37 protein-coding genes and 1 riboswitch are annotated in these 40787 nt (G+C 70.5%); of the genes, 11 read left to right on the top strand and 26 right to left on the bottom strand.

Features of this window, described 5'->3' with window-relative positions; all coding sequences use genetic code 11:
• The first annotated feature begins 103 nt into the window (after positions 1 to 103).
• Together ACWGKQ_RS43830 and ACWGKQ_RS43825 are read left to right on the top strand one after the other, a co-directional pair.
• The gene (locus ACWGKQ_RS43830; RefSeq protein ID WP_453297653.1) at positions 104 to 727 is read left to right on the top strand and encodes an RNA polymerase sigma factor; all 624 of its coding nucleotides are present in this window, start codon (positions 104 to 106) and stop codon (positions 725 to 727) included.
• On the top strand, positions 720 to 1724 hold the full coding sequence (locus tag ACWGKQ_RS43825; RefSeq protein WP_453297652.1) for a CU044_5270 family protein: 1005 nt from the start codon (positions 720 to 722) through the stop codon (positions 1722 to 1724). Before ACWGKQ_RS43830 ends, ACWGKQ_RS43825 begins: the two co-directional genes overlap by 8 nt.
• 148 nt (positions 1725 to 1872) lie before the next feature.
• Here ACWGKQ_RS43825 and ACWGKQ_RS43820 read toward each other — a convergent pair whose 3' ends face one another.
• The 6 genes from ACWGKQ_RS43820 to ACWGKQ_RS43795 all read right to left on the bottom strand — a co-directional run bounded on the left by ACWGKQ_RS43820 (position 1873) and on the right by ACWGKQ_RS43795 (position 7195).
• Positions 1873 to 2622, bottom strand: coding sequence for an endonuclease/exonuclease/phosphatase family protein (locus ACWGKQ_RS43820; protein ID WP_453297651.1), 750 nt, complete (start codon positions 2620 to 2622; stop codon positions 1873 to 1875).
• 149 nt (positions 2623 to 2771) lie between these two features.
• Positions 2772 to 3725, bottom strand: coding sequence for an ROK family glucokinase (locus tag ACWGKQ_RS43815; RefSeq protein WP_453297650.1), 954 nt, complete (start codon positions 3723 to 3725; stop codon positions 2772 to 2774).
• Between the two features lie 134 nt (positions 3726 to 3859).
• Positions 3860 to 4321, bottom strand: coding sequence for a DUF5304 domain-containing protein (locus tag ACWGKQ_RS43810; protein ID WP_453297649.1), 462 nt, complete (start codon positions 4319 to 4321; stop codon positions 3860 to 3862).
• A gap of 63 nt (positions 4322 to 4384) precedes the next feature.
• A complete protein-coding gene (locus tag ACWGKQ_RS43805; protein ID WP_453297648.1) occupies positions 4385 to 5539 on the bottom strand; it encodes an ArsA family ATPase in 1155 nt (384 codons plus the stop codon).
• 281 nt (positions 5540 to 5820) lie between these two features.
• On the bottom strand, positions 5821 to 6264 hold the full coding sequence (locus ACWGKQ_RS43800; RefSeq protein WP_453297647.1) for an SRPBCC family protein: 444 nt from the start codon (positions 6262 to 6264) through the stop codon (positions 5821 to 5823).
• Positions 6265 to 6397: 133 nt separating this feature from the next.
• Positions 6398 to 7195 (bottom strand): metallophosphoesterase family protein, encoded by a 798-nt coding sequence (locus ACWGKQ_RS43795; protein ID WP_453297646.1) that lies wholly within the window; start codon positions 7193 to 7195, stop codon positions 6398 to 6400.
• A 316-nt stretch (positions 7196 to 7511) separates the two neighbouring features.
• Between ACWGKQ_RS43795 and ACWGKQ_RS43790 the strand changes: the two genes are divergently transcribed.
• The gene (locus ACWGKQ_RS43790; RefSeq protein WP_453297645.1) at positions 7512 to 9308 is read left to right on the top strand and encodes an AMP-dependent synthetase/ligase; all 1797 of its coding nucleotides are present in this window, start codon (positions 7512 to 7514) and stop codon (positions 9306 to 9308) included.
• A 19-nt stretch (positions 9309 to 9327) separates the two neighbouring features.
• Here ACWGKQ_RS43790 and ACWGKQ_RS43785 read toward each other — a convergent pair whose 3' ends face one another.
• Together ACWGKQ_RS43785 and ACWGKQ_RS43780 are read right to left on the bottom strand one after the other, a co-directional pair.
• The gene (locus tag ACWGKQ_RS43785) at positions 9328 to 10947 is read right to left on the bottom strand and encodes a GMC oxidoreductase (protein WP_453297644.1); all 1620 of its coding nucleotides are present in this window, start codon (positions 10945 to 10947) and stop codon (positions 9328 to 9330) included.
• A 175-nt stretch (positions 10948 to 11122) separates the two neighbouring features.
• Positions 11123 to 12265, bottom strand: a complete 1143-nt coding sequence (locus ACWGKQ_RS43780) for a glycosyltransferase family 4 protein (RefSeq protein ID WP_453297643.1) — start codon at positions 12263 to 12265, stop codon at positions 11123 to 11125.
• 129 nt (positions 12266 to 12394) lie between these two features.
• Between ACWGKQ_RS43780 and ACWGKQ_RS43775 the strand changes: the two genes are divergently transcribed.
• Positions 12395 to 13615, top strand: coding sequence for a glycosyltransferase 87 family protein (locus tag ACWGKQ_RS43775; protein ID WP_453297642.1), 1221 nt, complete (start codon positions 12395 to 12397; stop codon positions 13613 to 13615).
• Here the strand turns inward: ACWGKQ_RS43775 and ACWGKQ_RS43770 are convergent.
• Positions 13576 to 14895, bottom strand: a complete 1320-nt coding sequence (locus tag ACWGKQ_RS43770; protein ID WP_453297655.1) for an MATE family efflux transporter — start codon at positions 14893 to 14895, stop codon at positions 13576 to 13578. The genes ACWGKQ_RS43775 and ACWGKQ_RS43770 overlap by 40 nt on opposite strands.
• A gap of 99 nt (positions 14896 to 14994) precedes the next feature.
• Here ACWGKQ_RS43770 and ACWGKQ_RS43765 point away from each other — a divergent pair, with 99 nt between their 5' ends.
• The gene (locus ACWGKQ_RS43765; protein WP_453297641.1) at positions 14995 to 15528 is read left to right on the top strand and encodes a PadR family transcriptional regulator; all 534 of its coding nucleotides are present in this window, start codon (positions 14995 to 14997) and stop codon (positions 15526 to 15528) included.
• Here the strand turns inward: ACWGKQ_RS43765 and ACWGKQ_RS43760 are convergent.
• The 5 genes from ACWGKQ_RS43760 to ACWGKQ_RS43740 all read right to left on the bottom strand — a co-directional run bounded on the left by ACWGKQ_RS43760 (position 15513) and on the right by ACWGKQ_RS43740 (position 20895).
• Positions 15513 to 16709: a hypothetical protein gene (locus ACWGKQ_RS43760; RefSeq protein WP_453297640.1), complete on the bottom strand. Its 1197-nt coding sequence runs from the start codon at positions 16707 to 16709 to the stop codon at positions 15513 to 15515. The two genes, ACWGKQ_RS43765 and ACWGKQ_RS43760, sit on opposite strands and share 16 nt — an antisense overlap.
• Positions 16710 to 16739: 30 nt before the next feature.
• A complete protein-coding gene (locus tag ACWGKQ_RS43755) occupies positions 16740 to 17759 on the bottom strand; it encodes an NlpC/P60 family protein (protein ID WP_453297639.1) in 1020 nt (339 codons plus the stop codon).
• Between the two features lie 267 nt (positions 17760 to 18026).
• Complete coding sequence (locus ACWGKQ_RS43750; protein WP_453297638.1) at positions 18027 to 19061, bottom strand: NlpC/P60 family protein; 1035 nt, start codon at positions 19059 to 19061, stop codon at positions 18027 to 18029.
• 210 nt (positions 19062 to 19271) lie between these two features.
• Positions 19272 to 20615 carry an NYN domain-containing protein gene (locus ACWGKQ_RS43745; protein ID WP_453297637.1) on the bottom strand — a complete coding sequence of 448 codons (1344 nt, stop codon included), beginning with the start codon at positions 20613 to 20615 and terminating at the stop codon, positions 19272 to 19274.
• A gap of 40 nt (positions 20616 to 20655) precedes the next feature.
• Positions 20656 to 20895, bottom strand: a complete 240-nt coding sequence (locus ACWGKQ_RS43740) for a hypothetical protein (protein WP_009309707.1) — start codon at positions 20893 to 20895, stop codon at positions 20656 to 20658.
• Positions 20896 to 21047: 152 nt separating this feature from the next.
• Here ACWGKQ_RS43740 and ACWGKQ_RS43735 point away from each other — a divergent pair, with 152 nt between their 5' ends.
• Together ACWGKQ_RS43735 and ACWGKQ_RS43730 are read left to right on the top strand one after the other, a co-directional pair.
• Positions 21048 to 21791, top strand: coding sequence for a rhomboid family intramembrane serine protease (locus ACWGKQ_RS43735; RefSeq protein ID WP_453297654.1), 744 nt, complete (start codon positions 21048 to 21050; stop codon positions 21789 to 21791).
• Entirely contained in the window at positions 21788 to 22069 is a 282-nt protein-coding gene (locus ACWGKQ_RS43730; RefSeq protein WP_020137395.1) for an Lrp/AsnC family transcriptional regulator, read from the top strand. The genes ACWGKQ_RS43735 and ACWGKQ_RS43730 overlap by 4 nt, the downstream gene beginning before the upstream one ends.
• Positions 22070 to 22094: 25 nt before the next feature.
• Here ACWGKQ_RS43730 and ACWGKQ_RS43725 read toward each other — a convergent pair whose 3' ends face one another.
• The 7 genes from ACWGKQ_RS43725 to ctaE all read right to left on the bottom strand — a co-directional run bounded on the left by ACWGKQ_RS43725 (position 22095) and on the right by ctaE (position 30373).
• Complete coding sequence (locus ACWGKQ_RS43725) at positions 22095 to 22760, bottom strand: hypothetical protein (protein WP_453297636.1); 666 nt, start codon at positions 22758 to 22760, stop codon at positions 22095 to 22097.
• A 143-nt stretch (positions 22761 to 22903) separates the two neighbouring features.
• On the bottom strand, positions 22904 to 24268 hold the full coding sequence (locus ACWGKQ_RS43720) for an aminotransferase class V-fold PLP-dependent enzyme (RefSeq protein WP_453297635.1): 1365 nt from the start codon (positions 24266 to 24268) through the stop codon (positions 22904 to 22906).
• Between the two features lie 183 nt (positions 24269 to 24451).
• Positions 24452 to 24568, bottom strand: a riboswitch (SAM riboswitch).
• Positions 24569 to 24951: 383 nt separating this feature from the next.
• Positions 24952 to 26016, bottom strand: coding sequence for an anthranilate phosphoribosyltransferase (trpD, locus tag ACWGKQ_RS43715; protein ID WP_453297634.1), 1065 nt, complete (start codon positions 26014 to 26016; stop codon positions 24952 to 24954).
• Positions 26017 to 26173: 157 nt separating this feature from the next.
• Entirely contained in the window at positions 26174 to 27811 is a 1638-nt protein-coding gene (gene qcrB, locus ACWGKQ_RS43710; RefSeq protein ID WP_453297633.1) for a cytochrome bc1 complex cytochrome b subunit, read from the bottom strand.
• Entirely contained in the window at positions 27808 to 28866 is a 1059-nt protein-coding gene (gene qcrA, locus ACWGKQ_RS43705; protein ID WP_453297632.1) for a cytochrome bc1 complex Rieske iron-sulfur subunit, read from the bottom strand. The genes qcrB and qcrA overlap by 4 nt, the downstream gene beginning before the upstream one ends.
• Positions 28863 to 29675: a cytochrome bc1 complex diheme cytochrome c subunit gene (qcrC, locus tag ACWGKQ_RS43700; protein ID WP_453297631.1), complete on the bottom strand. Its 813-nt coding sequence runs from the start codon at positions 29673 to 29675 to the stop codon at positions 28863 to 28865. The genes qcrA and qcrC overlap by 4 nt, the downstream gene beginning before the upstream one ends.
• A 77-nt stretch (positions 29676 to 29752) precedes the next feature.
• Positions 29753 to 30373, bottom strand: a complete 621-nt coding sequence (gene ctaE / locus ACWGKQ_RS43695; RefSeq protein ID WP_453297630.1) for an aa3-type cytochrome oxidase subunit III — start codon at positions 30371 to 30373, stop codon at positions 29753 to 29755.
• A gap of 187 nt (positions 30374 to 30560) precedes the next feature.
• Here ctaE and ACWGKQ_RS43690 point away from each other — a divergent pair, with 187 nt between their 5' ends.
• Entirely contained in the window at positions 30561 to 30962 is a 402-nt protein-coding gene (locus ACWGKQ_RS43690) for a hypothetical protein (protein ID WP_453297629.1), read from the top strand.
• Between the two features lie 125 nt (positions 30963 to 31087).
• On the opposite strand, the gene ACWGKQ_RS43685 is transcribed toward ACWGKQ_RS43690, so the two are convergent.
• The 4 genes from ACWGKQ_RS43685 to ctaC all read right to left on the bottom strand — a co-directional run bounded on the left by ACWGKQ_RS43685 (position 31088) and on the right by ctaC (position 35587).
• The gene (locus tag ACWGKQ_RS43685; RefSeq protein WP_453297628.1) at positions 31088 to 32350 is read right to left on the bottom strand and encodes an Ig-like domain-containing protein; all 1263 of its coding nucleotides are present in this window, start codon (positions 32348 to 32350) and stop codon (positions 31088 to 31090) included.
• Positions 32351 to 32502: 152 nt separating this feature from the next.
• The gene (locus ACWGKQ_RS43680) at positions 32503 to 32901 is read right to left on the bottom strand and encodes a cytochrome c oxidase subunit 4 (RefSeq protein WP_453297627.1); all 399 of its coding nucleotides are present in this window, start codon (positions 32899 to 32901) and stop codon (positions 32503 to 32505) included.
• On the bottom strand, positions 32898 to 34631 hold the full coding sequence (gene ctaD / locus ACWGKQ_RS43675) for an aa3-type cytochrome oxidase subunit I (RefSeq protein WP_453297626.1): 1734 nt from the start codon (positions 34629 to 34631) through the stop codon (positions 32898 to 32900). The genes ACWGKQ_RS43680 and ctaD overlap by 4 nt, the downstream gene beginning before the upstream one ends.
• Positions 34628 to 35587: an aa3-type cytochrome oxidase subunit II gene (gene ctaC, locus ACWGKQ_RS43670; RefSeq protein ID WP_453297625.1), complete on the bottom strand. Its 960-nt coding sequence runs from the start codon at positions 35585 to 35587 to the stop codon at positions 34628 to 34630. Before ctaC ends, ctaD begins: the two co-directional genes overlap by 4 nt.
• Positions 35588 to 35911: 324 nt before the next feature.
• On the opposite strand from ctaC, the gene ACWGKQ_RS43665 reads away from it, so the two are divergent.
• Positions 35912 to 37288 (top strand): aminotransferase class V-fold PLP-dependent enzyme, encoded by a 1377-nt coding sequence (locus ACWGKQ_RS43665; RefSeq protein ID WP_453297624.1) that lies wholly within the window; start codon positions 35912 to 35914, stop codon positions 37286 to 37288.
• A 96-nt stretch (positions 37289 to 37384) separates the two neighbouring features.
• Here the strand turns inward: ACWGKQ_RS43665 and ACWGKQ_RS43660 are convergent, their stop codons facing one another.
• On the bottom strand, positions 37385 to 38359 hold the full coding sequence (locus ACWGKQ_RS43660; RefSeq protein ID WP_453297623.1) for a carbohydrate kinase family protein: 975 nt from the start codon (positions 38357 to 38359) through the stop codon (positions 37385 to 37387).
• A gap of 133 nt (positions 38360 to 38492) precedes the next feature.
• Here ACWGKQ_RS43660 and ACWGKQ_RS43655 point away from each other — a divergent pair, with 133 nt between their 5' ends.
• Positions 38493 to 38702, top strand: coding sequence for a hypothetical protein (locus ACWGKQ_RS43655; protein WP_453297622.1), 210 nt, complete (start codon positions 38493 to 38495; stop codon positions 38700 to 38702).
• Positions 38703 to 38807: 105 nt separating this feature from the next.
• Positions 38808 to 40664 (top strand): hypothetical protein, encoded by a 1857-nt coding sequence (locus ACWGKQ_RS43650; RefSeq protein WP_453297621.1) that lies wholly within the window; start codon positions 38808 to 38810, stop codon positions 40662 to 40664.
• Positions 40665 to 40787: the final 123 nt, after the last annotated feature.

Below are 40787 nucleotides of genomic sequence, written 5' to 3'. Positions count from 1 at the left end.
CCCCCTTTCCCCGAAAAGGGAACTCGGATCCGGCGACCGGCGAAGGAGAGGTGAACACAGAGCCCAAGCCTTCGAGGCGTTCGAATGAACGAAAGGAGCCCCGATGACCGTCGGACCACCGGGCACCGGCACCCGCGACGAGGATCGCGAGGACAGCGACGCCCGGGTGATCGCACGGTCCCGGGACGAGCCCGAGCAGTTCGCCGTGCTCTTCGACCGGCATGCCGACGCCGTACACCGATACGCGGCCCGGCGGCTGGGTCCGGAGGCGGCGGAGGATCTGATGGCGGAGACCTTTGTCACCGCCTTCCAGCGACGCCACACGTACGACCTCGCACGTGCCGACGCCCGTCCGTGGCTGTTCGGCATCGCGACCAACCTCGTGGGCCGGCACCGCCGGGCCGAGGCACGCCGCTTCAAGGCGCTGTCCCGGCTGCCGGAGCCGGTGGAGCACGAGGAGCCGGTCGCGGACCGCGCGGTCGCCAGGGCCGGTGCCACGGGGGTGCGCCGGGAACTGGCGGCCGCGCTGGGCGGGTTGTCCGCCCGCCATCGCGACGTCGTCCTGCTGGTGGCCTGGGCCGGCCTCGACTACGAGGAGGCCGCCGAGGCGCTCGGCGTGCCGGTCGGCACCATCAGATCGCGGCTGCACCGGGCTCGCAGCAGATTGCGCGAAGCACTGGGCGGAACCGATCCGACGGCTTTCCGAGAGGCAGACGCCCATGCGTGACATCGACGAACTGCGCGAACTGAGGGACTTCGACACGGGGGCTCCCCCGCTCGACGACGAGACCAGGCGCCGGGCCCGGGCCCGGCTGCTCACCGCGGTGAACGGGGCCGCCCCGCGGGTACGGCCCCGCCGTCCCGTCCTGCGCGTCGCCCTGACGGCCGGGCTGGCCACCGCGGTCGCGGCCGGCGTCCTGGTCGCGGTACGGGACGACGACGGCGCCCGCACCCACCGCACCGCGACACCGCCGGCGACCAGCGCGCCCGCCATGCGGAACGTGAGCGCGCAGACGGTGCTCAAGGGGGCCGCCGCCTACGCACGCGAGCACGAGCGGACGGTCCGCCCGCGCGACGACCAGTTCATCTACACCAAGGAGATCATCAAGGAGACGAACCAGAAGACCGGTGCCACGAGGAGCTACACCGACGAGAACTGGCGCTCGGTGGACGGCTCCGAGCGGGGCTGGACGATGGAGATCGGCAAGGGCTGGTGGTCGCCGGCGTTGAAGAAGAACGAGCACGTCTGGCCGCCGCAGGACTGGGGCACGCTGCGGAAGCTGCCGACCGACCCCAAGCAGCTGATCCTGTCGATCGCGAACGAGTTCGGCGGCAGGACGACCTCGCTCGACGACATCGGCGACGAGGACTGGTCGCAGATCCACTTCAGCCTCGCCGGGCTGCTGAAGCTGGTCCCGGTGATGCCGGAGGGGCTGCGTCCGGCGGCGTACGAGGCGCTCGGCATGGTGCCTGGAGTGAAGGTCGTGCCGGGCCAGAAGGACGCGAAGGGGCGCACCGGGGTGGCCATCACGTACGACGACCCGACGCTCCCGAAGGGCTCGGTGGGCTTCGGCGGCTACTTCATCTTCGACCCCGTGACGTACGAATTCCTCGGTTTCCGCGACGTGCGCACCTCGGGGGACGGCGCGGCCATGAAGACGTACACCCAGCTCTCGTATCTCGACAGCTGGGCCGTCGTGGACAAGGTGAAGCAGCGGCCGTGACCGGCTGAGCCCTCCGCTGGAAGTGCCGCGATCTGCCGTCTGAGGCACCGTCGTGGCTGGTCGCGCCCACGCGGCGGAACCGCATGTTGATACAGCCCCGCGCCCCTTCGGGGCGCTGCCGAACGGCAGCGGACTTCGCAGGAACCGCTTAGAGGACGACAGGGACCCTGAGGGCGGCCAGGACCGGGAGATGGTCGGTGGCCGCCCTCAGATCCGTGTCGGCGAGGCCGGGCAGGCCGGTCGGTACGCCGCAGCCGAGTACCTCGATGCCCTTCGTCGCGAAGATCGCGTCGATGCGCTGGTGGGGGTCGGTGGACCCGGAGGTGAACTCGCCGCCCCAGGGTGCGGTGGTACGGCAGTCCTGGAAGGCCTCGGCCAGGCGGCGGAAGGTGCGGCCGTCGGGGCGGTCGTTGAGGTCGCCGCCGGCGATGGCGTGCGGCACGCCCATGCCGGCGACCCGGTCGAGGAGCAGGCCGCCCTGCTCGTAGCGCTCGTCCTGCTGGAGGCTGAGGTGGAAGCTGGTGACGCCGAGGCGGGCGCCGCCGAACCGGACGACGGCGGTCGCGAGGCCGCGGCGGTGCAGGCCGGGGGTGAGCGGGAGGAGGACGTCCTCGGTGCGCTCGACGGTGGCGCGGAGGTCGCAGAGGATCGCCGGGCCGGCCGCCGTGCCGCCCCCGGTGAGGATCACCAGGTCCGAGGCCGAGGCCAGGCGGGCGAGCTTCTTGCGCCAGCGGAAGAAGCGGGGGGCTTCCTGGATCAGGACCAGGTCGGGGGCGCACGCCTTGATGACGCGGGCGAGGGCGTCGGTGTCGTCCCGCATGGAGCGGATGTTGTAGCTGAGGACGCGGATGACGGCGGAACCGTCGGGCTCTGTGTGGGAGTTGGGGAGCGACACCATGTGGATCAATGTACGCGGCGATGGAAGGGGCCGCGTGCCCAATGGCTCGGGGCGCGAGGTCGGTGCGCGACTGCCGGTTGTGGGTGGCTTGTCGCGCCCGCGGGGCGGTAGCCCCATATCGACTACCGCCCCCGCGCCCCTTCGGGGCGCTACATGATCGGGTCGGGCTCTCTCGCCAGGTCGGCCGCGCCCACCAGGCCTGCCTCGTTGCCCAGCTGGGCTGCGATGACGTCGGCGACCGGGCGCCAGTTGCCGCCTACCAGCCAGCGCTTGTAGGACTTGCGGATCGGGTCGAGGACCAGTTCGCCCTCGTCCGAGAGGCCGCCGCCGACGATGAACGCGGAGGGGTCGAAGAGGGAGGCCAGGTCGGCGAGGCCGGCGCCGGCCCAGCGGGCGAGCTCGCGGTAGGAGTCGACGGCGACCGGGTCGCCCTGCCGGGCGGCCACGGAGATGTGCTTGCCCTCGATGCCCTCGGGGGTGCCGTCACCGAGGGCGAGGAGGACCTCGGCGTTCTCGGGGGTGGCGTTGGCGCGCTGCTTGGCGTACCTGACCAGGGCGCGGCCGGAGGCGTACTGCTCCCAGCAGCCCTGCGAGCCGCAGCCGCACAGCAGCCCGTCCGGGACCATCCGGATGTGTCCGAACTCGGCCGCCACGCCGAAGTGCCCGCGGCGCAGCTTGTTGCCGATGATGATGCCGCCGCCGAGGCCGGTACCGAGGGTGATGCAGATGACGTTGCGGTGGCCCTTGCCGGCGCCGAACTTGTACTCGCCCCACGCGGCGGCGTTGGCGTCGTTCTCCACGACCACGGGGAGGCCGACGCGGGCCTCGACTTCTTCCTTCAACGGCTCCTGGCGCCAGTCGATGTTGGGCGCGAAGTAGACCGTGGAGCGCTGCCGGTTCACGTAACCGGCGGCGCCGATGCCCACACCGACGATCTCGTGCCCGGCGCGGGCGCCCTCTACGGCGGAAGCAATGGCGTCCACGATGCCCTCGGGCGTGCCCGGGGTCGGCACCTTGTGGGTCGAGAGGATGTTGCCTTCCTCATCGACCACGCCGGCCGCGATCTTCGTGCCGCCGATGTCGACGCCGATGGTGAGTCCCATGAATCCCTCAGTTTCGGTCGAGCCCCGCTACGGCCAACCGTACCCGAGGCCCTGGCGTCGGGTTCTCGTCGTCCGTCCGGTGGGTGGACCGGTCGGCGGTGCGGGGCGCGGGACGGAGGGATGCGCCCTGGCTGTCAGTCCAAGTCGATGCGTTCACCGGGGCCGGCGTCGTCCCCCGGGTCGGGCTTGCCGGAGGTCCAGCGGGTCTCCTGGGCCTGGACCGCGGAGCGGTAGGCGGCGAGGAGTTCGCTGCCGGCCGCGGCCAGGTGGTCGAAGACGTCCGGGTTGCGCTCTATGACGGGCTCGACGGCGTTCTTCGCCTGCTGGACGACCTGCCGGACCACCTGCTGGGCGGCGGGACCCGCGACCGCCCCGAGCAGCGGGCTCTGGATGCCGGAGAGCTTGTCGGCGACGGCGTCGACGAGTTTGCGCAGTTCCTCGGCGGCCGACCCGGGGGGCGGGCCGTACTGGGCGCGGCGGCGGGCCTTCTCCGCCTCCAGGTCCTCGGCGCAGGCGGTGGCCCAGGCGTCGGAGTCCGTCGCCCGTACCTCGTCCGCGGCCTCGGAGGCGTCAGCTGTGGGGCGCTCTTCGCTCATGGCGGACTCCTGACTACGGTTCGTCTCTACGACGTTACCCGAACGGGCGTACCGGTTTCACCGTCAGCGCGGCCACAGCTCCGGGTCCGGCGCGAAGCGCAGCCGCAGCTCGCCGTCGCGCAGGGCGGCCCCGGCGACGGTGCAGCGGCGCAGGGCCGACGGCAGGGCGACGATGCGGCGGAAGCCGCCCACGGTGATGACGACCTCGTCGCCGCGCCGGACGAGGTCGAGGCCGTCCCGTATCGCGCCGGGCAGCGGGATGTGCCAGACGAGGACGCCGTCCGCCTCGATCCGGTCGGCGACGGGCCACTCGACCGGGGCGGGCGCGGTGTTGACACCGGGTACGGCGAGCGCGGCCAGGTCGTCGGTGCCGCGCGGGTCGTGCCCCAGGTGGGCGACGGCCGTGACCTCGTACGCCTCCCCCCACTCGGCGAGGGTCTTGCGCTGCTGGGCGACGAGGGCGTGCAGGGGCGTGGCCTCGGGCAGCACCCGGTTGGCGACCAGGGTCGCGGCGGACAGGCCGCGCAGGGCGAGGCCGAGGCGGACGGTACGGACGGCGTCGGCGCCGGCCGGGCCGGGTTCGGCGACCAGGCGTACGGCGGTGTGGCGGTCGGCGAGGACGGCCTCGACCGCGGCGAGCTCCACGTCCCAGCGGGCGGCCGTCTCGTAGAGCCAGTCCGCGGGCATGGGGACACCGGCGAGGCGGCCGAGGACCGGGCGCAGGGCGCGGGCCGCCTGCCGCTCGGGCGGGAGCAGGCGGCGCAGATAGCGGCGCAGCTCCTCGGGGAGGGCGAGGAGGGCGAGCGCCTGGGGGGCGGGCGGGAGGTCCACGACGAGCAGCTCGTACCGCTCGGAGAGGGCGGCGTCGCGCAGGGCGCGCAGGAAGGACAGCTCCTCTGCGCCGGGGAGGGGGGTGAGCTCCTCGGCGTCCAGGCGGGAGGCGCCGAGCAGGTCGAGGACGTTCGCGGCGCGGCTCTGGAAGGCGGTGAGGTCCTCGCGGAAGCGGGCGGCGGCGTCGGGGCGCCAGGCGGTGAGGGTGGGGGTGAGGCGGGTGGGCTCCGGTCCTGTCGCCGCGCCCAGGGCGGCGCCGAGGGTGTCCGTGCGGTCGGCGCTGAGGACGAGGGTGGGGGTGCCCTCGCCTGCGGCGCGCAGGGCGGTGGCCGCGGCGACGGTCGTACGGCCGCTGCCGCCCGGCCCGGTGATCAGGATGGTGCGCATGAGGGTGAACCGTAACTGAAGCGGGCCTTGCCTGTAGGTGCCCGTGGCTGGGGGGAGGGGGTGTCACTTACCGGCGTCGGCAGAGTGCCGCTGCGCCCACCCTCCCCCACTCTCGGCTTCGCTCGAGCGGGGGGACCCCCATCGCCCTGCGGCACGCCTGCCCGCAGCTGGGAAGAAGCGGCGGGCGAAGCGCCCCTTCAGGGGCGCGGGGAACTGCGCGACCGGCCACGGCGGATCCGCACCCGGGAGACCACGGGTACCCCCGCGACGCGCCCCCTACCTCACTGCTCCCCCGACTCCACCCTCTTCTTCAGCCCCGCCAGCGCCCGGTCGATGATGACCTTCTCGGCTTTCCTCTTGATCATGCCGAGCATCGGGATCTTCACGTCCACCGTCAGCGAGTACGTGACCTCGGTCGACCCCGCGCCCGCCGGCTTCAGCAGGTACGAGCCGTCCAGGGAGCGGAGCATCTGGGACTTCACCAGCGTCCAGGAGACCTCGTTGTCGCCGGTCCAGGTGTATCCGAGGACCTGGTCGTCCTTGATCGCACCGGCGTCCATGACGAGGCGGACCTGCTCGGCGCGGCCCGCCGCGTCGGTCTTCAGGACCTCCGCCTCCTTCACCTCGCCGGTCCAGTCCGGGTAACGGGCGAAGTCGGCGATGACCGCCATGACGTCGTCCGGGGCCGCCTCGATCGTGATGTTCGAGCTGGTGTGTTCCGCCATCGCCGTGGCTCCTCCAGTTGCGGGCCGGTCGGACCGGTAGAAGGGGGTCGCCGTGCGCGAGCGTGCGCACGTGTGTGCAGCGTGAAGGCTACCGCGCGTCCGACCAGCCGACTTCACCCCCCGTCCGGGGTCGTCACCATTCCAGCGCCCAGGGCCGTCCGGTACCCGCGAAGTGCCCGACGTTCACGCATTCGGTGGCCCCGATCCGCATCCGCTTCACCAGCGGCTGGTGGACATGTCCGAAGAGCGAGTACCGGGGGCGGGTGCGGCGGATGGCGTCCAGCAGGGCCCGGCTGCCCCGTTCGAAACGGCGCGCGACGGTGTCGTACACCAACTCCGGTACCTCCGGCGGGATGTGCGTGCAGAGCACGTCGACCTCGCCGACCGCCTCGATCTTCGCCGCGTACTCCTCGTCGGAGATCTCGTAGGGGGTGCGCATCGGGGTGCGCAGCCCGCCGCCCACGAAGCCGAAGACCCACCCCCCGATCTCCACCCGCTCGCCGTCCAGGACCGTCGTGCCCGGTCCCGCGTACTCCGGCCACAGCATCGGCATGTCGACATTGCCGTATGTCGCGTACGTCGGCGCGGGGAACGCCGCGAACATCTCGGCGTACTGCTTGCGCACCGCCTTCTCGATCGCCGCCGCCCGGTCCACGCCGACCCCGCCCCACAGCCGGGCACCGAGCTCCCGCGCCTCCTCGAAGCGGCGGGCGGTACGGAGTTCGACGAGACGGTCGGCGTTCTCGACGCCGAACAGGTCGGGGAAGATGCCGCGGGAGTGGTCGGCGTAGTCGAGGAAGAGGACGAGGTCGCCGAGGCAGATCAGGGCGTCGGCGCCGTCGCCGGCTCTGGCCAGGTCACGGGCGTTGCCGTGCACGTCGCTGACCACGTGGACGCGGGTCCTCGGGATCCCGGAGGGTGTGGCTGCCATGGTGATCAAGGGTAGGCCTGTGCGGCAAACGTGAACAGGCGATGGGCGGGCCTGCGGTTACTGGTCAGTCACTAAGGCCGTGGACTACCGTACGCGAAGGAACACCAACCTGTGTGACGCACCGAACATCTCGCCGGACCCCCCTGTCGAAGAAGCCATACCGGCGGGTAACGTCCGGGCAGTCCAGTCGTGCTCAGGATTTCAACCAACGGATCCTCCAACCCGTGGCGAAGCCCTGAGCACCTGCCCGAGCCTTGGACCGCACCGTCGCATCGCACAACGTCGTGGCGTCGGCGCCCTATGAGGAGCAGCAGTCTTGCGCGAGTTCAGCCTTCCGGCTTTGTACGAGGTCCCCGCGGACGGCAATCTGACCGACATCGTCCGCAGAAACGCCGCGCAGCATCCGAACGTCGCCGTCATGGCCCGCAAGGTCGGTGGTGTCTGGCAGGACGTGACCGCCACCGCCTTCCTGGCCGAGGTGCACGCGGCCGCGAAGGGCCTCATCGCCTCCGGGATCCAGCCGGGCGACCGGGTCGCCCTGATGTCCCGCACCCGCTACGAGTGGACGCTCCTCGACTTCGCGATCTGGAGCGCCGGCGCGGTCACCGTGCCGGTGTACGAGACCAGCTCGCCCGAGCAGGTGCAGTGGATCCTCAGCGACTCCGGCGCGACCGCCTGCATCGTCGAACTCGACAACCACACGGCCGCCGTCGAGTCGGTACGCGAGACGCTGCCCGCCCTCAAGCACGTCTGGCAGATCGAGGCCGGCGCCCTGGAGGAACTCGGCAGACTCGGCCAGGGCGTCACCGACGCCACCGTCGACGCGCGCAGCTCGCAGGCGAAGGCGGACGACCCGGCGACCATCGTCTACACGAGCGGAACGACCGGGCGCCCCAAGGGCTGTGTGCTCACCCACCGCAGCTTCTTCGCCGAGTGCGGGAACATCGTGGAGCGCCTGCGCCCCCTGTTCCGCACCGGTGAGTGTTCGGTCCTCCTCTTCCTCCCGCTCGCGCACGTCTTCGGCCGGCTCGTCCAGATCGCCCCGATGATGGCGCCGATCAAGCTGGGCTGCGTCCCGGACATCAAGAACCTCACCGACGAACTGGCCGCCTTCCGGCCGACGCTGATCCTCGGCGTCCCGCGCGTCTTCGAGAAGGTCTACAACTCGGCGCGCGCCAAGGCGCAGGCGGACGGCAAGGGCAAGATCTTCGACAAGGCCGCCGACACGGCGATCGCGTACAGCAAGGCGCTGGACACCCCGTCCGGCCCGGCCCTCGGCCTGAAGATCAAGCACAAGACCTTCGACAAGCTCGTCTACAGCAAGCTGCGCGCGGTGCTCGGCGGCAAGGGCGAGTACGCCATCTCCGGCGGCGCCCCCCTCGGCGAGCGCCTGGGCCACTTCTTCCGCGGCATCGGCTTCACGGTCCTGGAGGGCTACGGCCTGACCGAGTCCTGCGCGGCGACCGCGTTCAACCCCTGGGACCGGACCAAGATCGGCACGGTCGGGCAGCCGCTGCCCGGCTCGGTGATCCGGATCGCGGACGACGGGGAGGTGCTGCTGCACGGCGAGCACCTGTTCAAGGAGTACTGGAACAACCCGGCCGCGACCGCCGAGGCGCTGGCCGACGGCTGGTTCCACACCGGGGACATCGGCACCCTGGACGAGGACGGCTACCTCAGGATCACCGGCCGCAAGAAGGAGATCATCGTCACCGCGGGCGGCAAGAACGTCGCCCCGGCCGTGATCGAGGACCGGATCCGCGCGCACGCGCTGGTCGCGGAGTGCATGGTGGTGGGCGACGGGCGGCCGTTCGTGGGCGCGCTGGTCACCATCGACGACGAGTTCCTGGGCCGCTGGGCGGCCGACCACGGCAAGCCGTCGGGCTCCACCGCGGCGTCGCTGCGTGACGACCCGGATCTGATCGCGGCGATCCAGGCCGCTGTCGACGACGGCAACGCCGCGGTGTCGAAGGCGGAATCGGTGCGGAAGTTCCGCATTCTGTCCTCCCAGTTCTCGGAGGAGTCGGGCCACCTGACGCCGTCCCTGAAGCTCAAGCGCAACGTGGTGGCGAAGGACTACGCGGACGAGATCGAGGCCATCTACCAGAAGTAGAACGGCGCTCGGGGGGTGCTCAGAAGTCCTCGGCGAGAACCCGTTCCATCGTCCGCTCGGCGAGCGCGGTGATGGTGACGAACGGGTTCACGCCGATGTTCCCGGGCACCAGCGAGCCGTCCGTGACGTACAGCTTGGAATACCCCTTCACCCTCCCGTAGTCGTCGGTCGCCTGCCCCAGGACGCAGCCGCCCAGCGGGTGGTAGCAGAAGTCGTCCGCGAAGACCTTGCTCGCCGAGCCGAACAGGTCGTACCGGTAGATCGTCGCGTTGGCCGAGTTGATCCGGTCGAACAGTTTCTTGGCCATGGCGACCGAGACCGCGCTCTGGGCCGCGGTCCAGCCCAGCTTCACCGCGCCGCTCGCGGAGTCGTAGGTGAAGGACGCCCGTTGCGGGTTCTTGGTGATCGCCAGGTACAGGCTCACCCAGGTCTCGAACCCGATGGGCAGCGGGGCGATCTCCGCGAAGACCGGGTTGTCGGTGTTGGCCCAGTCGTCGATGCCCATGACCGGCATGGTCGCCTGGTTGGCGCCGGTGGTGTCCCAGATGTGGTTGGCGCGCCCGAGCATGGTGTTGCCGTTGGTGCTCCAGCCGCCCCCCACACTGGAGTTGAGCGCGGGCAGCGCACCGGTGTCCCGGGCCCGGACGAGCAGCTCGGTGGTCCCGAGACTCCCGCCGCCCAGGAACAGATAGGTACAGCTGTACTGCTTGCTCTCGACGACGGCCCCGGTCGTGTCGATCCGGTCCACGCTCAGCACGTACGACCCGTCGCTCGCCTTCGTGACGGCCTTCACCTTCTCCAGCGTGTGGATGGTGACGTTCCCGGTGCCGAGGGCGGCGGCCAGGTAGGTCTTGTCGAGGCTCTTCTTTCCGTAGTTGTTGCCGTAGATGACCTCCTGGGCGAGCGCGGACTTGGTGGCGGTGCCGGCGGCCTCCTGCTCCATGTAGCCGAAGTCGTAGACGTTCGGTACGAAGGTGGTCTTGAGCCCGGTGTTGGCGGCGGCCTTCCTGGACGTCCGGGTGAACTGGTACCACTCGGTCGACTCGAACCAGGTGGCGTCGATGGTGTTGACGCCCAGCATGGTGCGGGCGCGCGGGAAGTACGTGTTGTACATCGCGCTCGCGTCCACGGTCGGGAACTGCTCGGCGAAGTACGACTGGAGCGGGGTGACGGCCATCCCGCCGTTGACCAGCGACCCGCCCCCGACACCGCGCCCCACGTACACGGACATGTTGTCGTAGTGCACCCGGTCGAGCACTCCCGCGTAGGAGTCGATGTCCTTGTTGACGACGTCCAGCCAGAGGAAGGTGGCGAGCGGGGCCTCCGTGCGGGTCTTGAACCACATGGACCGCTTGTCCGGGGCGGCGGTGGAACAGAAGATCTTGCCGTCGGAGCCGGCCGTGTTCCACAGCCGGCCCATCTCGATCATGACGGTCCGGATCCCGGCCTGCCCGAGCCGGAGCGCGGCCACGGCCCCGCCGTACCCGGAACCGACCACGATGGCCGGGGCGTTGGTGACGTCGGCCGCTTCCTCGGCGGCCTGCGCCGACTGGAGCCCGACCCGGCTGAGACCGGCCGCGGCGGCGGTCTGGAGGGCGATCATGCCCAGGATGTGACGTCTAGTCAGCTGACGCTGCATCAGTTTTACTGTCATGCGCGCAGCATGTGCGGATTTTCCGGTTCCGCCTAGAGCTGCGACAGAGTTAGTGACAACGCGCCCCAAAAGGGGCGCGGGGCTGTATTTGATATGCGGCTGCCGCCGCGTGGGCGCGACCAGCCAGAACGCACCCGCAGACGAAAGGCGCCCCAACCCTCTAGAGCAACGCCTTCAGCCTCTCCGCAAGGAGATCCCACCGCCACCGCTCCTCGACCCACCGCCGCCCCCGCTCCCCCATCCGCTGACGCAGTTCGGCGTCTCCCAGGAGCACCACGATGCGCTCGGCGGCCTCCTCGGGGGAGCCGCCCCGCACCACCCACCCGGTCTCCCCGTCGAGCACCGCGTCCGGCGCCCCGCCCGAATCCCCCGCCACCACCGGCAGCCCGGTCGCCGAGGCCTCCAGGTACACGATCCCGAGCCCCTCCACGTCCAGCCCGCCCCGCCGGGTCCGGCACGGCATCGCGAACACGTCCCCGGCGCCGTAGTGCGCGGGCAGCTCGGCCCACGGCACGGCCCCCGTGAACCGCACCGACGCCTCGACCCCGGTCTCCCGCACCAGCCGCCGCAGCTCCTTCTCGTACGGCCCGCCGCCCACGATCAGCAGCACCGCGTCCGGTTCGGCGGCCAGGATCAGCGGCATCGCGAGGATCAGCGTGTCCTGCCCCTTGCGCGGCACCAGCCGCGACACGCACACGACCACCGGCCGCTCGCTCAGCCCCAGTCGCGCCCGCACCTCGGCGCCCCCGGAGCCGGGGTGGAAGGTCTTCTCGTCCACGCCCGGCGGCAGCTGGACCATCCGCCCCGCCGCCCCGGCGCTCAGCGCGGTCGCGATCCGGGACCGCGTGTACTCCCCGAGATAGGTGATCGTGTCGGTCGTGTCCCCGATCCGCCCGAGCAGCTGCCGGGCCGCGGGCAGCTGCGCCCAGCCGGCCTCGTGCCCGTGGGTGGTGGCGACCAGCCGCTGCGCCCCGGCCTTCCGCAGCGCCGGCGCCATCAGTCCGAGCGGAGCCGCCGCCCCGAACCACACGGACGTACACCCGTGCTCCCGCAGCAGCCCGACCGCCGTCCGGGTCGCCCCGGGCGTCGGCAGCAGCATCGTCGTACGGTCGCGTACGACGGTGAAGGGCTGCTCCGCGTCGAACGCGGCGGTGGCCTCGGCGCCCTCCCGGCCCCGCTTCCACGTGGACGCGTAGACGACCAGCCGCTCGGGGTCCAGCCGCAGGGCCATGTTGTGCAGGAAGGCCTGGATGCCGCCCGGCCGGGGCGGGAAGTCATTGGTCACGATGAGCGTCTTGTGCATCGCCGCAGACCATACCTGCACAGGGCGTTCGGCCGTGCTTCATGGCCCCCGCACAGGACGTCGGGAGATCATGTGGCCCACTCGACACGGCGCTGCCGACGGACAGGGGTTCAGGTGGACAGGACGGGCGTGACACGTGCCCTGGCATCGCTGCTGTCCGTCTGGGGTGCCACCCGGCTGGTGCTGCTGCTGTTCGTCCTGAAGGTGTTCGTGTTCCCGGGCGCGGACGTCACCACCGACGTGTCGGTCATCTACCAGGGCTGGTACGAGGTCCTGCGGCACGGAACGTTTCCGCTGGACGACGTCACCTGGCAGTACCCGCCCGCGGCCGCCCTGGCGATCCTCTCCCCCGCGCTGCTGCCCTTCCTGGCCTACCCGACCGCCTTCTTCGTGCTGGCCTGCCTGGCCGACCTGGTGGTCCTCTCGCTCCTCGGCTACGCCGGCCTGCGCCCCGGGCGCACCCTGCGCGGCGCCTGGGTCTGGGTGCTCGGCGTCCCGCTGCTCGGCCCGACCGTCTACTCCCGCTACGACCTGATGGTCACCGCCGTCGCCGTCGCCGCGCTGCTCGCCGGGGCCCGGCACCCCCGGCTCATGGGGGCGCTGGCCGGCTTCGGCGCGATGGTCAAGGTGTGGCCTGCGCTGCTGCTCGTGGGTGCCGTACGACGGCGGGCCTGGGCGTCGGCGGCCGTCACGGCGGGCGCGGTCGGCGTCCTGTTCGCGGTGGCCATGCCCGGCGCGTTCTCGTTCCTGACCTTCCAGCGGGACCGGGGCACCGAGGTGGAGTCGCTGGGCGCGCTGGTCTTCCACATCGCCCGGCACTTCGGCTGGCACGGCGAGGTGCTGCTCAACTACGGCTCGATCGAATTCCTCGGCCCGCACGTGCGGGCGGTGAGCACGGCGGCCCTGCTGCTCACCGCGCTCGCGTTCGGCTGGCTGCTGCTGTGGCGGCTGTCGGCGGTCCGCTTCCGGTCCCACACGCTCGCGGACGCGGCCTTCACCGCCGTCCTGATGTTCACGGTCACCAGCCGGGTGATCAGCCCGCAGTACCTGGTGTGGCTGGTGGGCCTGGCCGCCGTCTGCCTCTGCTACCGGGCCGGCCGCATGACCCTCCCGGCCGTCCTGGTCCTCCTGGCGACCCTCGTGACGGTCCTGGAGTTCCCGGTCGGCTTCTCGCACGTGGTCGTCAGCGACTGGTACGGCATCACCCTGCTGCTCCTGCGCAACGGCCTGCTGGTCGCGGCGACGGTCTCGGCGGCCCGCGTCCTGTGGCGCGCCACGGTGACCGAGGTCCCCGTCGCCCCCTTCCCGTCTCAGGCCACCCGCACGAAGGAGACCCCGGTCTCCTCCTGAGCCCGGGCCCGGGACAGCAGCAGCGCCACGGCCGCGCACTGCACCCCCATGGAAAGGGCCAGCGCCAGGCAGATCCCGGGCAGCCCGAGCCCGGACAGGGCGTGGGCGAGCGGCAGTTGGACGGCCGTGCCGAGCAGGGTCACGCGCAGCAGCGCCGGCGCCCCGCCACTGCCCTCGAAGACCCCGCCGAGCGCGATGAAGCCGGCCGTCAGGAGCAGGTACGGTCCCACGCAGCGCAGGAACAGCACGCCCTGGTGCGCGGCGGCGGGTCCGGCGCCGAAGGCGGCCATGACCCAGGGTGCGGTCGCGGCGAGCAGGACGGCGGCGGCCAGCCCGACCGTCCCCGCCACCAGCACCGCCTGCCGGCCGATCTGTCCGCGGGCGTCCCCGCCCTCGCCGCGGGTGTGCGCGGTGTGGATGGCGGCCGCCTGGCGCACGGCGTAGAAGGCCATCGTCGCGACGTACATGACCTTGTACGCGATCGCGTAGGCGGCCACCGCCGGCACCCCGAGCCGGGCCACGATCGCCACCAGCGCCAGCGCGCCGCCCTGCCGGACGGTGAAGTCGGCGGACATGGGCAGCCCGGTGCGCAGGGTCCGGCGCAGGGCGGCCGGTACCGGTTCGGCGGCCTCGGACGCGGCCGCGGTGCGCAGCAGGGCGTTGCGGCGCAGGGCCCGCAGTCCCGCGCCCAGGGCCACGCACCGGCACAGCACGGTGGAGGCGGCGGCGCCCCGGACGCCGTAGCGGTGGATGAGGAGCGGGTCGCAGACCAGGATCAGGGCGTTGGCGAGGAGGGCCAGGCGCAGCGGGGTGCGGGTGTCGCCGGTGCCCTTGAGGATGCCGTCGACCAGTTGCTGGGCGAAGAAGACGGTCATGCCCGGCAGGGAGATCGCGAAGTAGGCGGTGGCGAGGGGCAGGGCCGGGCCGGGGCCGCCGAGGACCAGCCGGGCCAGGGGTTCGCGCAGCAGCAGCCCGCCGGCCACGACCGCCGGCGTGACCAGGCCGCACAGCGCCCAGCCCCCGCGTACGGCGGCCCGTACCGCGCCGGGGTCCCGGGCCCCTCGGGCGTGCGCGACGAGCACGGTCGTCCCGGAGGCGAAGACCAGGGCGATGCCGAGCAACACGTTCTCGGCGTTGGTGGCGACGGCGACGGCGGCCACGGCGGCGGAGCCGAGCCGGGAGACCCAGACGGTGTTGATGATCCCGGCGGCGACGGAGGCGAGCAGCGAGAAGTAGACCGGGCGGGCGAGCGAGACGAGCTGCTTGCGGTGGACGTTCACGGTGTTCACGGCGATCCCCCTGGAGTGCTGTACCTCTAATCGAGGTATCTCGAATAGAGGTAACATGAGGGTCGCGACGCCCGCAAGGAGGAATGCAGCGTGCTGGAACTGTCGATCCTGGGATTCCTGGCCGAGGAGCCGTTGCACGGCTACCAGCTCAAGGAGCGGATCAGGGCGCTGAGCGGGCACGTCCGCCCGGTCAGTGACGGCGCCCTCTATCCGGCGATCGCCCGGCTGGTCGCCGCCGGCCTGCTCGACCAGCACACCGAGGAAGGGGCGGGCGCGGCCCCGCGCCGGGTGCTCTCGCTCACCGAGGAGGGCCGGGCGGACCTGCTCGGCCGGCTGCGCCACCCGAAGCAGGCGGAGATCACCGACCAGGTCCGCTTCAACACGGTCCTGGCCTTCCTGCGCCATCTCCCGGACCCGGCGGAGCAGGCGGCCGTGCTGCGCCGCCGGCTGGACTTCCTTCAGACCCCGTCGAGCTTCTTCTACCGGGACGGCGAGCCGGTCCGGGCGGAGGAGAGCGGAGACCTGTTCCGGGAGGGGATGCTGCGGGTCGCGCGGGCGACCGGCACGGCCGAGCGGGCCTGGCTGGCGGAGGCCATCGAGCGGCTGGCTCAGTCGCCGAGCTGAGCCGTCAGGTAGTCCCGCCAGCGTGCGGTGAAGTCCGCCAGGGTCGTGCCGAGTTCGGTCTTCAGGGCGTCCTCCACCGCGCCCGCCCGGTCCTTGTGCGCGCCCACGGCCCGGTAGAAGGCGCCGAGCTTCTCCTCGCCCCAGTGGGCGGCGATCATCCGGCAGGCCAGCCAGCCGCCCTCGTAGGCCTGGGCCAGCTTGGTGGGGTCGTCGGTGAAGCCGAAGTCCTTGTCCGCCGGGAGGTTCGCCGGGACCTCTCCCGCCTCGACGGCGCGGGCGAGTTCCGGCGCGGCCTCGGTGGGCGTACGGCCGGTGTCGAGGTAGCCGATCCAGTCGGCGTACCCCTCGGAGAGCCAGAGCGGGGTGGCGGCCGTGGTGTGGGCGCGGGTGGCCACATGGGTCGTCTCGTGGGTGAGGACCACCTGTCTGCCGACCGGGCCGAGGACGGCGTACGCCTCCGGGTTGAGGATGACCCGGTCCGCCGGGGCCTGGCCGGAGCCGCCCGCCTCGCCGGTGGTGACGGCGGCGATGCCCTTGTAGTTGGAGGCGGGAGCGCCCAGCAGGCCGGCCATGCCGTTCAGCGAACCGGGCACGAGCAGGACCACCCGCCGGGTCCAGTCCGTGCCCCAGGCCTTGGAGACCTCGGGGACGGCGGTGTCGGCGAGCCGGGCGTAGCCGCGCAGCGTGGCCGTGGACTGGCCGACGCCGAGGACGAGGGCGTGGGAGCTCTTGACAGCGGTCACCTTGCCCTGGTCCCAGAGCTGTTGCCCGGACTTCCCGGCGGGCTTGTCGTATGTGACATACCACTGTCCGTCGACGGTGCGGCTGAGGGTGAGCGCACGGTCCGTCGTCACCGGCGCCTTGTCGTAGCCCTTTATCCGGTAGCTGAGCCGCGCGTCGGCGGTGGCTCCGGCGCCGTCGGCGTGGAGGGAGGTCAGCCGGTAGCTCCAGTCGGCGAGCGGTACGGCGCGCAGGTCCGCGTAGGAACTCCGGGTGCCGGTCTCGGCGTACGCCTGCTCGTCGTGGCCGAGGACCGCGGCCGAACGGCGGTCCAGGACCTGCTGCACCTCGGCCATCGCCGTACCGGTCGACGACCGCCCGCCGCCGCATCCGGCCAGCGGCAGGAGCAGCAGACACAGCCCCACCGCTCCTGAGCGCCACGCCCGTCCACGACCAGCCACTTTCCGATCGTACGGGCAGCAGCCCGGAAGTCAGGGCCGGGTGACGGAGGAGACGGGCATCATTCCGACCGGGTCGTAGCGGACCGGGGCGCCCGGGTAGGGGGCGTGGATGACCTGGCCGTTGCCGACGTACATGGCCACATGGCTGGCGTCGGAGCGGTAGACGACCAGGTCACCGGGTTGCGCCTGGGAGAGCGGGACCTGGTGGCCGGCGTAGCGCTGCTCCTGCGAGGTGCGCGGGAGGTGGATCCCGGCGTGCGCGTACGACCACTGCATCAGGCCCGAGCAGTCGAAGCCGGAGGGGCCGCTGGCGCCCCAGACGTACGGCTTGCCGAGGGCGGAACGGGCGGCGGCGATCGCGGCGGCGGCGCGGCCGTCGGGGGCGGTGGCGTCGGAGAGGTCGGGCAGGTCGGCCCGGTCGTCGCCGCGGGAGGAGTGTTCGAAGGCGGCGCGGTCGACGGCGGGCATCGCGTTGAGGAGCTGCCGGGCCTTGGCGAGCTTCCGCTCCACGACGGCCTTGTGGGAGGCGACCGCCCTGCGGCTGTGCTCCAGTTCGCCGAGCTTGCCGGCGGCCTCGGTGCGCTCCTGGGCGAGTTCGCGCATCGCGGTCCGGAGCTGCCTGAGCTGCCCGGCCCGGCGGACGTCGATCCGGTCGAGGAGGGAGGCCCGGTCCAGGTACTCCTGGGGGTCGTCGGAGAACAGCAGGGCCACGGTGGGGTCGATGCCGCCGGAGCGGTACTGGGCGCCGGCGAGTGAACCGAGCGCCTCCCGCATGGTGTTGATGCGCTGCTGCTGGCGGGCGATGCGGTCCTGGGAGTCGTTCACCTCGCGGCGCAGCGTGCCGGCCCGCTCGTCGGCCTTGTCGTAGGCCTCGGTCGCCTCCTCGGCCTGCTGGTACAGCCGGTCCACCTCGGCGCGGCTGTCGGCGCGCGGGGCGGCGCTCGCCGGTACGGCACCGAGCGCGGCGGCCGCGGCCGACAGCGCGCAGAGAGCGGCACCGGCGCCCCGGTTGAACCCGGACGACGATGCAAGACGACGATGAGACCCCACGGCGGTCCTTCTGCTGGCGGACAGGTACCGCTTCCCCCGGCGCGGGGACGGGGGTGCCCCGGCGCCGGAGGAAACGCGCCAGACAGTAGCCGCGTGAACACACCCCGGCCAAAGACCTCGGCGGCCACGCAACGTGACGCCCCGCCGCTGACGCAGGTCACCGGCGGGGCGTGGAGTCAGTTCCGGTTGCCGGGATTCGCCCGTTCGGGCGCCACGGCAAGTTGATCTTCGGCCGTACGGGTGTCGGCGTAACCCGGTGGGGTCGGATCAGATCCGGACGCCGAACTCGAAGGTCATGTCGCTGATCGCCTCGTAGCGCACGACGGCGCCGGTGTGCGGGGCGTGCAGCACCTGGCCGTTGCCGGCGTACAGGCCGACGTGGTGGTAGTCGCCGTAGAAGATGACCAGGTCGCCGACCTTGAGGTCGCTCTCGCTGTAGATGCGGGTGCCGGCGTTGGCCTGCGCCTCGGAGGTGCGCGGGATGGTGACGCCGGCCTGGGCGTAGGCCCAGGAGGTCAGGCCCGAGCAGTCGAAGGAGGACGGGCCGGAGGCGCCGTAGACGTACGGCGAGCCGATCACGGACTGGGCGGCGGCGAAGGCGCTGGCGGCCCGGCCGGAGGCGGAGCCCGTGTTGCCGAGGTCCACGCGCGAGGAGGCGCGGCTGGCGGCCTGGGCCTGCTCGGCGTCGAGCGCGGCCTTCTCCTTGGCCGTCAGGGTGTTGAGCAGCTTCTGCGCGTCGGCGAGCTTGCCCTGGACGGCCGACTTCTGCTTGGCCAGCTCGGTGCGGGTGGCGGAGAGGTCCTTGAGCTTGTCGGAGGCCTCTGCCCGCTCCTGGGCGAGTTCGCGCTGTTTGTCCTGAATCTTCTTCAGGGCCTCGACCTGCTGGCTGCTCAACTGGTCGAGCGTGGACGCCTTGTCGAGGTAGTCGTCCGGATCGGACGAGAGGAAGAGCTGGACCGACGGGTCGATGCCGCCCGAGCGGTACTGCGCGGTGGCCAGCGAACCGAGGCTGTCCCGCAGCTTGTTGAGGTCTTCCTGACCACGGGCCACGTTGTCCTGGATCGTGGATATTTCCTTCTGCAGCTTCTGCTGCTTGTCCTTGGCCCCGTCGAGCTTCTCGGTGGCCTGCTCGGCCTCCTCGTAGAGCTTGTCGACCTTCGCCTTGACCTCGTCCTTGGTCAGCTTCTCGCTGGGCGCCGCGTTGGCGGCGTTGGCGCTGAGGACTACAGCGGCGGCGGCTGCGGTGGTGAGCACGGTCACGCGCGCACGACTCGGCTGCTTCAGTCGACGATGGGACGCCACGGAGACGGGCTCCTTCGTTTGAGTGATCACCCGTGTGGAGGTTCGGGGTCAGACCCTAGTGACCTACCTGTGATCAGTTCAAACCCAGCAGCCAAAAAAGTGGTCACGCAACGCACTCTTTGCATATAACTCACGAGCAGTAATGCGCGATTGACGCTACGTTGCGTGACGGTTCGGTCAATTCGGGCATTGCATATGCGGATTGAACGTTCAGGACAGTCGCTTCAGAAGCATCGCAGAAGCGACCGGACGGGCGCCTGCCCGGGCGACCCCGTCGGCGACCTCGCGGTCTGTCGAGGCGACGATCACCGGGCGGCCCGGCGGCTCGGCGCGCACCAGCTGGCGGATCAACTCGTCCGCGGTGACACCGGGCTTGGAGAAGAGGACCCGGACCCCGCGCGGCGGGGCCAGCAGCACCGGCGCGGCCAGCTCGGCGCCGTCGAAGACACAGGTGACCTCGGCGCCGGTCTGGGCGGCGAGCTGGGAGAGCTGGCCGAGCAGCCGCAGTCGCTGCTTCTCCAGCGGCATCTGCGGATAGCCGGTCTTGGTCACGTTGTAGCCGTCGACCACCAAGTGCGCCTGAGGCAGGGCGAGCAGCTGGTTGAGAATGGCCGGGTCGTTCTCGGAGAGTGCGCGCGCCGCGATGTCCTTCGGGGTCATTCGTCCCGGTTCGACCGCGTCCACGGTCTCGGCGGGCCGCACCGAGACCGGCGGCAGAGCCAGCTCCCGGCGCAGCCCCTGGGCCGCGTCGAGGACGGTGTCGAGCAGCAGCCGCAGCCGCATGTCCTCGACGCTGCGTCCCTCGCGGGCGGCCCGGCGGCTGGCCTCCAGGGCCGCCTCGACCTCGCCGAGCCGGGACTTGAGCCGCCGGCTCTCGCTCTCGGCGGCGGACAGCTGGGACTGCCCCTCGGCCCGCCCCGCCTCCGTCTCGGCCTGCAGCTTGCGCAGCGCCGCCTCACCGCGCTTGACGTCGCTCAGCGCGGCCCGCAGCTTGCGGTGAAGCGATTCCGCTTCCTTCTTGGCCGCGTCCAGCTCGGAGCGCAGCCGCTCCGTGTCGGCCCGGGTCTGCTCCCGCGCCCGGTCCAGCTCCTCGCGCAGCCGCTCCAGTTCGGCCCGGCTCTCCTCGTCGGCCCGCTCGGCGTCGGCCCGCTGGGCCTCCTCGCCGGCCGCCGCCACGAGCTTCACCCAGCCCGTGGGGCGCAGCACATAGGCCGCGGCCGCCACATCGAGCGGGTCCGCGGCCGGGGGCGGGGAGCCGGAGTCCAGGGCGCCGGCCAGTTCCGGCTGGGTCTCTCTCAGCTTCTCCCCGATCCGCTGCCGGAAGAGGGTGTCCGTCTCCAGCGCGGCGGCCATCGCGTTTCCGGCGAACTTGGCCCGGCGATTCGGGGCAAAGCGGGCGTACTGCCGCAGCTGTGCGGGCAGTTCGGCGACGGTCAGGCCACCGAACCCGTCCGACACGATCTGCACGACCCGCCGCCGGACACCGTCGGGCAACGGACGGTCAAGCACCTCGGCGGTGCCGTCGCCCGGCCCCCCGCCTGTGGTCTCCACCATCCGTCACACCCCATCACCTGTACGGGGCCGGCTCCCGGTATCAGGAGTCGGCGCCCGGCCTGTCCACGAGTTCCACCTGGTCCACCGCGTTGCACCAGCGGCAGCGCACCGACTCGATGGTCTCACTGACCACCTCGCGCTCCTCGACCTTGGGCTCACCGGCCAGGTCGAGGTGTACGTACTCGACCACCTTCGACGAGCGGGTCACGTCGAAGCGCGTGAGGTTGCCGCAGAGGGTGCAGCGCCACCGCGTCGTGGCGGTCGGCAGGGGAACCGTCATCGTGGCTTGTTCGCTTCCTTCTAGTGTCCGTGACGCGCCGTCCCGACGCGTGTGGCTCGTACCCTACGGCCTGGCGGGTACTCGATGCCGCCCCGTCTGCGGCGGCGAGGCGGTCTGCACCAGTGCGTCCCGTTACGCCATGCTCTATGTCCATGATCGGCAACTGGAACACGACGGCCGCCCGGACCCTGCGGGGTCTGCGGGGCACGTCCGCGCCCATGACGTACAGCCTGATCGCCGTGTGCTGCCTGATCTTCGTGCTCGGCCCCGCCTCCGGCTTCACCCCGTCCTACGGCACCGGAGAGGCCCTCGCGACCGCCCAGCGGGCGTATTTCCGGCACTGGGGGGTGGTCCCCGCCGACCTGTTCGACGGTCCGGCGCGGGAGGCGCTCACCCCGGCCACGGCGCTGTTCATCCACGGCAGCTGGGTGCACCTGCTCGGCAACATGCTCTTCCTCTTCGTCTTCGGGGCGATGACCGAGGAACGGATGGGCCGCGTCGAGTTCACTCTCTTCTACATCGGCTGCGGCTATCTCGCGCTGCTCGGCTACGCGGCCGCCAACACCACCTCCCAGCAGTCGCTGGTGGGGGCGTCCGGGGCGATCTCGGCGGTCCTCGGAGCGTTCCTGTACCTGTTCCCCAGCGCCCGCGTGACCAGTCTCCTCCCCTTTCTCTTCTTCCTCCCGCTGCGCTTCCCGGCCTGGGTGGTGCTCCCCTTCTGGGCGGCCCTCCAGTGGCTGGCCCTGAACCAGGCCTCCTCCGGCCCCGGCGTGGCCTACCTCGCCCACCTGGTCGGCTTCGGACTCGGCTTCGGCTACGCGTGGGTGCGGTACGGCCGTACGACTAAAGTGAGATCCGCCCCAGCTCCGGCACCCGAGGGAGAGAACCAGCCGTGATCACCGCGATCGTCCTCATCAAGACCAGCGTGGACCGGATCCCCGAGATCGCGGAACGGATCGCCGCGCTGGAGAGCGTCAGCGAGGTCTTCTCCGTCACCGGCACCTACGACCTGATCGCCATGGTCCGGGTGAAGCAGCACGAGGATCTCGCCGAGGTCATCCCCGGCTCCATCAGCAAGATCCCCGGCGTGGAGGCCACGGACACGCACGTCGCGTTCCGCACGTACTCCCAGCACGACCTGGAGGCGGCGTTCGCCATCGGCCTGGACAGCTGAACCGAGCGGTCCGGGCCGGGCGGCGTCAGTGCCGCAGGGCCGGTGCGCCGGCGGGCGTACGCCGCGCGGCGCTGCGGTAGGCCGAGATACCCAGGGCGAGCAGCCAGTAGCTGAGGAACGCCCCCATCAGGGCGGTGGTGCCCCAGCCGTTCGCCGCGTAGAAGTGCGCGGGGTCGTTGCCGAAGAACACGGACGGCACGAAGGCCAGGTTGACCGCCGCCAGGGTGCAGGCGGAGCGGCCGGTCCAGCGCGGCAGCAGGCCGGTGCGCGAGATCCCGTGACCCACCGCGGTCAGGCAGAGGGCGAGCATCAGGCGGCTGATCGCCCCGTAGAGGATGTACGTGCCGCTGACCGCGACGGTCGGGTCGATCGGATGGTCCGCGGCGATGACCGCACCGCCTTCCAGCCCGCTGGAGACCAGCGTGACCGTCGCGTAGACCAGTCCGGTCGCGAAGGCCATCGAGCCGATCCATTCGCGGGCCGGGTCGGCCCGTTTGACCAGTTCACGGAAGGCCGTCACGAACACGACGACGAACGCCAGTCCGACGATCTGGAGCAGCAACCTGGTCAGGACGTTCGAGTCCGGCGGCGAACCGGAGTAGACGAAGTAGAGCGGTACGTCGACGATGAAGGCGGCCGCGGCGGTGATGGCGGCGAGGCCGGTCAGGCGCCTCGCGAGGGTCTCGTTCATGGGTGTGTCCCCCGGTTCCCGGTGTCGGATTCCTCGTCGGCCCGTTGCCGACTACCTGAATCCTGGCGTTCACGACGCTTCCCGTCGCTGGGCCTGGACACCGGACCCGGGGGTGGTCCTGCCGACACCCCCCCGCGGGTGGGTCAGCTCACCGCCGGGACACAGCGGCCGTCCTCCGTGCGGTACGACCACTTCGCGCCGTCGGTCACCAGTTCCCGCACCGCCGTCACGAAGCGCTCCACGTGCTCGTCCGGCGTGCCCGCGCCGAAGCTCACCCGGATGGCGTTCAGGGACTTCTCGCCCGGTGCCGCCTCCGGCGCCCCGCACTCGCCCTGGGTCTGCGGGTCGGAGCCCAGCAGGGTCCTGACCAGCGGGTGGGCACAGAAGAGGCCGTCGCGGACGCCGATGCCGTACTCGGCGGAGAGGGCGGCGGCGAAGTGGGAGCTGTTCCAGCCGTCGACCACGAAGCTGATCACTCCGACGCGCGGGGCGTCGTCGCCGAAGAGGGAGAGGACCCGGACCTCGGGAACCTCGGCCAGCCCGGCCCGCACCTTCTCGATCAGGTGCTGCTCGCGGGCGACCAGGGTGTCGAAGCCGGCCTCGGTGAGCGCCTTGCAGGCGGAGGCGATGGAGTAGGCGCCGATGACGTTCGGGGAGCCCGCCTCGTGCCGCGCCGCGCTCTCGTGCCACTCCACGGCCACTCCCCCGTCCTCCCGCCGGGTGACCTTGCGGCTGGCGCCGCCGCCCGCGAGGTAGGGCTCGGCGGCCTGCAGCCAGTCGGCGCGGCCGGCCAGGACGCCGGAGCCGAAGGGGGCGTAGAGCTTGTGGCCGGAGAAGGCGACCCAGTCGACGTCCAGGTCCCGGACGGACACGGGGTGGTGCGGGGCCAGCTGGGCGGCGTCCAGGACGATCCGGGCACCGTGCGCGTGCGCGGCGGCCGCCAGCTCCCGTACCGGCCACAGCTCGCCGGTGACGTTGGAGGCGCCGGTGACGCAGACCAGGGCCGGGCCGTAGGGGTCGCGGTCGGCGAGAGCACGCTCCAGGGTCTCGACGGCCTGCCGCGGGGTGCGGGGCGCGTTGAGGTAGGTGACCCGGGCGTCCTTCCAGGGGAGCAGGCTCGCGTGGTGCTCGGTCTCGAAGACGAAGACCTGGCAGTCGGCGGGGACGGCGGCGGCGAGCAGGTTGAGGGAGTCGGTGGTGGAGCGGGTGAAGATCAGCTGGTCGTCGGGGCGGCAGTCGAGGAACTCGGCGACGGTGTTCCGGGCGTTCTCGAAGAGGTCGGTCGACAGCTGGGAGAGGTAGCCGGCACCGCGGTGGACGCTGCCGTAGTAGGGCGCGTACGCCGCCACGTCGTCCCAGACCCGCTGGAGGGCGGGGGCGCTGGCCGCGTAGTCGAGGGCGGCGTAGGTGACCTCGCCGCCGGTGACGAGCGGGACGGTGACATCCCGGCCCAGAACGGGCAGTGGGGCACAAAGGGACTGGGCGGCGGCAGCGGTGGTGACAGACATGGCGAACTCCTGTGAGAGCTGAGCGAAATCGCCGGGCCGGACGGACGGTGCGTCGACGGCACGGGGAAAGGTGAAAGGGGTGTGCGGAGGCGGGGCTCGACGCCCTATCGCATTCGCTTGCTCACAGAGGACTCCCTCGACGACCAGGACCCCTGGGCTGTGCCTGCTCGAAGAAGCGTGAGGGGTCCGCGCTTGCCGTAGACCTCGCTGCCTACGACCTGGTCTTCACCCGGGGCACCCCGCCACGGACGGAGGGTTGCCGGACAGTCGGCCGGGGCCTCATGACTGTCACTCATGACCTGGGAAGAAACGTAAGTGAAGTGATCGCCGCCGCGCAACTCCTGTCCGGATGACGGAACACCGCCAGAAACCGACGCCGGCTCGGCACCGCCGGGAAGGCCGTGTGCGGTTGCGCGCCGTTGCGGCGGAAAATCACGACCGCCCAACGGAAGAGACCGGCAGAGGACGCGACGGAAAGAGGAAGCGGCGACGGCTCCCGCGCGAAGTGGGGCACCGCCGGGAAGGCCGGTGTTGTTGCTCGCCGTTGCGGCGGAGAAGAAGGTGATGCCGGTCCGAATTCATCGGCACCGACGCCGGACTCCTCTTTCCGCCGCAACGGCGATCGGCCACGACGGCGTAGTCCGGCGGTGCCGTACCGTGCCTGAGCCCGCCGACCGCGGCCCCTACCTGTTCGTCGCCGCCGCCCAGCGCTCCAGCGCCCGCTTGGCGGCGCCCGAGTCGATCGACTCCGCCGCCTTGGCCATGCCCGTCCGGAGCTGTTCGGCCAGGGTCCCCGTGCCGGGGTCAAGGGCCACCAGGGCCGCCGCCGAGTTCAGCAGGACCGCGTCCCGTACCGGGCCCGGCTCGCCGTCCAGGAGGCGGCGGGCGACCTCCGCGTTGTACGACGGGTCGCCGCCCCGCAGCGCCTCCACGGGGACCAGGTCGATGCCGGCGTCGCGGGGGTCGAAGGTCTCCTCCGTGACCTTGCCGTCGCGGACGATCCAGACGTGGGACGTGGCCGTCGTCGTGAGTTCGTCGAGGCCGTCGTCGCCGCGGAAGACCAGGGAGGAGTTGCCGCGTTCCGCGAAGACGCCCGCCACGACCGGGGCCATGCGCGGGTCCGCGACGCCCACGGCCTGGGCGCGCACCCGCGCGGGGTTGGTCAGCGGGCCGAGGATGTTGAAGACCGTGCGGATGCCCAGCTGGCCGCGCGCGGCGCCCGCGTAGCGCAGCGCCGGGTGGAACTTGATGGCGAAGCAGAAGGTGATGCCGGCCTCCTCGGCGACCTCGGCGACCCGCTGCGGGGTCAGGTCGAGGTTGACGCCGAGCTTCTCCAGGACGTCCGAGGCCCCGGACGCGGAGGAGGCCGCGCGGTTGCCGTGCTTGACGACCTTCGCCCCGGTGCCGGCCACCACCAGCGCCGACATCGTGGAGATGTTGACCGTCTTCGCGCCGTCCCCGCCGGTGCCGACGATGTCGACCGTGCGGCCCGGCACCTCGATGACGTTGGCGTGGTCGTACATCGTGCGGACGAGACCGTTGATCTCCTCGACCGTCTCGCCCTTCGCCCGCAGGGCGACGACGAAGCCCGCGATCTGGGCGTCGGTCGCCTGGCCGCGCATGATCTGGTCCATCGCCCAGGCGGTCGCGTCGGCGCTCTGGTCCTGGCCGTACAGCAGCGCGTTCAGTACCTCGGGCCAGGAACGGCCCGCCGCGATGTCGCCTCCAGCGGGGGTCACAGCGCTCATAAGGCCGCTCCTGATCGTCGTCATCGTCGTCGAATTCGCCGTACGCGAATTAACCGGTTTTCCCAGGGCCCACCCTATCCAGCTCCGGGCACCGCAAAGGGCCCCCGTCCGTACACCGGACGGGGGCCCTTCGGCTGTGGCGTGGCGACGCCTTCGATCAGTGGTGGCCGTGGCCGCTCGTGATCTCCTTGTACTCCTCGACGGTGGGCTTCGGGATCTGGTTGTCCTCGCCGTAGTAGGCGTTGCTCAGCTTGGCGCGGAGCTTCTCGGAGCCCTTGATCTTGCGCTCGACACCGTTCTCGTCGACCGCCGGGCCGACCTGGGCCGGCTCGTACTGGTGGTGCGCCGTGAGGGTGTGCAGCTGCTCCTGCGAGAGCGGCTCGTGGACCTCGATGAACTCACCGTGCGGCAGCCGCTTGATGATGCCGGTCTCGCGGCCGTGCAGCACCTTTTCGCGGTCGCGGCGCTGGAGGCCGAGGCAGATGCGCTTGGTCGCGATGAACGCGATCACGGGTCCGGCGAAGAAGAAGATCCGGACGAACCAGGTCACGTCGTTGATCGACAGGTGGAAGTGGGTGGCGATGAGGTCGTTGCCACCACCGATCAGGCCCACCATGTACACGGTCACCCAGGCGACACCGAACCCGGTACGGGTCGGGGCGTTGCGCGGGCGGTCCAGGATGTGGTGCTCGCTCTTGTCGCCGGTGACCCAGGACTCGATGAACGGGTAGAGCGCGATCGCGCCCAGCACGAGCCCGAACAGGACCAGTGGGATGAAGACGCCCAGGACCAGGGTGTGGCCCCAGAAGTTGATCTCCCAGCCGGGCATGTAGCGGATCAGACCCTCGGCGAAGCCCATGTACCAGTCGGGCTGGGCGCCGGTGGACACCTGGTCCGGACGGTAGGGGCCCATGGCCCAGATCGGGTTGATCTGGGTGGTCGCCGCGATGGCCGCGATGACACCGAAGACCAGGAAGAAGAAGCCTCCGGCCTTGGCCATGTAGACCGGCAGCAGCGGCATGCCGACGACGTTCTTCTCGGACTTTCCGGGACCCGCGAACTGCGTGTGCTTGTGGTAGAAGACCAGGATCAGGTGGCCCACCACCAGGCCGAGCATGATGCCCGGCAGCAGCAGGATGTGGATCGAGTAGAACCGGGCGACGAAGTCGTGGCCGGGGAACTGCCCGCCGAAGAGGAAGAACGAGATGTACGTGCCGACGATCGGCATGGACAGGATCGCGCCCTCGGTGAAGCGGACACCGGTGCCGGAGAGCAGGTCGTCCGGGAGCGAGTAACCGGTGAAGCCGGTGAACATGCCCAGGACGAACAGCAGGAAGCCGAACAGCCAGTTGATCTCACGCGGCTTGCGGAACGCGCCGGTGAAGAACACGCGCATCATGTGCACGAACATGCCGGCGAGGAAGATCAGCGCGGCCCAGTGGTGGATCTGCCGGATGAGCAGACCACCGCGCACGTCGAAGGAGATGTGCAGGGTCGAGTTGAACGCCTCGGACATCATCTGTCCCTGCAGCGGGACGTAGCTGCCGTGGTACACCACCTCGTTCATCGACGGGTGGAAGAACAGCGTCAGATACACACCCGTCAGGATGATGATGATGAAGCTGTACAGGCACACTTCGCCCAACATGAACGACCAGTGGTCGGGGAAGATCTTGCGCATGTTGGACTTGGCCAGGGAGTAGATCCCGAGCCGTCCGTCGGCCCAGTCGGCGACGCGCTCGCCGGCCGGTGCCTTCCCGCGCTCGCGGGACTCAGAGTTCTCGTTAGTGCTCATCCGCGCTCCCAGAAGGCAGGACCGACGGGCTCGTCGAAGTCGCCGAGCGCCTGGAGGTAGCCCTCCTCGCTCACGCCGATGCGCAGCTGCGGCAGGGCGTGGCCGGCCGGGCCGAAGATCACTCGGGCTCCGTCGGAGAGGTCGAAGGTGGACTGGTGGCACGGGCAGAGCACGTGGTGGGTCTGCTGCTCGTACAGCGAGATCGGGCAGCCCACGTGGGTGCAGATCTTCGAGTAGGCGACGATCCCCTCGTGCGACCACTCCAGCTCGCGCTTGTCCTTGATGTTGTCCGGCTGCAGCCGGATGATCATCAGGGCCGCCTTGGCCATCACGTTCTGGAAGTCCTCCTGGGACTCCTCGACGCCCTCGGGCTTGGCGAAGGTCAGCGAGCCGACGGCGACGTCGGAGGGACGCAGCGGCTCGTTGGTGTTCATGTTGACGAGCAGCTTGCCCTTCGACCACGCCGTGTGGCGCAGCGAGGTGCCGGGCAGCGGGCCGAGGTCGCGCAGCAGCACGAGGCCGGAGAGCGGGACCAGGGTCAGCGCGCCGAACATCGTGGTGCGGATCAGCTTGCGCCGGCCGATCGCCGACTCCTTCGCGCCCTGCTTGAAGTCGGCCAGGACCTTGGCCTTGACCTCCGGCTCGGCCGAGATGGCGTGCCGCTCGTCGGCGACCTCCACGTCGGACATCAGGGTGCGGGCCCAGTGGACCGCGCCCGCGCCGATGCAGAACAGCGCCGCACCGAGGGTCAGGCCCAGCGCGAAGTTCAGCGCGCTGATGTGACCGAGCGGGAAGACGAAGATCGACTTGTCTTTCGGGATGGTCACATAGGAGGCGATGAAGCCCACGGTGGCCAGCATCGACACCGTGAACAGCATGGCCACGACGCGCTCGGACCGCTTGGCGGCCCGCTCGTCGATGTCCTGGATGCGGTGCTCGTGGGGCGGCAGACCGGGATCCGTGAACGGGTCCCTCTCGTCCGCGACGCTCACGGCGCCGTGCGCGTGCTCCTGCTCAGCGGGCAGGTTCTCTTCTGGAATGTCTTGGCTACTCATGACTTCTTGGCCTTTGCGGTCCGAGCGGCGACCCAGACGGCGACCGCGATCAGTGCACCGAGACCGAAGATCCACGCGAACAGACCCTCGCTGACCGGCCCGATGCCGCCCAGGTTGAGCCCACCGGGGTTCTCCGTGTTGGGGCTGTTGACCGCGTCGAGGTACGCGATGATGTCCTTCTTGTTCTTCTCCGACAGCGTGGTGTCGGGGAAGGACGGCATGTTCTGCGGGCCCGTCTGCATGGCCTCGTAGATGTGCTTCGGAGCGACGCCCTCAAGGCTCGGCGCGAACTTGCCCTTGGTGAGTGCGCCGCCCGAGCCGACGAAGTTGTGGCACTGCGCGCAGTTGGTGCGGAAGAGCTCGCCACCCTTGGCGATGTCGGCGCCGTCCGGGCCGTACTGCTCCGAGGTCGGGACCTCGGGGCCGGCACCCAGCGAGGCGATGTACGCCGCGAGCTGGTCGATCTGGGCCTGGGTGTAGATGTTCTTCTTCTTGACGACCTGCGGGCCCTGCGAGGTGGCGGCCGGCATACGGCCGGTGCCGACCTGGAAGTCCACGGCCGCGGCGCCCACGCCCACCAGGCTGGGGCCGTCGGACGAACCCTGACCCCCGGTGCCGTGGCAGCTGGCGCAGCCGACCGAGTAGAGCTTCTTGCCCTCCTCGATCGTCAGGGACTGGGAGGTCTCATCGGCCTGTGCCTTGCTCGTGGGTGCGAGAAGGGCGTAGGCCCCCCCGGTACCCACCAGCGCGAGGAGTAGGACGACGACAGCCGCCAACGGATGGCGTCGTCGTGCGGAGAGCTTTTTCACGGATTACCCCGGTGTCAGGATCTTCTGCGTCGATGCTTCTGGAAAGTGCGCTTCTGCGGCGCGCGGTGCCGGCCCGGCTACTTGATCAGGTAGATCGTGGCGAAGAGGCCGATCCAGACGACATCGACGAAGTGCCAGTAGTAGGACACGACGATGGCCGCGGTCGCCTGCTCGTGCGTGAACCTCTTCGCCGCGTAGGTACGCCCCAGGACGAACAGGAAGGCGATGAGACCGCCCGTCACGTGCATGCCGTGGAAGCCGGTGGTCAGGTAGAACACCGAACCGTACGGGTCGGAGGAGAGGGAGATCCCGTCTTCCTTGACCAGGTTCGTGTACTCGTAGATCTGACCGCCGATGAAGATCGCACCCATGATGAAGGTGACGATGAACCAGCCCCGGAGCTTCTTCACGTCCCCGCGCTCGGCGGCGAACACGCCGAGCTGGCAGGTGAGGGAGGAGAGCACCAGGATCGTGGTGTTGGTCGCGGCGAACGGAAGGTTGAGATGGCTCGCCATCTCCTTCCAGTGAGCCTCGCCGGTCACCGATCGCAGGGTGAAGTACATCGCGAAGAGGGCCGCGAAGAACATCAGCTCGGAACTCAGCCAGATGATGGTTCCGACGCTGGTGAGGTTCGGCCTGTTGACCGACGGGTGCGCGTGCCCGGTTTCTACTGTCGTTGCTGTCGCCACGACCGACATTATGTCGGTCGCTTATCTCGCGCTCACTCCGGGGGGTGCCGTTCGGAGTGTCCGCCCCCTGTGTAGTGCCCGGATGGCCCATCGAAGCGGTGTTCCAACAGGTGTTGACGAGGTGTTCAGGGGAGTAGCATCCGGCGCATCGGTCCTGTCCGTACGACGACTCCCGTCCCCGCGTATCGGAGGAACAATGCAGCCGACCGCCACGGTGCTGGTCTACAGCGACGACTCCAACACCCGCGAGCAGGTGCGGCTCGCCGCCGGCCGTCGGCCGGCTCCCGATGTGCCGTTCGTCGAGTTCGTGGAGTGCGCGACGCCCGAGGCGGTCGTCGCCGAGCTCGACAAGGGCGGGATCGACGTGTGTGTGCTCGACGGCGAGGCCGTGCCGCTGGGGGGCATGGGGGTGTGCCGGCAGATCAAGGACGAGGTGTTCAACTGCCCGCCGGTGCTGGTGCTGATCGGGCGGCCGCAGGATGCGTGGCTCGCCACGTGGAGCCGGGCGGATGCGGCTGTGACGCTGCCTGTGGAGCCGGTGGAGTTCGCCTCGGCTCTGGCGTCGCTGTTGCGGCAGAAGAGGCTGCTGAGCGCCTAGGAGGGGGTGGGGCGCGGTGCGTGCGCGAGTGCCGGTCGTGGGTGGCTGGTCGCGCCCGCGCGGCGGTAGCCGCATGTCGACTACCGCCCCGCGCCCCTTACGGGGCGCTTGCCCTCGGGGGCGATTCACAGTGCGGCTGGCTGCACTCTCGCCGCGTCCTGGGGGTTCTGGGTCTCCGGGGTGCCGTTGGTGAGGGCGCTGCCCTTGCGCCAGTTCTGCCAGGTGATGTTCCAGTCGCCGAAGCCGTTGCCGAAGTTCTCCATCTCCTTGCCGTTGGAGTTGACGACCTTCACCAGGTCGCCCGGGTGGAAGGTGTCGAAGAACCACTCGGCGTTCGAGGTGTTCATGCCCGTGCAGCCGTGGCTGACGTTCTCGTAGCCCTGGGAGCCCACCGACCAGGGCGCGGCGTGCACGTACTCGCCCGACCAGGTCACCCGGGTGGCGTAGTAGACCGGGAGGTCGTACGAGTCCGAGGTGCCCTCGGCGATGCCGACCGTGGTGCCGCGCATGCGTACGAAGTACTGCTTCTCCAGGACGACCTTGACGCCGTTGCGGGTCTCGTAGCCCGGCTTGCCGGTGGTGATGGGGATCTGGTTGATCTCCTTGTCGTTCCGGTAGACCGTCATCTGGTGGGCGCCCGCGTCCGTGACGGCGAGGAGCTTGTCCCCGGTGGTGAGGGTGAGGGGCTTGGCCGCGCCGCCCCACAGCCGGTCGCTGATCTTCACGCCGTCCAGGTTGCTGTGCACCTGGATGGTGGCGTGGGCGGGCCAGTAGTCCTTGGGCCGGTAGTGGAGTTCCTTGTCGCTCACCCAGTACCAGGAACCCTGCACGGCCGGGACGGAGTCGACCCTGAGGGCACGCTCGACGATGGCGCGCTGGGCCTTGTCCTTGACCTCGTGGTCGAGTTGGGCGGTGACCGGCTGGCCCACGCCGTACTCGCCCGCCTTGGGGCCGAAGGTGACCTTCAGCCGCTGCCGGGTGGTGGGCACGCTGGTGTCGAAGGTGAGGACCTTGCGGCCGGGCGCGCCGTCCTCGTCCTCGGTACTGACCTGGACCGTGTAATGGGCGTTTGCGGCCAGCGGTGAGGTGCTGTGCCAGCGGTGGCCGTCGGCGTCGAGTTCGCCCGCCACGAAGCGACCGGTGGCGTCCTCGGCCGTGACGTCCGTGATGCGGTCCTCGTCGCTCTTGGCGACGACCTCCAGGGGCTTGTCGGGGTCGGCTCGCTTCCCCGCACCCGTGGGGGTGTTGAAGGAGATCTGGTCCGCCGCGTCGTACGGCTTGTCCGCGAGGGGGTTGCCGTCCGAACCACAGGCGGTGACGCCCGCGCCGAGGGCGATCACCAGCAGCGCGCAGCTGACGACGGTACGGGCGCACGGAGAGTGACTCATACTGTCACGCTATGAGAGGTTTTCCGTACCGGCGCGGCAGGTAGTCCGGATGGGGGACCGGCACTGCGCCGAAGGCGGGAGCGGGCCGGAAACGGCGGGAGCCCGGACCCCCCTGACGGAGGATCCGGGCTCCCGGTGCGCTCGGAGCGGGCCTACTGGGTGCGGTTCTCACCGTGGTAGTACTCGAACACCCAGCCGAAGAGGCCGATCACGATGATGGGCGCCGCGAAGTACAGCAGCCACCAGCCGACGGCCACACCGAGGAAGGCCAGCGCGCCGCCGACGCCGAGGGCGAGCGGCTGCCAGCTGTGCGGGCTGAAGAAGCCGATCTCGCCGGCGTCGTCCGCGACGTCGGCCTCCTTGTTGTCCTGGGCACCGGCGTCCACCCGCGAGGCCGTGAAGCCCAGGTAGAAGCCGATCATGATGCACAGGCCGAAGGCCATGAAGAGTGCCGTGGTGCCGGCCGCCTCCTTCGACCACACGCCATAGACGATCGCCATGGCGAGGACGAAGACGCTCAGCCACACGAACATGCGGCCCTGGATCTTCACTTGCCGGCCTCCTTGCTGCCCGTGACAGCGGCGGCGGCGTGGCCGTGCTCCAGCTGCTCCAGGGCGGCGATCTCAGGGTGGTGCAGGTCGAACGCCGGGGATTCGCTGCGGATCCGCGGCAGGGTGACGAAGTTGTGCCGCGGCGGCGGGCAGGAGGTCGCCCACTCCAGCGAACGGCCGTAACCCCACGGGTCGTCGACGCCGACCGGCTTGCCGTACTTCGCCGTCTTCCAAACGTTGTAGAGGAACGGCAGGATCGACAGGCCGAGCAGGAAGGAGCTGATCGACGAGATCGTGTTCAGGGTGGTGAAGCCGTCGGCCGCGAGGTAGTCGGCGTAACGGCGGGGCATGCCCTCGGCACCCAGCCAGTGCTGGACCAGGAAGGTGCCGTGGAAGCCGATGAACAGCGTCCAGAAGGTGATCTTGCCGAGCCGCTCGTCGAGCATCTTGCCCGTCATCTTCGGCCACCAGAAGTGGAAGCCGGAGAACATCGCGAAGACGACCGTACCGAACACCACGTAGTGGAAGTGCGCCACCACGAAGTACGAGTCGGAGACGTGGAAGTCCATCGGCGGCGAGGCCAGGATGACACCGGTCAGACCACCGAAGGTGAAGGTGATCAGGAAGCCGGTGGCCCAGAGCATCGGTGTCTCGAAGGACAGCGAGCCCTTCCACATGGTGCCGATCCAGTTGAAGAACTTCACACCGGTCGGGACCGCGATCAGGAAGGTCATGAAGGAGAAGAACGGCAGCAGCACACCGCCGGTGACGTACATGTGGTGCGCCCACACGGTCACGGACAGGCCGGCGATGGAGATGGTCGCCGCCACCAGGCCCATGTAGCCGAACATCGGCTTGCGGGAGAAGACCGGGATGACCTCGGAGATGATGCCGAAGAACGGCAGCGCGATGATGTACACCTCTGGGTGTCCGAAGAACCAGAAGAGGTGTTGCCAGAGCAGTGCTCCGCCGTTCGCCGCATCGAAGACATGTGCCCCGAATTTCCGATCCGCCTCCAGCGCGAACAGCGCGGCGGCGAGGACGGGGAAGGCGAGCAGGACCAGGACGGCGGTCAGCAGCACGTTCCACACGAAGATCGGCATGCGGAACATCGTCATGCCGGGGGCGCGCATGCAGATGATCGTGGTGATGAAGTTGACCGCACCGAGGATGGTGCCGAAGCCGGAGAAGGCCAGACCCATGATCCACATGTCGGCGCCGATGCCCGGCGAGCGGACCGCGTCCGACAGCGGGGAGTAGGCGAACCAGCCGAAGTCCGCGGCACCCTGCGGGGTGAGGAAGCCGCCGACCGCGATGGTCGAGCCGAACAGGTAGAGCCAGTAGGCGAACATGTTCAGCCGCGGGAAGGCGACGTCGGGTGCGCCGATCTGGAGCGGCATGATCCAGTTCGTGAAGCCGGCGAACAGCGGCGTCGCGAACATCAGCAGCATGATCGTGCCGTGCATCGTGAACGCCTGGTTGAACTGCTCGTTCGACATGATCTGCAGACCGGGGCGGGCGAGCTCGGCGCGCATCAGCAGCGCCATCACACCGCCGATCAGGAAGAACGCGAACGACGTGACCAGATACAGCGTTCCGATGGTCTTGTGGTCGGTGGTGGTGAGCCACTTGATGACCACGTTGCCGGGCTGCTTGCGCCTGACCGGCAGCTCGTTCTCGTACGAGTCCTCAGCTGCCGCGGCACCCTGGGGTTCGTTGAGGATGCTCACAGGTTGTTCGTCTCCCGGTTCTTCTCGTGGCTCGTCTGCGCGATGCCGGCGGGAATGTAACCGGTCTGCCCCTTCTTGGCGAGGTCCTTGAGGTGCTCCTGGTAGAGCTCAGGCGAGACGACCTTCACGTTGAACAGCATCCGGGAGTGGTCGACACCGCAGAGTTCGGCGCACTTGCCGAGGAAGGTGCCCTCCTGGTTGGGAGTCACCTGGAACGCGTTGGTGTGGCCCGGGACGACGTCCATCTTCATCAGGAACGGCACCACCCAGAAGGAGTGGATGACGTCACGCGAGGTGAGGACGAAGCGGACGGTCTCACCCTTGGGGAGCCAGAGCGTCGGACCGGGGTTGTGGGTCTCCGGGTTCTTCGTGCCCGGCGTACCCACGTCGTAGACACCGCCGGCGGCCGCCGGGAAGTCCTTCTTGAACCGGTCCGGAATGGCGTCCAGGTTCGGGTCGGTCTTCGCGTCGCCGGAGACACCGTCGACAGGCGTGATGTAGTTGAAGCCCCAGCTCCACTGGAAGCCGACCACGTTGACCGTGACGTCGGGCTTCTTGCTGAGGCTGAGCAGCTTCGTCTCGTCGCGGGCCGTGAAGTAGAACAGCACCGAGACGATGATGAGCGGCACCACCGTGTACAGGGCCTCGATCGGCATGTTGTACCGGGTCTGGGCCGGCACCTCGATCTTGGTGCGGCTGCGCCGGTGGAAGATGGCGCTCCAGATGATCAGACCCCACACCAGCACGCCGACGGCGAGCGCGGCGGCCCAGGAGCCCTGCCACAGGGAGAGGATCCGCGGAGCCTCTTCCGTGGTCGGGGTGGGCATACCAAGGCGGGGGAAGTCCTTGTATGTGCAACCGGTAGCGGTCGCAAGGACCAGGCCCGCGGTCATTGCCTGCAGCAGCTTCCGCCGCATCGGGCGCCGCGGCGAGCGGTCGGAGCCGTTGGGACTCACGTAGCGCCTTCCCGAGAGTCTCGCCCGCGCACTCGGCTGCGGCCTTCTCGCTGGTCGGTCGCCGCCCTGCGTCGGGCAGGGGTTTGGATGTTTATGCGGACCAAACCCTAGCCGACGCGATTCGGGGGGTCGCGGGGAGGGGGGCATACGCGCCGCGGGTCACTCCTTAAGGGTGGGATTGGGCGCCCGATAGCTCGGGTTGCTGCGGTTTCGTGCGCGGGTGCGGGTGCGTTGTGGCTTGTCGCGCCCCGCGGCGGAGCCGCATATGGGCACAGCCCCGCGCCCCTTGGTCGGCTGTCCCCGGGAACGCCTTAACGTTGCTGCGTGTCCTACTTTGACGCCGCATCGGCCGCTCCACTTCACCCAGTTGCCCGTCAGGCGTTGTTGGCCGCCTTGGACGACGGCTGGGCGGACCCTTCCCGGCTGTACCGCGAAGGGCGTAAGGCGCGCATGCTGCTGGATGCTGCGCGGGAGGCGGCTGCCGAGGCTGTGGGTTGCCGGGCGGACGAACTGACTTTCACCTCGTCCGGTACCCGGGCCGTCCACACGGGTCTCGCCGGGGCGTTGGCCGGTCGGCGTCGGGTCGGACGTCACCTGATCGTGTCAGCCGTCGAACACTCCTCGGTGCTCCATTCGGCGGAGGTGTTCGAGGCGGACGGCGGCCAGGTGACCCAGGTGCCGGTGTCACGGGAGGGAGCCGTCGACGTCGGCTCCTACGAGGCTGCTTTGAGGCCGGACACCGCGCTCGCCTGCCTCCAGTCGGCCAACCACGAAGTGGGCACCGTGCAGCCGGTGGCGGCGGTGGCCGAGGTGTGCCGGGCGGCCGGGGTGCCGCTGCTGGTGGACGCGGCGCAGTCGCTGGGGTGGGGGCGGGTCGAGGGCGACTGGTCGTTGCTGACGGCCAGCGCGCACAAATGGGGTGGGCCGAGCGGGGTGGGGCTGCTGGTGGTGCGCAAGGGCGTGCGGTTCGCCGTCCAAGGGGCCGCGGACGAGCGGGAGTCGGGGCGGGCGCCCGGTTTCGAGAACCTGCCGGCGATCGTCGCGGCCGCCGCATCGCTGCGGGCCGTACGGGCGGAGGCCGAGCAGGAGGCCGTACGGCTGCGGGAGCTGACGGCACGGATCCGGGCGCGGGTGCCGGAGTCGGTGCCGGACGTGGAGGTGGTGGGCGACGCGGAGCGGCGGCTGCCCGGGATCGTCACCTTCTCCTGTCTCTATGTCGACGGGGAGACATTGCTCCACGAGTTGGACCGGGAGGGTTTCTCCGTCTCGTCCGGATCGTCCTGCACGAGCAGCACACTGACGCCCAGCCATGTGCTGAAGGCGATGGGGGTGCTGAGCGAGGGGAACGTGCGGGTGTCGCTGCCGGCGGGGGCGGCGGAGGGGGACGTGGAGCGGTTCCTGGAGGTGCTGCCGGGGGTGGTGGCGGGGGTGCGGGAGAAGCTGGGGGCCCCGATGCCGACAACGGCGGTCCGGTCCGAGGTGACGGTCGTCGACTCGCTCGGGAAGCGATGCCCGATCCCGGTCATCGAGCTGGCGAAGGTCATCGGCACCGTGCCGGTGGGCGGCACGGTGCGGGTCCTGTCGGACGACGAGGCGGCACGCCTGGACATCCCGGCGTGGTGCGAGATGCGGAATCAGGAGTACGTCGGCGAGGAACCCGCAGAACGGGGAACGGCGTACTTGGTCCGCCGGGTGAGCTGAGCACCCCCTCTTTTAGGGGCGCGGGGCTGTGTCGATTTGCGGCTGCCGCCGCGTGGGCACGACCAGCCCCCACGCACCCGCACCCGCACCCGAGACTCAGACCAGATAACCCCGGACCTCTTCGGCGGCCTCGTCCCCGTACGCCTTGGTGAACCGCTCCATGAAGTGCCCCCGACGCAGCTGGTACTCCTGCGTACCCACGGTCTCGATGACGAGCGTCGCCAGCATGCAGCCCACCTGGGCCGCCCGCTCCAGCGAGACCCCCCACGCCAGGCCCGAGAGGAACCCCGCCCGGAACGCGTCGCCGACGCCCGTCGGGTCGGCCTTGCGCTCCTCGTCGGGGCAGCCGACCTCGATCGGGTCCTCGCCCACCCGCTCGATACGGACGCCGCGCGCCCCCAGCGTGGTGACCCGGTGGCCGACCTTCGCGAGGATCTCCTCGTCGCTCCAGCCGGTCTTCGTCTCGATGAGCCCCTTCTCGTACTCGTTGGAGAAGAGGTACGTCGCGCCCTCCAGCAGTATCCGGATCTCGTCGCCGTTCATCCGGGCGATCTGCTGGGAGAAGTCGGCGGCGAAGGGAATCGACCGGGTCCGGCACTCCTCCGTGTGGCGGAGCATGCCCTCCGGGTCGTCGGCGCCGATCAGGACCAGGTCGAGTCCGCCCACCCGGTCGGCCACCGTCTTGAGCTCGATCAGGCGGGCCTCGCTCATCGCACCCGTGTAGAAGGAGCCGATCTGGTTGTGGTCGGCGTCGGTCGTGCACACGAAGCGCGCGGTGTGCAGGGTCTCGGAGATGCGGACGGAGTCGGTGTCGACGCCGTGCCGGTCGAGCCAGGCCCGGTAGTCGTCGAAGTCGAAGCCCGCCGCGCCGACCAGGACCGGCCGGGTGCCGAGCTGTCCCATGCCGAACGCGATGTTCGCGCCGACACCGCCCCGGCGCACGTCCAGGTTGTCCACCAGGAACGACAGCGAGACCGTGTGCAACTGGTCCGCGACGAGCTGGTCGGCGAAGCGGCCGGGGAAGGTCATGAGGTGGTCGGTGGCGATGGAGCCGGTGACTGCGATGCGCACGGCTGGGACTCTCCTGAGGGGGAGGCGTGATTGACAGTTAACGCTACCGGGTCGGCGTGGGCACCCTGAAGGTGCCAAAACTACCCGATAGTAGATCTTTCTTCGCGATGCCCGGCGTGCTTACGGTTCCGTCATGACGAACCTCAAGGTCCACGCCCCCGCTCCGGCCGACCTCGACGGCGACCTCGCGTCGCTGCGCGGGGACTGCGCCCGGATGGCTCCGCACTGGACGGTTCCTGCTCACAGCGATGCCCGTCCGGTGCCGCCGTCACTCATCCACGGGGTGACCGTGCCGAAGAAGTCCGCCAGGCTCCTGGACGCGATGTCCGACTACGGCGACTGAGTCTCGCCCGGCGCGTTTCCAGGGAACCGCGCGCCCCCCTCCCGCGTCCCATCGCCGTCCCCCGTGAAGGGGAGGCGGGATACGACGCAGGCAAGGAGCGATGCGGTGAAGAGCGAGCGACCCGAGAACGCCGACGACGCGGCCGCGGGCAGCACCGGGGAGCACCCCGAGGCCCGGCAGGCCACCCAGTCGGCGAAGGCTGCGGAAACGGCCGAGGCCGCGGAGGTCGGCGCACAGGCCGACGCACAGGCCGCCCCGGAGCCCGTCGCGGAGTCCGCCGAGGGAGCCGTGGAAGAGGTTCCGGAGCCGGAGAAGGCGCCTGCCCCGGAAGCGGCCGCCGAGCCGGAGGAGGCCGCCGAGCCCGATGCGGCCCCCAAGCTGGAGAAAGCCCCCGAGCCGGAGGAGGCCCCCGAGCCGGACGTGGCCCCTGCCGCCGAGGCCCCCGACGCTCCCCCTGCGCCCGAGACGCCCGAGGCCGAAGCCGCGCCCGAGATCGAAGCCGACGCCGAGGTCGATGACCTCGCCCCCCGCCGCCGCTCCCCCGCCCTCGTCATCGCCTCCGTGGCCGCCGCCGTCCTCCTGATCGGCGGCGGTGGTGCCTTCCTCGCCGCGAACACCGGCTCCGGCTCCGGATCCGGCGGTACGGACACCGGCGCGTCCGGCGGTGCCACTCCCCCGCCCCTCCTCCTGGACGGCTACTCCTCCGGCGGCAACGGCATAGCCCCGGGCGAGCCCAATCCGTACGGCGTGACCTACAGGGCGAGCGGGACGCTCCCCGCGGGCCCTGGCTCGGCCACCGTGTACCAGCCCTCCGGCGAGGTCTCCAAGGACCGGGTCGCCGCGCTGGCGAAGTCGCTCGGGATCGAGGGGACCCCGGTGGCCGAGGGCCAGGTCTGGAAGGTCGGCACGGACAACGACGGCTCCGGCGGGAGTCTCCAGGTGAACCGGACCGCCCCGGGCATCTGGACGTACAGCCGCTACGCCCCGGGCACCGACAACTGCAAGAGGGGCCTGGTGTGCACGCCGCACGACCCGGTGGCGCCGGCCGGTGACCCGGTGAGCGTCGCCGACGCCGAGAAGGCGGCGGCGCCGGTGCTGAAGGCGCTCGGCCAGGACGCCGCGAAGCTCGACACGAGCCAGGTCATGGGCGCCCAGCGGGTGGTGAACGCCGATCCGGTGGTCGGCGGGCTGCCGACGTACGGCTGGACGACCGGGCTGACCGTCAGCAAGCAGGGCGAGGTGGTCGGCGGCAACGGGATGCTCGCGACGCCGGCGAAGGGCGACACGTATCCGGTGCTGGGCGCCGCGAAGACGCTGAAGCTGATGAACGCGGCGCCGCGCTACGACCACCGGATGGGCATCGGCGGCTGCATCAGTTCCGTATCGCCGAAGGACCGGCTGGAACAGCCGTGCGCCGCGTCGACGCCGTCCGCGTCGTCCACGTCCTCGTCCACGTCCTCGGCCTTGATCGAGAAGGCGGTGTTCGGGCTTGCCGCGCAGTCCGTCGCCGGGCGGCAGGCACTGGTGCCGTCCTGGCTGTTCCAGGTGCGCGGGGCGGCGGACGCGTACACCGTGACCTATCCGGCGGTGGACCCGAAGTACCTGGCCTCGGCCGCGGTCTTCTCCTCAGCGCCGACGCCCTCGGCGAGCGCGAGCGCCTCGGCGGGGAGCACGAAGGACGTGAAGGTGGACGGGTACACGACCGACGACCGCGAGCTGGTCGTCGCGTTCACCGGCGGGGTGTGCGCCGACTACAAGGTGACGGCGGACGAGACCTCGGAGCAGGTGGTGGTGAAGGTGACCGCGACGCCCTGGCCGGACAAGATCTGCGTGATGATCGCCAAGCAGTACCACCAGACGGTGCGCCTGGACGCGCCGCTGGACGGCCGGAAGGTGGTCGGCACGGACGGCAGGGCCGTCCCGAAGGAGAAGGCGACGACTCTGAACCCGCAGCTGGGCTGAGCACACACGAAGGCGGCGGCCCCTCTCCGTGAGGGGGCGCCGCCGTCGTGGCGGTGTGGCGCGCTGGCCGGGCGGGGGCTTATTAACAAAAACGCGCCCCCCACACCAAAAAAAATAGCGGTT

Source organism: Streptomyces sp. NPDC054770 (assembly GCF_053611985.1).
This window is presented reverse-complemented; position numbering and strand designations above follow the sequence as displayed.

Excerpts from the sequence above, each read along its gene's own strand:
- ACWGKQ_RS43830 (WP_453297653.1), top strand. The coding sequence starts at position 104 with ATGACCGTCGGACCACCGGGCACCGGCACCCGCGACGAGGATCGCGAG.
- ACWGKQ_RS43825 (WP_453297652.1), top strand. The coding sequence starts at position 720 with ATGCGTGACATCGACGAACTGCGCGAACTGAGGGACTTCGACACGGGG.
- ACWGKQ_RS43820 (WP_453297651.1), bottom strand. The coding sequence starts at position 2,622 with ATGGTGTCGCTCCCCAACTCCCACACAGAGCCCGACGGTTCCGCCGTC.
- ACWGKQ_RS43815 (WP_453297650.1), bottom strand. The coding sequence starts at position 3,725 with ATGGGACTCACCATCGGCGTCGACATCGGCGGCACGAAGATCGCGGCC.
- ACWGKQ_RS43810 (WP_453297649.1), bottom strand. The coding sequence starts at position 4,321 with ATGAGCGAAGAGCGCCCCACAGCTGACGCCTCCGAGGCCGCGGACGAG.
- ACWGKQ_RS43805 (WP_453297648.1), bottom strand. The coding sequence starts at position 5,539 with ATGCGCACCATCCTGATCACCGGGCCGGGCGGCAGCGGCCGTACGACC.
- ACWGKQ_RS43800 (WP_453297647.1), bottom strand. The coding sequence starts at position 6,264 with ATGGCGGAACACACCAGCTCGAACATCACGATCGAGGCGGCCCCGGAC.
- ACWGKQ_RS43795 (WP_453297646.1), bottom strand. The coding sequence starts at position 7,195 with ATGGCAGCCACACCCTCCGGGATCCCGAGGACCCGCGTCCACGTGGTC.
- ACWGKQ_RS43785 (WP_453297644.1), bottom strand. The coding sequence starts at position 10,947 with ATGCAGCGTCAGCTGACTAGACGTCACATCCTGGGCATGATCGCCCTC.
- ACWGKQ_RS43780 (WP_453297643.1), bottom strand. The coding sequence starts at position 12,265 with ATGCACAAGACGCTCATCGTGACCAATGACTTCCCGCCCCGGCCGGGC.
- ACWGKQ_RS43745 (WP_453297637.1), bottom strand. The coding sequence starts at position 20,615 with ATGGTGGAGACCACAGGCGGGGGGCCGGGCGACGGCACCGCCGAGGTG.
- ACWGKQ_RS43740 (WP_009309707.1), bottom strand. The coding sequence starts at position 20,895 with ATGACGGTTCCCCTGCCGACCGCCACGACGCGGTGGCGCTGCACCCTC.
- ACWGKQ_RS43735 (WP_453297654.1), top strand. The coding sequence starts at position 21,048 with ATGATCGGCAACTGGAACACGACGGCCGCCCGGACCCTGCGGGGTCTG.
- ACWGKQ_RS43725 (WP_453297636.1), bottom strand. The coding sequence starts at position 22,760 with ATGAACGAGACCCTCGCGAGGCGCCTGACCGGCCTCGCCGCCATCACC.
- ACWGKQ_RS43720 (WP_453297635.1), bottom strand. The coding sequence starts at position 24,268 with ATGTCTGTCACCACCGCTGCCGCCGCCCAGTCCCTTTGTGCCCCACTG.
- trpD (WP_453297634.1), bottom strand. The coding sequence starts at position 26,016 with ATGAGCGCTGTGACCCCCGCTGGAGGCGACATCGCGGCGGGCCGTTCC.
- qcrB (WP_453297633.1), bottom strand. The coding sequence starts at position 27,811 with ATGAGCACTAACGAGAACTCTGAGTCCCGCGAGCGCGGGAAGGCACCG.
- qcrA (WP_453297632.1), bottom strand. The coding sequence starts at position 28,866 with ATGAGTAGCCAAGACATTCCAGAAGAGAACCTGCCCGCTGAGCAGGAG.
- ctaE (WP_453297630.1), bottom strand. The coding sequence starts at position 30,373 with ATGTCGGTCGTGGCGACAGCAACGACAGTAGAAACCGGGCACGCGCAC.
- ACWGKQ_RS43690 (WP_453297629.1), top strand. The coding sequence starts at position 30,561 with ATGCAGCCGACCGCCACGGTGCTGGTCTACAGCGACGACTCCAACACC.
- ACWGKQ_RS43685 (WP_453297628.1), bottom strand. The coding sequence starts at position 32,350 with ATGAGTCACTCTCCGTGCGCCCGTACCGTCGTCAGCTGCGCGCTGCTG.
- ACWGKQ_RS43655 (WP_453297622.1), top strand. The coding sequence starts at position 38,493 with ATGACGAACCTCAAGGTCCACGCCCCCGCTCCGGCCGACCTCGACGGC.